The sequence below is a fragment of the Nonomuraea sp. 10N515B genome (assembly GCF_052245915.1).
Classification (GTDB): domain Bacteria; phylum Actinomycetota; class Actinomycetes; order Streptosporangiales; family Streptosporangiaceae; genus Nonomuraea.
Map to the genome: position 1 here is coordinate 1 of NZ_JBQQBQ010000074.1, position 41,586 is coordinate 41,586.

A 41,586-nucleotide genomic window follows, 5' to 3' on the forward strand; every position below is an offset into this window, starting at 1 on the left:
ATGAAGGCTCTGCGGATCCAGCGACACCAGACCACCACCCTCGAAGACTTCGGACTCCTGAACACTCTCCCGCACCGATGCTGACCGAGAGTGACAGTTTCAGAGATCCGCAACGGGGTCATTCATGGGGAGGAGCACGTCAAAGGGTCGTCGGCAATGCCCTCGGGAAGGCGCTCCGTGCTGCCGCGACAACACCGGTACAGTGAAGGCAAGGTTCGCGGCGGTGGGGCCCGCCGCCCCCGGATCAACCGGGGAAACCGCGGTCAGCGTGCCGCCAACGGTCCCTACCAGAGGTGATGCCTGTCGTTCTGGTAGGGAGGTCGTATGCAAGATCGTGTTGCCCCCATTGATTCCGATGTGGGCGTGCGAGCCGAGATCCGGCCCAGTGCGTGGCCGGTGCTGGCGGCCATCTCCGCCGGCGGTGTGCTGGGTGCGCTGGCGCGCTACGGCGTCACCCTTGCGCTGCCGCACGCCCCAACGGGATTCCCATGGTCGACGTTCCTGATCAACGTGTCGGGCTGCCTGCTGATCGGCGTCCTCATGGTGCTGGTCAATGAGATGCGGACAGGGCGGCTGCTGCGCCCGTTCTGGGGTGTGGGCGTCCTGGGCGGTTACACCACCTTCTCCACCTACATCATCGACATCCATCAGGCGATGCGCGCCGGTGCGCCCGGGGTGGCCCTGGCCTACCTGCTCGCCACGCTGGTCGCCGCCCTGCTGGCGGTCTGGGCGGGCACGGCGATGACTGCTCAAGTCTTGGCGATCGCCCGGCGTCGGCGCGAACAAAGGAGGCAGCGGTGAAACTCCACGGACCCGCACTGCGGCTGACCGTCTTCGTGGGCGACACCGACACCTGGCACCACAAGCCGCTCTACCACGAGATCGTCCATCGCGCGCACTCCGCCGGGCTGGCCGGCGCGAGCGTGTTTCGCGGCATGGAAGGCTACGGCGCCTCCAACCACATTCACACCACCCGCATCCTGTCCCTGTCGGAGGACCTGCCGGTGGCCGTCGTCATCGTCGACGCGGCCGACAAGATCCGCAGCTTCCTCCCCCAGTTGGACGAGCTGATCAGCGAGGGCCTGGTCATACTCGATGAGGTTGAGGTGATCCGCTACGTGGGCCGTCCGGCCGGACAGGGGGGACGCCGATGACGGTGCTGCTGGTGGCTCTCGGCGCCGCGATCGGGGCTCCGCTGCGCTATCTGGCTGATCGCCTGGTGCAATCCCGGCACGACTCGGTGTTTCCCTGGGGCACCCTCGCGGTCAACCTGGCGGGCTCGTTCGCGCTGGGACTGCTGGCAGGCATGCCCGCCGGGCCGGCCTTGTCCGCCACTCTCGGCACCGGCTTTTGTGGCGCACTGACCACCTACTCCACCTTCAGCTACGAGACGTTGCGCCTGGCCCAGGAGGGCACCCGCTTCTATGCGCTGGCCAACATCATTGCCGGCATCGTGGCCGGGCTCGTGGCCGGCCTGGCCGGTCTGCTCGTCGCTCAGGCCATCACCGCCTGACGAGGCGGCCGGGCCGGCCAGGCATAGCGCCTGGACGCCTCAAACGGTGACGGCGGGTTCGGCGAGCGGGGTGAACAGCTCGCCGAGCCGGGCGACCTGCCGCGGGATGATCCAGTAGTAGACCCAGGTGCCACGGCGCTCACTGCCGATCAGCCCGGATGTACGCAGGACTTTCAGGTGGTGGCTGATGGTGGGGGCGGTGAGGTCGAAGGCGTCGGTCAGGTCGCAGACGCACGCCTCCCCGCCCGGGTGGGAGCCGATCATGGACAGCAGGCGGAGCCGTACGGGGTCGGCGACAGCCTTCAGTAGCGCGGCGAGCTCGGCGGCGTCGGTCTCCGACAGCGGCTCGCGCGCGATCGGAGAGCAGCACACTCCTGCGGTGGCGGTCACGACGGCACCTCCTGCTTCGACAGTTGTCTAAATGATAGCCGCCGGTAGACGACCAGAGCGAACGCGGCTGCCGCGAACAGCGGTCCCCTGGGTTCAGCCGCAGCAGCCGCCACCGCTGGAGGCGGAGACGGTGGCGAGCGGCAGCGGGGTGGACAGCAGGCCGCCGCTGATGCCGGTGGCCAGGCCGACGCGCTGGTCCTGAGCCTCGGCCAGGCTGGAGGAGCACACGCCGGTCTCGGGCAGGTCGAGCTGGACCTGTCGGGCCGCCTCCCAGTCCCCGGCCAGCGCGGCCACGATCGAGCGGGCCTGCTCGTAGCCGGTGGCCATCAGGAAGGTCGGCGCGCGGCCGTAGCTCTTGACGCCGATGGCGTAGTAGCCGGGCTCGGGGTGGGCCAGCTCGTCCACGCCGTGGGCGGGGACGGTGCCGCAGGAGTGCTGGTTGGGGTCGATCAGCGGGGCCAGTGCGCGGGTGGAGCCGAGGATGGGGTCGAGGTCGAGCCGCAGTTCGCCGGCGATGGAGTGGTCGGGCCGATAGCCGGTGGCGCTGATGATCCGATCCACGGTGATCGACTGCTCCGCCCCGGACGGGTCGCGGCTGACCACTTCCACGCCGTCGGGGGCGGCGTTGACGCGGTGGGTGAAGAAGCCGGTCAGCAGGGTGATGCGACCGGAGGTGACGAGGGCGTGCAGGCGGGTGCCGAGCGCGCCGCGGGCCGGCAGAGCATCGGCCTCGCCGCCGCCGTAGGTGCGGTCGGCGTGGCTCGCGCGGATGGCCCACGTGATCGGGGTGTGCTCCAGTTGGGCCAGCGCGAGCAGGGTGGTGGCCGCCGAGTGGCCTGCGCCGACGACCAGCACGCGCTCGCCCTCGTAGCGTTCGCGGTCGGCGCCGAGCACGTCGGGCAGTGCGTGGTCGACCAGGTCGCCGGCCTCGGTCTCGCCGTGGGCGGGCAGGCCGCCGGCGCCCAGCACGTTCGGGTTTTCGTAGGTGCCCGAAGCATCGATGACGGCCCGGGCCTGCAGCTCCTGGCCGTCGGCGAGGCGGATGACGAAGGGTGCCTGCTCGCGGCCGTTGGTGCGGACCCGGTCGTAGCCGAGCCGGCTGATCGCCGTCACTTTCGCGCCCAGCCGTACCTTGTCGCCGAACAGCTTGGCCAGCGGCGCGAGGTAGTCGTCGATGAGCTCGGCGCCGGTGGGCAGCCAGTCGGCATCGGGCGCGCTCCAGCCCTCGGCCTCCAGGAGGCGGCGGGCGGCGGAGTCGATGTTGTACTTCCACGGGCTGAACACCCGCACATGTCCCCATTTGGCGACGGAGGCGCCTGCCTGCTCGCCTGCTTCCAGCACCAGGAAGTCCAGGTTTCGTTCGGCCAGCTGGGCGGCCGCCGCCAGCCCGATCGGGCCGGCGCCGATCACCACGACCGGCAGCTCACTCGGCCGCGCGGCCTGCGTGCTCGGCTCAAGCCCGACGGCGGTAGGACCGCAGCATCCGCTCATGACGCATCTCCTCGTGGATTCGCGCGGACCAGGCCGCGCTGTTTTGAAATCTGTCTAAGCAGCTTCGTAGGCAGGATGCCTGACGACTTAGAAGGATGTCAAATTAGAAATGTGTCGAATCAGTGACAAGGGGAGCGGGAGCCGCTGGCCGCCCAAGCCCGCGCGGCCCGTGACGGGTCCGAGGCCGAGGCGTCCATGGACGTCTTCAACGCCATGGCCGAGATCCGCATGGCCGCCTCGCGGGCGCTGCCGCTGCTGCACAAGCAGCAGATCCGGTTCATCGCCGACCGCGCCGAGGCCATCGCCGAGCTCTGCGACGGCGCCGAGGCGGCCATCGCAGCCGTCCGGGACCTGGCCACCGGCTCCGCGCTGAACGACGCCGCGCTGGCGGTGTTCCTGGAGGAGAACGGCGGGCTGCTGTGATCCGGCGTCAAGATGCCGAACGGTCACCGGCTGCGGCGGGCCGTCCGGGTCGTCCGCGTGATCGCGGCCAACCGGGGCGACCGCCTGGAAAGGTTCATGCCCTCGGCCGACCGTGCCCGGCGCCGGGTCTTTGTCACCCGCTACATGCGCTCCGGGCACGGCGACGAGTTCAGCGCCCGCGACGCCATGTCCGCCGCGCGAGCGGCGATGACCTCGGTCAAGGACATGCACCGCGCCACCACCTTCGAGGCCGGCAACCCGCACTCGATCGCCCGCAAGGAGTTCGCCACCATGGCCCAGGCCGCCGACGAGTGCATCACCAAGGTCGCCGGCATCGACAAAGGTCGGCCCGCAGGCGGTCCGGCAGGAGAACACCAGCCTGCTGAGCCAGATGATCGCCGATCTGGAGGCCCGGCTCGCCGAGCCTGCAGCGGGCTGACCAGGGCAGCCTTTGTGTCGTGGCAGCGTTGACAAAGTCTCCGGACGCACCACACCTGTTCTCCGTCACACAGATGGTGATCTGCCAAGCCCGTTCGACCCCGCCGCCCCCTCGTCATGACGCGGTCCCAGCTCAGGGCAAGGCCCTGACGCGGGCGGCTTGCTCCTCTTGGACTCTGCGGGCAGTACGCAGGAAATCGAGGATGGTGGCCAGTTCGTCCGGCCCGTACTCCTGCAGCGCCTGGGCGCCCGCCTGGCCGACCGGGACGAAGATCTCGGCCTCGGCCGAGCGGGCGGCGTCGGTCGCGGCGACCAGGACGCGGCGGCGGTTGGCCGGATCGGGTGAACGGACCACCATGCCTGCGCGTTCCAGCCGGTCGATGACCGTGGTGGTGGCGGCTGGGCTGAGCTTCAGTGCGACGCTGATCTGGCCCGCCGTCACCGGGCCGTCGGCCAGCACCCCGTCGAGGCAGCGCAGGTCGGTGCGGTTGAGGCCGAGCCGGGCGGCGGCCGCCTCGTCGAAGGCGTCGAAGCTCTGTTGCAGCTGCCGGAGCTCCATGGCGATCTCTCCAATGACGGCACGTTTCGACATTCGAATCTTTCTGGTATCGTATATTTCGTTGGTCGAAACGACGATACCATCTGCGGAGGCACCATCATGCGCTCAGCCACCCTCACCGGATCCACCGCCGGCACGCGAACCGGCGACACCGCTCAGATCGAAAGGCTCTTTGGCGACTTCCTGGCGGCCTGGACGGCGGGTGACGCCGAGGCGTTCGGCGCGCTGTTCACCGACGACTCCGACTACGTCTCCTACGACGGCACCATCGCCCGCGGCCGCCGGGAGCACCAGCACAACCACGACAAGCTCTTCCGCGGCGTCCTGGCCGGCTCGGCGCTGGTCGGTGACCTGGAGTCGGTCCGCTACCTCACGCCGGACGTGGCGATCGTCTACGGCACGGCCTCCGTCCTGATGCCGTGGCGCTCCGCGCTCCCCAAGCGGCGGCTGTCGCGGCAGACCATCGTCGTGGTGCGGACGGAAGCCGGCTGGAAGATCGTCGCCATTCACAACGGTCGCGTCCGCCCCGTCACCGTTCCCGAGCCTGACGCGTTTCCTTCCAAGATGTCTCAGCTCATGGCGCGCATCGCCCACCGATTTGGCTTTGGCCGACGCTGACCCGCAGACCCGAGCACCCACCCGACGACCGGCCAGGATCCCATCATGACCACGCTCGAACGCACGCTTGCCAAAGCGCTCACGGAGATCGTCATCAAGCTTGATCTGAGTGACGAGCCCTCGCGCACCGGGAAACCATCCCTGAGCGGCAGCTGACCGCCTGGGAAGCGCCCGAAACCCTGGGCCTCCTGGTCTGAAAGCCTGAACCGGGGAGAAAACGGGCGGGCCGCCATCCGGCTACTGTTGATCCGCATGACTCACGCCGAGATCGAGATCACCGCGGAGTTGGTACGGGATCTGCTGCGCGACCAGCACCGGCGCGCATCCCGCGCGAGCAGGTCCGGGTCGCGGTGGCCACCGTCACTGGGATGACCGCGCTGGGCCAGCAGCTGGCCAGCGAGGCGCGGCGGAACGTCAAGAACCCGCGCATCCACCCGCAGGTGGTGACCGGCCCGTGGCGGCACCTGGTGTTCGGCCACCCGGCCCGCGCTGACGGCAGCGTCGATCGCGGCGCCTCCATCTTTCCAGCGTGCGCCGCGATTTGCGGGGTCTTGGTGTCACCTCCATCTCGGTACGCTCGCCACCGTCGAGGTCTATCCACCGGACACGAATGCCAGGATGTCGCTTACCGCGTCGCGCAGGCTTTTGAAGTGACGGTGCGCTCCGTCGGCGCTAACAGGCGTGTTGACGTTCCACACGGTCATCCCCGCCCGCAGCCCGGCCTGCACGCCGGAAGGAGCGTCCTCAACGACAAGGCAGTGTTCCGGTGTGACACCGAACCGCTCGGCGGCCAGCAGGTAGGGGGCGGGTGATGGTTTGCCCTGTTCTACTGCGGCCGCGTCTACGATCACCTCCGGTATCGGCAACCGGGTGCGGAGGAAACGCCCGCGGACTCGATGAGCGTAGTTCGAGGTCACCAGCGCCCACGAGCCCGGCGGTAGGCTGTGTAGCAGCTGCGATGCTCCGTCAAAGGCGGTGTAGACGCCGGATCGCACGTCCTCGTCCTCCAGCTCATGGAGCAACGCCAGGCAGGTGTGAGGGTCCCGGTCCGGTGTGACAGCGGCGAAGGTCTCCACTGGCCGGGTCCGAAGCGCCACGCGGTAGACCTCGTCGGGGTCCAGACCATGCCGCGCCGCCCACGTTCTCCAGACGCGACGCTGATTGTCCAGGGCATCGATCAATGTGCCGTCGACGTCGAAGAAGACGTATCTCTCAAGTTCCGGAGGCTGATAGGCGGTGGACACACGTTGATCATGTGCGACCACTGGGGCGGTGCCAAAACTCAGCGACACGGCTGACGCCTGCTGGCGCTGGCGTCGGAGCCGGCCTGGCGGGGGCGAACCTGAGCAGCCGGTCCGCTGGCAAAGGCTGCGCCGGCCGCGTGAGCCTGCACGAGTGCTTCCTGTTCGGCCGTCCATCCGGTCGCCTCTCGCAGGCTGCTGAACTCCTTGGTCAGCGTGGTTGCTGAGGTGGTGCGCGTGTCGGTGTTGATGGTGACCGCTAGCCCGCTTGTCAGGAGCCTGGCAGCGGGATGCGCCGCCAGGCTGGGGACTGCGCCGGTCTGTATGTTGCTGGTCGGGCACATCTCCAGGACGATTCTGTCGCGCTGCAGCCGTTCGAGCAGCGCGTTGTCGCTGATGCAGCGGACGCCGTGGCCGATCCGGCGAGCGCCGAGCACCTCGATCGCCTCCCACATGCTGTCGGGGCCTGCGGCCTCGCCGGCGTGAACGGTACAAGGGAGCCCTGCCGTGTGGGCGAGGTCGAAGGCGGCTCGGTGTGGCGCGGCGCTGTGAAGCCGTTCGTCTCCGGCCAGGTCGAGCCCGGCCACCTTGTCGCGGTGCCGCAGCGCCGTCTCAGCGACGGCGAGGCTCTCCTGTGCTGTCTGGTGCCGCAGGCAGCACAGCAGCAGCCCGGTACGTACGCGGGTGGCTTCCCGGCCTGCTGCCAGGCCCTCGGAGACGGCCTCGACTGCCTCGTCCTGACTCATGCCGCGTCGGCCATGCAATTGCGGGGCGAACCGGACTTCGCCGTAGACCACATCGTCGGCACTCCAGTCTTCGACCAGCTCGCGGGCTGCCCTGCGGAGAGCGTCGGGGGTCTGCAGGACCTGTAGTGGCACGTCGATGTAAGTGAGGAACCGGGTCAGGCTGCCGCAATCGACGGGCGCCGTGACCAGCCGCTCGACGGGGCCGTTCAAAGTGAGGCCCTGAAGGCGTGCCAGATCGGCCACCGTGCTGGGGCGCACCGACCCGTCGAGATGGCAGTGCAGTTCGTAACGCGGCATGAGTGCGGGAGCAGCGTCGGACATCATCGGTGTCCTTCTGGGTGAGGGTCGGGTGCTGACGCCTGGCCCGGGGTTCGGGCGCACGTGTCGAAGAGCAACTGCTTGAAGCCGGTGCTGCTGACCCGTCGGACGAGCGTCAGGTTGGGTACGGGAGCCGATCGGCGGCGATCTATGATCAGCTGGCCGCGAGTCTCCTCACCGAGGGCGATGTCCACATGGACCTGCTCCCGCTCGATGGCCAGCTCGGGCCGCAGCGCCACCGCCATGGTGACGGGATCGGGGAGATCGTATCCGGGCAGGCCGGTGACGTCGCGGGCCCAATCGTTGACAGTCCGGTTGATGCGGTGCGCGAAGGTGGCCATGGGCGTGCCGAGCCGCCCCAGGCGGAGCTGGTCTGCGGGCGTCATGACCGCGTCCGTTCGGGAGACGTCCCAGCCGATCCAGGTGACCTTGTCCGGTGTGGCGGCCTGCAGTACTACCCGAGCGGCCTCGGGGTCGGCCCAGACGTTGAACTCGGCGGTGGCCGAGATGTTGCCGCGCATGTCTGCGGCACCGGCCATGCAGTACACATGCCGGTACCGGGTAAGCAGATCGCGATCACGCAGCAGGGCGGCGGCGATGTTGGTGAGTGGGCCCAGAGTGACCAGCGTCAGCTCTCCTGGGTGCCATCGCGGGTAGGACAGCAAGACGTCGACCGCGTGCTGCGGCTCGGCGGCTCGCAGCGGCTCGGGCAGACCGACGTCGCCCATCCCGTCGTGGCCGTGCACCTGCTGGGCGGTGGACGGCGCGCGCGTCATCGGGCGTTCGCACCCGGGATGGACGGGGACGTCGACACATCCAGCTATTTGCAGTGAGATGAGCGCGTTGCGAGTGCCCGTAGCCACAGGTACGTTGCCCGCCACTGTGGTGACGGCACGGACGTCGCCCAGACCGCTGGCGGCCGCGAGCAGGAGCGCCACCGCGTCGTCGGAGCCGGTGTCGGTATCGATGATCAAGGGAAGTGACGGCACGGTCTCCTCCGGATCTAAACGTTTAGAATCGCCACCATATCTAATCGATTAGATGAGAGAATGTAAACCGCCATGACGAATCGCGCAGATAAGCCGATCACGCTGGCCGATGTGGCCCGTAGAGCGGGGACCTCCACGGCAGTGGTCAGCTATGTGATCAACAACGGTCCTCGTCCTGTCGCCGCCGCGACCCGAGAACGCGTCCTGGCCGCCGCAGCCGAGCTCGGCTATCGCCCCAACCGCATCGCGCGCGCATTGCGCTCACGCACCACAGGGGTGGTCGGCCTGGTCGTGGCTGACGCGTCCAATCCCTACTTCGGCGCTCTGGCCAGGCATATCGAGCAGGCGCTCGACAAGCGCGATCGACTCACACTGGTCGGCAACGCTGACTACTCCGCCGACCGGCAGCGGCACCTCGTCGATCGCTTCCTCGCCGCCCAGGTCGACGCTCTGGTGATCGTCTCCGCGGACGGGGAGGACGACGTGGCGGCCCGCGCCGAAGCGGCGGGCGTACCCGCCGTCTACGTCCACAACGGCCCGACCGGCGGGCGCGCACCTGTCGTAGCGGCCGACAACCAGAATGCCGTCCAGGAAGCGGTCGCGCACCTACGCGCGCACGGGCACCGGCACATCGCCTTCCTGGCCGGCCCACACGACACAGGACCGGTGGGGGCGCGGCGGGCTGCATGGCACGCGGCCGTCGCCGACGATCCTGATGCCGTCCTACTGCGTTGTGACTACTCACGGGCAGCAGCGGACGCCCTGGCCCGCCGCCTCGCAGGCCAAGGCGCCATGCCACAGGCTCTGATCACCGCCACCGATGAGCAGGCAACCGGGGTCCTGTCAGGGGCGTGGGCATGCGACCTTCCCGTCCCCGACCGGATCGCCATGATCAGCCTGGACGGAACCCCTGAGAGCGCCCACACCGCCCCGGCGCTGACAGTCACCCGCCAGCCGCTGCAGGCCATGGCAGAGCAGGCCATCGACCTGCTGTTCGGCCATGCATCCTGTTCGCTCGTCGCGCATGCCCCTCTGGTCATCAGACGTAGCTGCGGGTGCGACGAAGGATGACCGATAGGCGACAGGCCCCAGAACGGCACAAATCTTCTGAAATGCGCTGATCCCGGTCGCTGTGAAGGAAATTTCCATTTCTTCTCCGCGCGCGGCGCCGACCGGGAATGATCGAAGATCGGCCGCGTGCCGCGTGAGCGGGCCGGCTGACCGACCAAACGATTGGAGCAACGTGCGAAGAAGATCTTCCCTGCTCGCCACCGCTTTCATGGCGATGGCGGTGCTGTTACCCGTCTTGCCGGCCGCGGCGGCCGCTGAGAACGGTGTCTCGGCGGTCAGCGGGAGTGGCGGCATCGCATGGCAGCCCTGCGAAGAGGAGCCCGCCGCCGAGTGCGGCACACTGACCGTCCCGATCGACTGGTCCAAGCCGGACGGGCCCACCGTCGACGTGGCCGTCGCCCGGCGCAAGGCCACCGATCCCGCCGCCCGGATCGGGTCTCTGGTGCTCGGCGCGGGTGGCCCGGGCGGATCGGGTGTGGAGTTCGCCTACAGCTCCCCCGGATTCTTCACCGAGGAGATCCAGAAGCGGTTCGACATCGTCGGTTTCGATCCCCGGGGCGTGGGCCGCAGTAACCCGGTGATCTGCTCGGCGTCGGTGTACAACGAGATGCCGTACGCCGTCATGAAGAGCCAGGCCGACTTCGACAAGTGGACCGCCTACAACAAGAGGCTGCACGCCGATTGCCGGGCCCGCACCGGCCCCCTGTACGACCACGTCGACTCGGTCAACGTCGCGCGTGACATGGACGCCCTGCGCGCCGCGCTCGGCGAAGAGAAGCTGACCTTCTACGGGGTCTCGTACGGCACCCTGCTCGGGCAGATGTACGCCGAGCTGTTCCCCAACCGGATCCGCGCGCTGGCCCTGGACAGCAACATGGACCACAGCCTCGGCGTCAAGGCGTTCCTCTACACCGAGGCGCTCGCCGTCGAGGACGCCTTCGACCAGTTCGTCGGCTGGTGCGACCAGGAGCCCGGCTGCGCCCTGCACGGGCAGGACGTCCGGGCGGTGTGGAAGAGGCTGCTGGACAAGGCGCAGAAGGGCGAGCTCTACTGGCCGGGCGTCACGGATCGCCCGATGACCGAGCTGCAGGTCCTGTGGAACGGCGTGCTGGGCACCGAGGGGCCCGCCTGGCAGCTGCTGAGCGAGATGCTTCGCGCCCTGGACGGTGGCGAGCCGCCGTCGTGGATGCCGCCGCTGCCCGGACGCCAGCCCGTGACTGGAGAAGTCGCCCAGCTGCCGACCGTGATTCTCTGCGAGGACTACAACCTCCGGGTGCGCAACTATGACGAGTACGCCGAGATCATGCGAAACTCCGGTCGCCTGGCACCCGACATGCGGTTCAACCCGATGCCGATCGAGGACCTGCCCGTCTGCCTCAACCACCCCACCACCAACCCGCAGCACACGCTGCGCTACACGGGCAGTGCTCCAATCCTGCTGGGAAACTCGATCCACGACCCCTCCACCCCGTGGATCTGGTCCGCCAACGTGGGCCGCCAGCTCGGCTCCAAGGCGGTGCTCCTCACCTACGAAGGCTGGGGCCACCGCATTTACGGCAAGGACGAGTGCAGCACGGTGCCGATCGACAACTACCTGATCTCGCTGACCGTGCCCCCGCACGGCTTCCGCTGCCCCGTGGGCGGCAGGGTCGAGAACACGCTCAAGCGGCAGGCCGAGTTGTGGCCGACGGACGGGCTCCCCTGGGGCGGCTCGCTCGCGCCCTCGCTCCGCTCATAGCCGGGGGATGATCTGTGCTGAGCCGGTCGCCAGGACCGGCTCAGCACCAAAACCTCGCTGAACGAGAGCTGTCGTCGGCCGTACCTGTCGGGAGGTGTCAGGTACGGCTGGCAGCCTGGACCGCACCTTCACCAAGGAGTGGGACGGCATGAGCGACACCGAAAAGACGCTGGCGGAAATCGAGCAGCGCATGCTGGACGCCGACGCGGCCTTCGACGAGGGCTTTTTCGCGGAATACTGCGCCGATGACTTCGTCGCCATGGGAAATTACGGCATCGTGTCCAAGCAGCAGGTTCTCGACATGTATGCCAAAGGAAGCGGAAATCCGGACCGGCGTAACCAGGCGCACGACGTCGTGGTCAAACCGCTCGGCGACGCCGGAGCCGTGGTCGCCTACAAACTGACGAGCACGACCGGCGACGAGACGTCCTCGTGGTACGCCTCGACGGTCTACCGCCGGACCCCGGATGGCTGGCGTGTCGTCCTCCTCCACCAGACGCCCATGTAGGTGCTGGAGATCCAGCGACGGGTGCCTAGTGAGTCACTCGGCGCCTGGGGTTGGTGCCCTTCCATTCGGTCAGTGGGGCGCAGTGCCATCTCCACCCCACCTGCCGCTCTTGACCGGGGAGGTCGGCGCGGCCGTTGGCCCACAACAACGTCTCCCACGGGTCCGTGTCCGCCGGCGCCCACGGAAACAAGCGACGCACGGTGGCCGCCGCGAGCTTCTCGGCAGGGAGGAAGCCCTGGCCGACCCCAGAGCCGACGTCGGCGGTGTGCACGAGCATCTCGTCGCAGGCCATCGCGGCGAAACCGGACGCGTCGGCGAGACCCCAGGGATGCCACCCGCGAGTCCCGGGCGCAGTCGCGTCGATGACCCGCGCGAGGATCGTGGCGTATGTGGTCATCGTGGTGATGAGGTCGTCCGGCTTCGACTCAGGACGGACATGGATCTCCGTCGTGCTGAGCTCTTGCTTCCCAGCGGCAAGATCAGCGGCATACCACAGCAGGCAGTCGCTCACGTGAGCCACGGCCTGTGCGGCGGTCCAGTCCATTCCGGGAATGGGGGTTTCCGCCCAGCTCCGGTCGGCTGCTGAACGCAGGAATCTCTCGCATTCGGCTGCTGTCTGCAGAACCGTGCTTCCGTCCATGCGGGGGATCATCGCACACGGCACTGACAGAACTCCCGCGGGCGACGGCTGCTGAACGGCGCCGAGCTGCCCGGCTCCGCCAGAAGCGTCGCGTTGACGGCCCTCCCTGGAGTCGGGCATCATCTCCGCACCGATAGTCATCCAGAGGATCTGAGGGACCTGGCCCGGTGACGGTCCGGCAACCTGCCCGAAGCGGCAAGGTGCCAACGCCAGGAACGATGAGGAGGGTTTCGATGAGCCTGCCACTCGATGTCCCCGTGCTGCGCGGATCGCTGGTCAGGTTGGAGCCGCTGGCGATGCGGCATGCGGCGGATCTGGCGTGGGCGGCGGAGGAGGATCGCTCCGCCTACACGTTCACCCTGGTGCCCCGAGGCGCGGACATCGAGGCGTACCTGCGGGACCAGTGGGAGCGTGCGGGGCTGACGCCGTTCGCGCAGGTGCGGGTGGCGGACGGCAGGGCCGTCGGATGTACGGGGTTCTGGGATCCTCGGAGCTGGCCGGGGCGGGACGAGCTGCGGGCCATCGAAGTGGGCTGGACGTGGCTGGCGGCCTCGGCGCAGGGCACGGGGATCAACGCCGAGGCCAAGCTGCTGCTGTTCACCCACGCGTTCGAGGCGCTCGGGGTGGTGCGGGTCGATCTCAAGACCGATGCCAGGAACGCACGCTCGCGGCGGGCGATCGAGCGCCTCGGCGCCAGGTTCGAAGGCGTGCTGCGGAATTGGTCACCCTCGTGGGCGCCGGGTGAGGAAGGAAAGGTGCGGGACTCGGCCGTCTTCTCCGTGATCGCCGATGAGTGGCCGGAGGTCAAAGCGGCCCTGAGCGCCCGCGTCCGGAGCCGCCGTTGAGCGGTCCGATACCCGCCAGCGGCCCCCCTGACGCGCCACGACACTGATCCGCATGAGCATTTTCGTGGACGCGGACCCGCATGCCAGGATCGAGCCCAACATTCTCTACTTCGGCACGCCCGTGGTGTTGCTCTCCTCCATGAACGAGGACGGCACCCCCAACCTGGCCCCCATGTCGTCGGCCTTCTGGCTCGGCTGGCGGGGCATGCTGGGCCTGGGTTCACGGGCCAAGACGGCTCACAACTTGGTCAGGACGCGGGAATGCGTCCTGAACCTGCCCTCCGACGCGCTCGCCACCGCCGTTGACCGGCTGGCGCTCACCACCGGCGCCCATCCCGTTCCGGACTCCAAGTGGGAGCGGGGATATCGGTACGTGCCGGACAAGTTCCAGCGGGCCGGGCTGACCGCCACGCCTTCCGAGACGGTGGCGCCGCCGCGGGTGGCCGAGTGCCCGGTCAGCATGGAGGCCGTGGTCGAGGCCGTGCATCCGGTGGGGGACGACGGCGGGACGCTGGCGTTCGAGGTGCGGGTCCAGCGGGTGTGGGTGCACGAAGAGATCAGGATGGCCGGGACGGTTGATCGGATCGATCCCGATGCTTGGCGGCCGCTGATCATGAGCTTCCAGAAGTTCTACGGGTTGGGCGCGCAGGTCCATCCGTCCACATTGGCCAGCATTCCCGAGCATCTCTACCGCGGCAAAGACCTAGAGCGAGCCCGCGCGCTCTAGCAGCGTCAGCCACGTACGGGGCCCGCAGAGGCGCTCGATGTCCGCGCGTGGCAGCCACTCGGCGCGGGTGCTCTCAGAGCCGGCCGGCGGGCGGGTCGGGGCACCCGGGCCCCGCAGGACGGCGCGGAACATGGCCATATACGTGAGCGACGCGTAACGGTAGTCGGCGGGCGGGGCGTCGAAGAGCTCGATACGCTGCCAGGCGAAGATCGACAGCGCGGCAGCCGGCAGGCGCAGGCCGGTTTCCTCGTGCAGTTCGCGGACCACCGCGTCGATCGCGCTCTCGCCGGGCTCGAGGTGGCCGCCCGGGATGTCCCAGCCGCGCCCCTCCCGATCGACGCAGGTCATCAGGGTCCTGCCGAGCCCGTCCGCGACGAACGCGAACGCCGATGTGGTGCTCGCCGCGGGCGGAACGGTCCGGGAGAGCATGACGTCGAGGCGGTGCGCCACGGGGATCCAGGGCACGGTCTTTGTCGCGATCACATGGGCCACGAGGTCACCTTCATTCCCGCCAAAACGTGATGTCAAGGCATTATCAGGGTGAAACCATTTTCCGCCTCCAAAAGAAGGGAACAACGCCCTGTATATGCTCCGTAACGCTGCGAGGTTGCGGACCGTTCTCATACCCGCTCTGGCGCTGCTCGTGCTGGGGCTCACCTGGGGCCGCGAGCTGCCGGTCGCGATCGCGATCGTCGCGGCCCTTCTGCTGGCCGGGGCGGTGCTGGCCGCCGTGCACCACGCCGAGGTCATCGCGCACCGCGTCGATGAAGCGGCGGATCGCGGTGTTCAACGCCGAGGGCACGGGGAAGGCGCTCGCCACCGTGGCGACGCTCAGCACGCTGAGCCTGGTGCTGCCCACGTTCACGACGAGCGCGCAAGGGCCGGCGTTCTCTCCCGCCCAGCTCGCCTTCGCGGCGGTGGCCTCGCTGGCGCTGTACGGGTTGTTCGTGGTGACGCAGACCGTACGGCACCGCGACTACTTCCTCCCCGTCCCCAGGGACGGCGCGCCCCTCGACCCGGAGGAGCACGCGCCCAGGCCGTCCGAACGCACCGCGCTGACCAGCCTCGGGCTGCTGCTGGTCGCGCTCGTGTCGGTCGTCGGCCTGGCCAAGGTCGAGTCGCCGGTCATCGAGCTGGCGGTGTCGTCGGCCGGACTGCCCCAGGCCTTCGTGGGCGTGGTGATCGCGCTGCTGGTGCTGCTGCCCGAGACGATCGCCGCACTCAACGCGGCCCGGCGCGACCAGGTCCAGATCAGCCTGAACCTGGCGCTCGGGTCGGCGATGGCCAGCATCGGGCTGACCATTCCGGCCATCGCGGTGGCGTCCATCTGGCTCGAAGGGCCGCTGCTGCTCGGCCTGGGCGGCACTCACATGGTGCTGCTGGCCCTGACCGTTGTGGTCTCGACGCTCACCGTCGTGCCCGGCCGGGCGACGCTCATGCAGAGCGGGGTGCACCTGGTGTTGTTCGCGGCGTTCGTGTTCCTGGCGATCAGTCCCTGATCAGTTGACGCCCTGGCGCATGGCGCGGTTGCCCAGGTAGAGACCGGCTGCGGCGATCAGGCAGGCGGAAGCGGTGCCGTACAGGATCGAGGGGTCGACGAGGTCGCCCGCGAACAGGGATCGCTGGGCGTCCACGATGTACGTCACCGGGTTGACCTGCCCGATCGCGCGCAGCCACGTTGGGGCCGTCTCCAGCGGCAGCAGCACCCCCGACAGGAGCAGCAGGGGGAATATGATCGACTGGCTGACGATGTAGAACAACGTGCCGCCTGGGGCCGACTTGATGGCCAGGACGAACGAGAACGCCCCCAGCCCGACCCCGAAGACCACAAGCTGGGCCAGGGCGGCCAGCACCCCCGCCGTGTGCAGCTCGAAGCCCAGTGGCAGCGCCAGCAGGACGATCAGCACGGCCTGGGCCAGGAGGACGATCATCGCCTTCATGGCCTTGCCCACCAGCATCGCCGTCCGGTTCAGCGGCGTGACCAGCATGCGCTCCATCGAGCCGCCGATCAGCTCGACCAGCAGCGTGTAACCGGCGGACATGGGTCCCGTCAGGCACATCATGACCAGGATCCCCGGCACGAACCACTGCCACGACGAGCCGACCGCCCCGTCCAGCAGCGACCCGAACAGGAACAGAAACAGCAGCGGCTGCCCCATCTCGAACAGCAGTCCGACGGGGTTGCGGAAGGCGGGCTTGAACTCGCGCGAGAAGACGGTGGTGGTGTCACGCAGGAATGTCGTCATCGGTGAGGCTTCTCCCGGTGAGAGTGAGGAACACGTCGTCGAGGGTCGGGCGGGTGGTCTCGGCCGTGGTGACCTTGAGGCCGGCGGCGTCCAGGGTGCGCAGGCACTCGGGCAGAGCGGCGGCCGCGTTGGCGACCCGCAGGCGTACGGTCGTGCCCTCCGCCGTGCCGCCGCCCATCTCCGCGGCCCGCCGCGCCTCCTCCTCCGTGCCGGTGGTGAGCGTGATGTGGTCGCCGGCCAGGTCGTTCTTGAGCTGCTCCGAGGTGCCGTCCGCGATGATCCGGCCGTTGTCGATGATCACCACCCGCTCGGCCATGCTGTCGGCCTCCTCCAGGTAATGGGTGGTCAGGAACAACGTCGTCCCGTACGTCTCCCGCAGCCGCAGGATGTGCTGCCAGATCTCGGCGCGGCTCTTCGGGTCGAGACCGGTCGAGGGCTCGTCGAGGAAGAGCAGGTCGGGGCGGTGGACGAGGCCGAGCGCGATGTCGAGACGGCGGCGCTGGCCGCCCGAGAGCGTGCCCGGCCTGCGCTTGGCCAGTGGCGTCAGGTCGAGCAGGTCGAGCAGCTCGTCGGCACGGGCCGCCGCCTCCCTGACGGGCAGGCCGTAGCAGCGGCCCTGGGTGACCAGCTCGTCGCGGGCGAGGAAGTCCTCACCCGCGCTGTTGCGCTGGCCGACGTAGCCGATGCGGGAGCGTACGCCGGTCGGGTCCCTGGCCACGTCATGCCCGGCCACCGTGGCGCTGCCCGAGGTGGGCGGCAGGAGGGTGGTGAGCATGCGCAGCGTGGTCGACTTGCCCGCGCCGTTCGGGCCGAGGAACGCGACGAGCTGGCCGGGTTCGACGTCGAGGTCGATGCCGCGGACGGCCTCGACGGTCTCCTTCTTCTTGAGCTTGAACACTCGGGTCAGGCCCCGGGCATGGATCATGGTCGGCCTCCTGCGGGCATGGCGAAGAAACCCCAGGTCGGGGCTCGATTGAGAGTCGAACCAAGTTTGCGCAGCCAAAATCGCCTTTGGCAAACGCGAATGTGACGTTCATAAACGGCCCCCACCTGCGGAAACGTCGTCAGAGTGACATCCCGGCGACCGCGAGTTTTGTGGTTCTGAAGTGCGGTTTCTTCGAATGCGGCGGAAAATTTCGACGTCGGTTCCGCGGCGTGGAGGAAGCGGGCTTGCGGAATTGTGTCAAGCTCCGCAATGATCTCCGGCGTGAAACGTGTCTGGTTATGCGCGGCAATCGCGGCGATGGGGTTGGGTGGCGGGGTCGCCGAGGCGGCCGACGGCGTATCCGGGGTCGACGTCAGCAATTGGACCGGCGACATCGACTGGGCAGGCGTCGCCTCCGGGGGTGGCAAGTTCGCGTTCGTCCATGCCACCGAGGGGACGAACTACCGTAACCCGCGATTCGACGCCCAGTTCGGCGGCGCCGCGGCGGCCGGGCTGTTCCGGGGGGCATATCACTTCGCGCAACCGCACGAATCCGATGGGGTAACGCAGGCCGATTATTTCCTCCAGAACGGCGGTAGCTGGATCGCCGACGGCCAGACGTTGCAAGGGGTGCTCGATATCGAGGACAACCCCTACAAGGACAGGAACGGCAAGAACAACTGTTACGACCTGTCCACGGAAGACATGGTCGGCTGGCTCACGGACTTCACGAAGCGGTACCGGGCGCGAACCGGCCGGCACGCCATCATCTACACCACGACGAGCTGGTGGCAGACCTGCACGGGCAACTCCACGAAGTTCACGTCGAACCCGCTCTGGCTCGCGCGGTGGGGCAGCGATCCCGGGGAGTTGCCGAAGAGCTGGAAGAAGCACACCTTCTGGCAGTCGGCGGACAAGGGGCCGCTGGTCGGCGGCGGTAACGCGTTCAACGGCTCGGAATCCCAGCTCAAGGCCATGGCCAACCCGCCGGCCGAGGTGTCGGTGACGGGGGCGGCGAAGAGCAGGAGGACGTACACGGTCACCGTCGCCAACACCGGCCCGCACCCCGTCACGAACGTCAAGCTGTCCGGGCGGGCGTTCGGCGGGCAGCGGGTGATCAAGGCGCCGGGGTGCACCTACAGCGGCACGGCGGTGCGTTGCGCGATCGCGGACCTGCCGCGCGGCAAGAAGGTGACGTTCACGTTCACCACCAAGCCGCGCACGTCCAAGGGCACGGTCGGCATCAACGTCGCCGTTGGTTCGGTGAAGCTCACTCTTAAAGCCGGATAATGCAGGATAAATCCCGGAGCCCGACAGCAGCTGGAGGGGGACGGGATGAAGCGGCGGTTAGCCGTGGCGGCGGTGTTGATCCTGCTGACCGCCACGGCTTCCATGCCGTTCGCCACGCGCGTGCTGCCGAGGATCGTGCAGATCGCGTACGAGATCGAGCGGCGCGACATCGTGTACTCGTGGGGCGGCGGCCACGCGGAGCGGCCGGGGCCGTCGAAGGGAACCTGCACGGGCTACAAGGGCCGGATCAAACCCTGCCCGGCCGCGAAGACCCGCGGACTCGACTGCTCGGGGTTCGCCCGGTGGGTGTACGCGTTGGCGCACGGAGAGGACGTGCTGGGGCCCGGGAACACCAATGATCACGTCCGGAGGATGCGGCGGGTCGACGCGGCGCCCGCACCTGGCGATCTTGTCTTCTTCGGAAAAATCACCAAAAGAACCGTCAAAACCCACCACGTCGGCATCTACCTGGGACAGGGCAAGATGATGAACGCGCCTGAGACCGGAGCCGTGGTGCGGATCGACGACATCTCGCGGGTGAAGGACTTCGCGGGCTTCTACCGGTTCTGACGACCTGCCGACTCGGTATGGCTGTAACGCCTGTGGCGGCAAAAAATTGAGAGACCCTGCGGCTACTCTGTGCCGCTATGGAAAGGCGATGGGTCGGGCTCGACGGCTATGAGGTCGTGGGCGCCGTGCGGGCCGGGCGGCAGGTGCTGCGGGTGCGCCGGCACGGGTGGGTCGTCGCGGACTGCTCCTCCGTGGCGGAGGTGGCCAGACACGTCGATTTGGCCGATCTGTGCGAGATCATCGAGCTTCCCGTGCGGCGGGTGGCGGAGAAGATCGTAAGGGCCGGCACCAGTTCGCATCATCGCTGAGTGCCGTGTATGGTTACACCTGTCCGCAGCGACGGACAGGCCCCTATAGCTCAGTCGGCAGAGCGTCTCCATGGTAAGGAGAAGGTCAACGGTTCGATTCCGTTTGGGGGCTCTCGCTCTGAACAGGAAAGACGCCTGGACCAAGATTACTTGGTGCCGGGCGTTTCGCATTTGACGATCTATTCGTCGGCGGCTGGTCGGCCTTCCATCTGCTTGTGCAGTTCTGGGGCGCCGGCGCGGCCGCGGCTGGTGATCGCGGGGCAGAAAACCCGCAGAAGGTGGGAAGGCGTCGGCTATATGGTGCGTCAGTGGGCACTCTGGAAAGCCTCGTCATCGTCCGGCGGCTACGAGTTCCCATCGACGCTCCCGCCGACGTCGCGCCCGCCGACTGGGGAGAAGCGGCCGCCCGCCAGCTCGACGCCGCGCTCCTGAGCGTCGGCTTCAAGTGCTCGGCGCCCCTGCTCGAACGCCTGGCGGGGCTGCCCGGCGAGACCGTCCTGGACCTCGGCGTACGCGTCCTGGCGGCGGTCCGCGGCCTGGTGGGCGACCATGTCCAGCACAACGCGTACTTCATCGACTTCCCCGAGAACGTGCCGGACACCCTGGAGTTCTGGGCCGGCCTCCTGCGTGAGACCATGCTCGACCCGGTCGCCGCCGAGCGGCTCCAGCCGCAGACGCTCAACCTGCTGACCCTGCCGGGCTACGGCCGCTACCAGCACACCTACGCCGACCTGCTGGCCGCGCAGGCTGAGCTGATCGCGCTGGCAGGCGACCGGGTGACCGTGCTGGAGCTGGGCGGAAGCCTGGAGGCGGAGGCACGCGAGCTCTACTTCTCGCTGGCGGGCTCGCAGTCGCCGCCGGCCGCCGAGGACCTGGCGGCGTTGCGCTCGCTGGCGTCGTACTGCGCCGACGAGCCGGAGCGCATCCCGGTGCGGGAGAACCGCGCCATCGTCAACGAAGTGCGGCTGGCCGCCGGCCGGCCGCTGCTCGTGGACACGGTCACCGACGTGCTCCGGCTCGCCTGCGGCTGCTCCGGCGGCGATGTCACGCTGGCCGCGCCCGCCCGGTTCCGCTCCTTCCGCCGCGCCGAGCGCCGCGCCCTCCTGCGGGCTCTGGACGCGGTCGCCACTCCGGCCAAGCTCGGCGACGTGCCACGCCACCGCGAGCAGTGGAAGCGGCTCGGCGAGCGGCTGCATCCCCATGACTATCCGCACCTGACGCGGGCCGGCCACGTCTTCGAGGTGGCCAGGGGCGTACGCGAGGCCGCCGGCTTCGACAGCCGGGTCGAGGCCGCCCTGTCGGCGGGCCGTACCGCGGATGCCGTCCGGCTGCTGGAGAGGGCGCCCGGCGCGTTGCTGCGCCGCCTCGACCACCTGCTGCGGACCGGCCTGTCCGCGTCGGCCGTGCTGGACGCCGCGGAGGGAGCCGCGGCCGGTGCATCCGGCCGTGTCCTGCTGTCCCTGCGCGAGCACCTGCAGAACCGGCTCGCCCCCACCGCGGGCCGCGTCTTCACCAACCGGTACGGCAGGGCGTGGGCGACCCCGGACACCCGATCGACGCTGGAGGAGGACGTCCTCGCGCGGGCGCTGGACATCCTGGACACGCAGATCGCCCGCCGCCTGCCCGACCCGGGCGAGCTGATCGTCGATCCTGACGTGCTCGACGTGGCACTGCCGTTATCCGGCAAGGCCGTCGCGCCTGGGCTCGGCATGCTGCCGCGCGGCTCGCTGTCGGCCGTGGGCGGCGAATTGCTCAGGTTCTTCGTCCATTGGCGGCAGGCCCGGCGGCGCACGGACTACGACCTGTCCGCTCTCCTGCTGGACGCCTCCTACGGCAACCCTACGCACATCTCGTGGACGAACTACTCCAACGGCTTCGCCGAGTACTCCGGTGACCTCACCGAGGCGCCGGACGGCGCGTCGGAGTTCATCAACATCCGTCTCGCCGAAGCGGCCCGGCCGATCATCATCCCGCAGGTCAACATCTACGCCGGGGAACGGTTCGACGAGGCCGCCGAGGCGTTCTTCGGGTACATGACCAGGGATGCCGCGCAGGAAGGCAGGCCGTTCGAGCCGCGGACCGTACGCATGAAGTCCGACCTGCGCGGCTCCGGCAGGATCGCGCTGCCCCTGGTCTTCCTGCGCGGCGACGACGGCACATGGCGGGTGAAGTGGCTGCATCTCTACCTGAAGGGGCATCCCGGCTTCAACCAGGTGGAGGGCAACCGGGTCACCGCCTCGCTGCTGGTGCGCTCGATCGTGGAACGCGACTACCTGCGCGTCCGCTATCTGGCCGGCCTGCTGCGGACGAAGAGCTCGCAGCAGGCCGGGGGCACCACCTACATCGGGCTGCAGGCTCCGGCCGATCTCCCGCCGGGCGCGCGGGTGTACACGCCTGGGACCCTGCACGAACTGATCCCGGCCTGATACCGTTGAGATCGTCATGAGGCCATTCGAGGGCTTCCTTCTCACCTTTCGGACCAGGAATGCCCGAAAGGGCGCCTGGCTTGGCTAGCTCTCGAGCCTTCCTCGCGACCCAGCGGGTTGCCTCGTTCTCCCGGGCGACATCCTGTGTTCATCGACGGGTCGTGGCCGGCCCCTAGATTCCGATCTCGTGAAATTTCATGACACCACGGATGTCAAGGAGCGCGGCCTCGCCCGGCGTACGCTCATCGCCGGCGCCCTGTCCGCGACGGGCCTCACCGTCCTGGGCGGCACGGCGGCCCACGCGGCCGCCCGGCCGAACGGGAAGCCGCCCCGCGTCCTGATCGCCACCAACGAGCCCTGGGGCACCTACCACGTGGCACCCCTGCTGCCCGAGGCACGCCGCCTGGGGTGGGAGGTCGTGCAGCTGGTGCCCGATCTGTCCGGGATCAAGCCTGGTGACCCGGTCACGGTGGCGACACCGGACCGCATCCCGCCGGCGGACCTGCTCGTGGTGACGGGCGCGGGAGACTGGCCCGCGGACTGCGCCGCGCGGCTGCCCGGGCTGCCGATGATCGCCAGCTCGCTCGCATACCAGCTCCCGGTCGAGGCGCCCCGCGCGGCGGAATTCCGCTCCCGGCTCAGGGCGATCACGGCGTCCTCCCCGGCCGAGGCGAAGGTGTTCGACGACTACCTGGGCACGCGCCGCCCGATCACGGTCGTGGGCACGCCGCAGACCGACGACCTGCCCCGGCACACCCCCGAACCCGGCACCGTGCTGGTGCTCACCAGCGTGACCAGGTCCAGCCAGACCGGCGGCTCGGCCCCGGGCACCGAGCTGCTCCTGGCCGCCGCCGAGCGGCTCGCGGCGGCCGGCAAGCACATCCTGGTGGGGCTGCACCCGCGCGAGGACCGCTCGTTGTGGGAGCGGTACGAGATCAGCTCCGTTCCCTCGGTCCAGGCGTCGGCGCGGGCCGAGGCCGCCATCGGCATCCCGGGCACGGTGTTCCCGGTCGTCGCCGCCGTGGGCGTCCCCTTGGTGGGCTGCACGGATCCGCGCCTGCAGATCCCCGGCTACCTGCTGAGCGTGTGCTCGCACACGATCGTCGCCGCGGACGCCGCGGTGACCGCCGTGGCGCAGGCCAAGCCGGTCTCGCGCGACGTGCTCTACGAGGCCGTCGGCCCCATCGGCGGCTCGGCCCGCAGGCTGCTCAAGGTGTGGAGGAAGGCGGGCATCCGAGTCTGACCGGCTGCTCGGCGGCGCTCCGGGTCATTGGCGGCAGGTAGTATCTTGTTTTCGGATTTCGGTTCTCGGGGTTGCTGAGGCATACTGCGGAGAGCACCCTGCTCGATCGGGCGAGTTACGAAACTGCTCCCTGCGTCGGGTATCCTCTACAGGCCGGGTCCATACCGGCTCAAGGCGGAGTAGCTCAGTCAGGCAGAGCAAACGGCTCATAATCGTTGTGTCGCCGGTTCAAGTCCGGCCTCCGCTACTGCCCAATCCCAGGTCGGCAGGCCTGGGCATGGGCGTGTCCATGTCCCGAACGTAGAAAGGCACTCCCAAGTGGCTGCCACCGACGTTAGGCCGAAGATCACGCTGGCCTGCCAGGAGTGCAAGCACCGCAACTACATCACGCGGAAGAACCGGCGTAACGACCCGGATCGGCTTGAGCTGAAGAAATACTGCCCCAACTGCCGCACGCACCGCGCGCACCGCGAGACTCGATAGCTCTCCGGGGGCTTCTCCATCGTTCATATCGCACAACCGGCGTCCTGGTGTGGGCGCCGGTTTGTCGTGTCTGCACGCCGGTGCCCGCCTCACCCCGCGGGTGCGCGTCGGCCCGGCCGCGGCATCGCGTAAAGAGCAGGCATCACCGGCGACAGCCGAACCTTGTTCTGTTACCGTCGGCCTCAGCAGCGCTCGGACGAGGGACATTGCGAGGGAGCACTGATGGCCTTGAACCGTGACTTCGTGGGCAGGACCTACCCGCCCAGCGCCCCCTACGAGGTCAGCCGGGTGAAGATCAGGGAGTTCGCGGCCGCGATCGGCGACGCCAACCCGATCTACCGCGACAAAGAAGCCGCCCAGGCCGCCGGTTACCGCGACGTGATCGCGCCGCCGACGTTCCCCATCGTGTTCAGCCTGCAAAGCGGCGGCGACGCGCTGGTGGATCCGGATCTCGGGCTGAACTTCGCGATGGTGGTCCACGGCGAGCAGCGTTTCGAGTACGTACGCCCCGTCTACGCCGGCGATCAGCTGGTCAGCATCGCCACGATCACCGACATCCGGACCGCCGGGCGCAACGAGCTGCTGACGGTGCGCAGTGACGTCGCGACCGTCGAGGGCGAGCCGGTCTGCGTCACCTACAACACGATCGTCGAGCGTGGAGGGGCCGGCTGATGGGCGCCACGGTGAAGTACGACGAGGTCGAGGTGGGGCAGGAGATCCCGGCCGTGGACTACAACGTGCGCAGGCTCGACCTGGTGATGTACGCCGGTGCTTCCGGGGACTTCAACCAGATCCACTGGAACGAGCGGTTCGCCAAGATGGTCGGGCTGCCTGATGTGATCGCGCATGGGATGTACACGATGGCGCAGGCCGGGCGGTTCGTCACCGACTGGGTGGGGGATCCCGGTGCGGTGCTGGACTTCGGCGTGCGGTTCTCGTCGATGGTGGTCGTGCCCGATGACGATCAAGGGGCGACGATCTCGGTGAGCGGGGTCGTGGAGGAGAAGCTCCAGGACAAGCGCGTGGTCATCGGCCTGACGGCCAAGTCGGCCGAGGCCAAGGTGCTGTCCAAGGCTCGCGCGGTGGTCCAGCTGTCCTGACGCGCGATGATAGGTCCGGTGGCTCTCGGGTACCCGTGTGCCTATGAGTGAAGCTGCGCGACAGGTATGGCCCACGGTCCGGTCGATCCCCGTCTCCGCCGTGACCGACGCCAAGCAGCCCGGGCGGCTGCGGCCCGCGCGCCTGGAGCAGGTGGCGGGTAGTTCGGGGACCGGACGGGACACCACGGGCGGCGCCGCGACCGGGGTGGGCACGGCCGGGGCCAAGCCGCGGGCGGGCTCGGGCACGCACGCCCGCCCCAGCCCCGCCGCCGAGCTGGGCTTCTCCGGCGACCCGGGCCAGCATGGCGACACGGGCGACCCTGGCGACGCGATGCTGCACGCCCAGCGCACCTGGGACGCCGCACTGGCCACGAACCGCCTCGACGACCTGGGCGTCAACGCCGAGCGGCAGCGCATGGAGATCAAGGACATCACGACCACGGTGGGCCTGCTCGCCGACGGCTGGCCCGCTGATGTGCGTACCTGCGTGCAGTCGGTGATCGACCACACGGACGTGCAGGTGCTCGCGCTCGACCTGGGCAACCTCGACGGCGCCGGTGACGTGCTGGACGACCTGGCCGAGCGCTACCCGCACCGCGTCGCGGTCTGGCACGTGGCCGAGCGGCCGCACTGGCGAGGAGGCACGGCGACCTGGGGCGAGAGCCGGGCCAAACTGCTGCGGCTGGACGAGTCGGACGTACACGTGCTGATGGAGACCTCGCTCGTGCTCCGCGGCGACGCGCTGACCCCGCTGGTCGCGGCCGTCGTGGAAGGGGCGGTGGCCGCCGGGTGGCGGGGTGTGGACCCGTCCGACGGACGTGAGGCCGGCCCGGGCAGGGTGCCGGCGCTGACCGGCGAGCTCATGGCGGTACGCCGATCGGCCGCGCTCGGTGCGCTGCCCGAGGACGCCCACTACGGCCGCCACGCGGACCTGGAGCTGTCGCTCGGCCTGCGGGGGGAGCTGGTCGTGCCTCCGGGGCCGCCGCCGGTGGAGCGGCTCGGCACGCACGACGTCCCGGCCGACTACCAGGAGCGCGAGTCGCGGCGTAACTATGACGGGGTGCTGCGCATGCTGAGCGCCTCATAAGCTAGGTGCCCATGGAAATGCTCGCGCCGTACACCACGCTGCGTCTGGGCGGTCCCGCCCGCGAATTCGCCGAGGCCACCACGGCGGAGCAGCTCGTGTCCCTGATCGCCGAGGCCGACATGACCGCGGTGCCCACGCTGGTGCTCGGTGGAGGCAGCAACGTCGTGGTGGCGGACGCGGGGTTCGACGGGCTCGTCATCAAGGTCGCGACCAGCGGGGTGTCCGTCTCACGTGACGGCGATGAGGTGCTGGTCACGGTCGAAGCGGGCGAGGACTGGGATCCGTTCGTGGCCCGCGCGGTGGCGGAGGGCTGGTCGGGCATCGAGTGCATGTCCGGCATTCCCGGGCTAGTGGGGTCCACGCCCATCCAGAACGTCGGCGCGTACGGGCAGGAGGTCTCCCAGACCGTCAGGTGCGTGCGTGCTTACGATCGCCGCACCCGGCAGGTGGTGGATCTGGAGGCGCGGCAGTGCGGGTTCTCTTACCGTGACAGTGCCTTCAAGCGGGATCTGGCGCGGTATGTGGTGCTGGCGGTGACGTACGTGCTGAAGGTTTCCGAAATGTCAGGACCTGTGGCCTATAAGGAGCTGGCCGGGCTGCTACGGGTCGAGCTCGGCGACCGGGTGCCGCTGGCGCAGGCCCGTGAGGCCGTCCTGGGGTTGCGGCGGGGCAAAGGCATGGTGCTCGATCCGGACGATCCTGACACCCGCAGCGCCGGCTCGTTCTTCACCAATCCGATCCTGACCGCCGAGCAGGCGGCGGAGCTGGCGACCCTGGCGCCCGGCCATCCGCGCTGGGAGATGCCCGACGGCTCGCTCAAGGTGCCCGCCGCGTGGCTGATCGAGCAGGCGGGCTTTCCGAAGGGGTATGAGCGCGGGCCCGTACGGATCTCCACCAAGCACACTCTGGCCCTGACCAACCCCACGGGAGCCGCCACCACCGCCGAGCTGCTCGCGCTGGCGTGTGAGGTGCGGGACGGGGTGCGGGAGAAGTTCGGCGTCACGCTGGTCAACGAGCCGGTGCTGGTCGGCTGCGCCTTGGGGGAATAGGCGTCCCGGCGGGGCTGTTATGGTGTTCTGGAATTGCCGAGGGGGAGTAGTCCCAATCGTGTGATCGACACACTGGCGCGTTCGCGCGCCCGGTCACGCGGGCCTTTCAACGGGCGGACGAGACCTTCGGCCTGGCAGCCGTCTGGATGAAGACGCTGCCGGGCCGAAGTCATGCCCGAAAACTCCCCGGGTGCCTGCTTCCGGCCTGGTGGCGCGGAAGAGGACCGTTGGAAGCGTTCTGGATCAGCCTCGCCGTCATTTTCGTGGCCGAACTCGGTGACAAGAGCCAGCTCATGGCGATGACGTTCGCGACCCGTTTCAAGACCTGGCCCGTGCTCCTGGGCATCACGATCGCCACGACCGTCGTGCACCTGGTGAGCGTGGCCGTCGGGGGCCTCATCGGGGACGCGCTGCCCACGACCGCGATCGCGGTCGTGGCCGGGCTGGCCTTCCTCGGCTTCGCCGGGTGGACGCTGCGCGGTGACGAGCTGACCGAGGAGGAGTCGCGCAAGGCCCAGCGCACTACCAGGAACGCCCTGATCGCGGTGACCGTGGCGTTCTTCCTGAGCGAGCTGGGCGACAAGACGATGCTGGCCACGATCACGCTCGCGACACAGCACGGCTGGGTCGGCACCTGGATCGGCTCGACCGTCGGCATGGTCGCGGCCGACGCCCTGGCCATCCTCGTCGGCCGCCTGCTGGGCAAGCACCTCCCCGAGAAGATCATCCGGTACGGCGCCGCCGCGGCCTTCGCCGTCTTCGGCGTGGCCCTGCTGGTGGAGGCTTTTCTCTAGGAACCCCTACGAGGTCAAGGACAGGCGGTGGGCGGCGGCGGCCGCCTCTCCGCGGGTCGTGACGCCGAGCTTGGCCAGGATGTTCGACACGTGCACGCTGACCGTCTTGACCGAGATGAACAACTCGGCGGCGATGTCCCGGTTGGTTCTACCCTGGGTGACCAGCCGCAGGACCTCCAGCTCACGCGGTGTCAGCAACTCCGACGATTCCTGGGCAGGCGCGCCGCCCACCCGCCGCGACAGCGTCTCGATCTCCTCGACCAGCGGGTTGGCCCGCAGCGCCTGGGCCAGCGGAAGCGCCACCTTCAGCCGGGCGGCCGCCCCCTCGCGGTCGCCGGCCCGCGCGGCGGCCGCGGCCGCCCGGAACAGGGCCTTGGCCTGGTTGTGCGGGCGCTTGAGCCGCTCCCAGCCGGCGGCTGCGGCGTCGAAGTCGCCGATGTAGGACAGCCGGTAGGCATCCACGACAGGACCGATCACCGACAGCTCGGCCGCCACGGCGGCGGCGTGCGCGCGGACCGCCGCGGCCCGTTCGGGCTCGATGGTCTCGACGGCGTCGCAGACGATGCGGAGCAGGGCGAGCAGCCGCCAGCCCAGCATGGCCTTGGACGACTGCTTGGGGAGGGCGAGCACCTGCTCGGCCACGGTCAGCGCGGCGCCGGGCTCACCCCGCAGCAGGTGCCAGCCGATGCGCAGGCGTGCGTTGCTGGTGATGTCCTGGACGAAGTCCTCGGCGCGGTCCTTGAGCACGCCGATCTCGGACAGGAGGCTCTCGACCAGCTGCAGCTCGCCCCTGGCCAGGGCGATGTCGGCGCGCACCCGCAGCAGGGCGTATCGGGTGCGCAGGTTGGGGCCATGGCTCAGTGCGGCTTCGACGAGCTCGATGGCCTCGTCCCAGCGGCCGACCGACTCCAGCGCCTCGGCCCAGTTGTTCTTGATGAACAGGCCGCTGCCGCGCAGCCTGCCGTACTCCTTGGCGATCTTCCAGCCCTGCTCGGACAGGCGTATGGCCTCGTCCGCGCGGCCCAGGTCGATCAGCGCGTCGATGTTGTTGCCGATCGCCCGGGTGATGATGCGGCCGGAGCGCTCCTGGTTCCCGATCTCCATTGCCTGCTCGTTGACCGCGATGGTGGACTCGAGCTCGCCGTTGAGCGAGTGGCCGAGCGCCAGGTTCAGCAGCAGGTCGGCCTCGAGGCACCGGTCGCCGTGCTCCCTGGCCAGGCGCAGGCCGTCGGCGATGATCTCGCTCGCCTCGGCGGTCTCCCCGCGCAGCATGAGGTGCCGACTCAGTGGAGTGAGGACCTCGACCCGGTCGAGGCTGTCCTCGGGGACGAGCCGCAGGGCGTGCCGGAACTCCTCGATGACGCCCATCTGGCCTTTGTTCATCTTGAACCCGGCCCGCCGGACGATCAGCTGTGCCACGCGGCCCGGCTCGCGGGTCTCGTCCAGCTCGGACAGGGCGGCCTTGACGAACTTCATGCCCTTGTCGACCTCGCCGCCGGCCTGCGCGGCCTCGGCGGCCCGCTCCAGCACGGCAGTGTGGTCGGCGCCGATGCGCTCGGCGGCGTCGGGGACCCGATCCCAGAGCATGAGCACGCGTTCGAGCAGGGGCACGGCCTCGGTGTAGGCGAACGCCTTGAAGGACTTCTGCGCCGCCTCCCACGCGGAGATCAGCGCCCAGAGGTCGTTGCGGGCGCCGTACCAGTGATGGGCCAGCTCGACGGGGGCACGGCCCATCGGGACGAGCGTGCGGTCCTTGGAGATCTCCTCGGCGAACCTGGCGTGCAGGCGCTGGTGCTCGCCGGGCAGCAGCTCGTCGTGCACGGCCTCGCGGATGAGCGAGTGCCGGAAGACGTACGCGCGGTTGTCGGCGACCTGCAGGACGTTGCCCGCGATGGCCGGGCGCAGCGCGCTCTCCAGCTCGACGTCGGACAGGCCGCTCACGGCGGCCAGCAGCGCGTGGCCGACCCGGATGCCGCCGGCCGCGGCGATGCGCAGCACCCGCTGGGTCTCTTCGGGCAGCCGCTCGACGGAGTTGAGTATCAGGTCCTGCATGGTCTCGGGGAACGTGCAGTCCTCGCCGCTCTCCAGCATGGCCTCGACGAACAGCGGGATGCCCTCGCTGCGCTCGTAGACGTTCTCGACGCTGCTGTATTCGGGGACCTTGCCGAGGATCCCGGTCATCTGCTGGGCGACCTCGTCGCGCGACAGGCGGGGCAGGTCGAGCCGGTGCACGCCGTTCACCCGGCCCAGCTCGGCCAGCACCGGCCGGAGCGGGTGCTGGCGGTGCAGGTCGTCCGAGCGATAGGTCATGACGATCAGCACCTGCGGAATGTGCAGGTTGCGGCTGAGGAAGGCGATGAGGTCGCGGCTGGAGCGGTCGGCCCAGTGGATGTCCTCGATGACGAGGACCGTCGGGCGGGCGTCGGCCAGACGTTCCAGCAGCGTGAGGAACTGCTCGAAGAGCCGCGCGCGGCCGGTGTCGGTCTCGCCGTCGCCGCTGGGCTCGCCGAACTCGGGCAACAGCCGGGCCAGGTCGCGCTGGGCGCCCTCCGGGAGTAACCCGGCGACCGCGGCGGGGCCCTGCTCCCTGACGAGCTGCCGCAGCGCCGCGGTGAAGGGCGCGTAGGCCAGGCCCTCGGTGGACAACTCCACGCACCCGCCGAACAACACGTGCGCGCCGTCGGCGCCGCAGCGCTCGGTGAAGCGCTGCACCAAACGGGTCTTGCCGACGCCGGCCTCGCCCCCGAGCAGGACGGCTGTCACCTTGCCCTTTTTGGCCTCGTCGAAGCTGTCGGAGAGAGCCCCCAGCTCCTCCTCCCGTCCGACGAAGACGGGACTGACAGAACGTCCCCGCATGTCATCAAGCATGTCATGCCTCACAGACGGTTTTCGACGCATTTAGGGGTTCTACGGAGGCATAGAGGCCCGGCCACGAGGGAGGTAGTGGCCGGGCTCTCGTGGGGCGGTCATGAGGAACGGCGCTTGCCGAAGACTGAGCGGCGCTCGGACTTGTTGCCCCGCTCCGCCTCACGTGCGCGCCGGTGCTCGGCCGCCGCCTTGCGCAGCTCGCTCATGTGGCTCTTCATGAGCTCGTATTCGATCTCGGGATTCATCACTCTGTCTCCTCTTTCGTCTGCTGACATCCTTAAGAGTCGGTCTAAGGCCAGGTACGCCACATCGGGTGGATGCCTTATCTCTGGGCGTAGAAGCAGCTCGGCATACCTAGGACCGGCCGCACGGCGTCCTAAGGTGGTCCGGTTTGGAGGAGGAGGCCCTGGTCGGCGATGCTGTGATGGTGTCAACTTTGACGACTTCGCTCGCGGACGTAGCCGCGTCCGGCGCGACGCTACGGGCATTCCTGCACGGCCTGCCCGGCGTCGACCGGGTCGGCGCAGACCAGCGGGCGGCCATGCTCGGCACCCGATCGATCAAGACAACCGCCAAAGCCAAGGCCATTGACCTGGCCATTTCCATGGTCGACCTGACCACTCTCGAGGGCGCGGACACGGCAGGCAAGGTGCGCGCGATGTGCATCAAGGCCGTGCGCCCCGGCGGCGACGCCCCTAAGGTGGCGGCCGTCTGCGTTTATCCCGACCTGGTCGCCGTGGCCGCCGAGACGCTGCGCGGGTCGGGGGTGAAGGTGGCCTCGGTGGCGACCGCGTTCCCCAGCGGGCGCTCGTCGCTGGAGGTCAAGGTGAGCGACACGGCGCTGGCCGTCGCCGCGGGCGCCGACGAGATCGACATGGTGATCGATCGCGGGGCGTTCCTGTCCGGCGACTACCTGAAGGTCTTCGAGGAGATCGTCGCGGTCAAGGCCGCGTGCGGCGCGGCGCACCTGAAGGTGATCCTGGAGACCGGCGAGCTGGCGACCTACGACAACGTGCGGCGGGCGTCGTGGCTGGCGATGCTGGCGGGCGCCGACTTCATCAAGACCTCCACGGGCAAGGTGTCCCCCGCGGCCACGCCGCCCGTCACGCTGATCATGCTCGAGGCGGTGCGCGACTTCCGCGACGCGACGGGCCGTCAGGTGGGGGTCAAGCCCGCGGGCGGCATCCGCACCACCAAGGACGCGATCAAAAACCTGGTGCTGGTCAACGAGACGGCCGGCGACGACTGGCTGACGCCCGACTGGTTCAGGCTGGGCGCCTCGTCGCTGCTCAACGACCTGCTGATGCAGCGCCAGAAGCTGGCCACCGGGCGATACGCCGGTCCCGACTACTTCACCCTGGACTGATGATGGCGATCTTCGAGTACGCACCCGCGCCCGAGTCGCGCGACGTCGTCGACATCAAGCCGGCGTACGGACTGTTCATCAACGGCGAGTTCGTGGACGGCTCGGGCCCCACGTTCAAGACGATCAACCCGGCGACCGAGGAGAAGCTGGCCGAGATCGCCACCGCCACGTCCGACGACGTGGACCGGGCCGTGCAGGCGGCGCGTAAGGCGTTCGGGGTCTGGAGCGCGCTGCCCGGCGCCGAGCGGGCGAAATACCTGTTCCGCATCGCGCGCATCATCCAGGAGCGGGCCCGCGAGCTCGCGGTGCTGGAGTCGCTGGACAACGGCAAGCCGATCCGCGAGTCGCGCGACGTCGACCTGCCGCTGGTCGCGGCGCACTTCTTCTACTACGCGGGCTGGGCGGACAAGCTGGAATACGCCGGGTTCGGAAGGAAGCCGCTGGGCGTGGCCGGGCAGGTCATTCCGTGGAACTTCCCCCTGCTCATGCTGGCCTGGAAGATCGCGCCCGCGCTGGCCTGCGGCAACACGGTCGTGCTCAAGCCGGCCGAGACCACGCCGCTGACCGCGTTGTTGTTCGCCGACATCTGCCGGCAGGCCGACCTGCCGCCGGGCGTGGTCAACATCGTGACCGGCGCGGGCGAGACCGGCGCAGCCGTGGTCGCGCACCCCGACGTCAACAAGGTGGCCTTCACCGGCTCCACCGAGGTCGGCCGGATCATCGCGCGCGCGGTGGCGGGCACCGACAAGAAGCTGACGCTGGAGCTGGGCGGCAAGGCCGCGAACATCGTGTTCGAGGACGCCGCCCTCGACCAGGCGGTCGAGGGCATCGTCAACGGCATCTTCTTCAACCAGGGACATGTGTGCTGCGCGGGCTCGCGGCTGCTGGTGCAGGAGTCGATCCAGGACGAGCTGCTCGACGCACTCAAGCGCAGGCTCGGCACGCTGCGGGTCGGGGACCCGCTGGACAAGAACACCGACGTCGGCGCCATCAACTCCGCCGACCAGCTCGCCAAGATCCGTGAGCTGTCCGAGATCGGCGAGTCGGAGGGGGCGCTTCGCTGGTCGCCCGCCTGCGAGCTGCCGGACAAGGGTTTCTGGTTCCCGCCGACGATCTTCACCGGCGTGGCGCAGTCGCACACGATCGCCAGGGACGAGATCTTCGGCCCGGTGCTCTCCGTGCTGACCTTCCGTACCCCTGCCGAGGCCGTCGAGAAGGCCAACAACACCCCCTATGGGCTGTCCGCGGGCATCTGGACTGAGAAGGGCTCGCGCATCCTGTGGATGGCGGACAAGCTCAGGGCCGGTGTGGTCTGGGCCAACACGTTCAACAAGTTCGACCCCGCCTCTCCCTTCGGCGGCTACAAGGAGTCCGGGTATGGCCGCGAGGGCGGCTTGCTCGGCTTGGAGGCCTACCTTGACGTGTGAGCATCGCCGCTTCGGGCGTAGGAAACGGCGTGCGCAGGCCACCCGGGGCCACGCTTTCGCGCGGGCCGGTCGTCCGGTACGCACTGGCTGGTACGCCCACCGCTGCGGCGTGAGCCGGTGCGGCCAGGTCTTCGTCCCCGTCCATACCTCGCAGGAGGGTCGATGAGCCGGCTGTCCGTCAGAAAGACCTACAAGCTGTACATCGGCGGGGCGTTCCCGCGCTCTGAGAGTGGGAGGTCCTACCCCGTGACCTCGCCCAAGGGCGAATTCCTCGCCAACGCCTCGCATGCCTCGCGCAAGGACGCCCGCGACGCCGTGGTGGCGGCGCGCAAGGCGTTCCCCGGCTGGTCGGGCGCGACCCCCTACAGCCGGGGGCAGATCCTCTATCGCGTCGCCGAGATGCTGGAGGGGCGGCGCGCCCAGTTCGCCGAGGAGGTGGGCGGCGGTAAGAGGGCGGCCCTGGAGGCGGTGGACGCGGCGGTGGACGGGCTCGTCTGGTACGCCGGGTGGTCCGACAAGATCGCCTCGGTGCACGGGGCGGCCAACCCGGTCGCGGGCCCCTACTTCAACCTGTCCTCACCCGAGCCGACCGGGGTGGTCGCGATCGTCGCGCCGGCCGACCCGCTGCTCGGGCTGGTGTCGGTGGTCGCGCCGGTGATCGTCACCGGCAACACCTGCGTGGTCGTGGCCTCCGAGCCGTCTCCGCTCGCCTCGATCACCCTGGCCGAGGTCATGGCCACGTCCGACCTGCCCGGCGGTGTCGTCAACGTGCTCACCGGCAAGCAGGCCGAGCTCGCGCCCTGGCTGGCGGGCCACATGGACGTCAACGGGCTCGACCTGACCGGGGTGGCGGACGCCGATCTGGCGCTGCGCTGCGAGCAGGCGGCTGCGGACAACCTCAAGCGGGTCCTGCGGCCCGCCCAGGAGGACTGGACGGCCGACCCGGGGATCGGGCGGATGACCCGGTTCCTGGAGACCAAGACCGTCTGGCACCCGGTCGGGATCTGAGCCGTTCACCCCCCGGGCGGTCAGTGGTAGCCGCGTGGCCGCACCGGGGGGTGGGCGGACTGGAGCTGGGCGGCCAGGCCGAGCAGGTGCGGCTCGCCGCCGGGCGGGGCGATGAGCTGCACGCCGATCGGCAGGCCGCTGGAGTGGGTGGCGATGGGCACGCTGATCGCGGGCCAGCCGCACATGTTCCAGGCGCCCGTGGCGGGGGCGAACCTGAGGTTCGCCAGCACGTTGCGAACCAGCCCGCGCTCGCCCCAGCGGTCCGCCCTGGGCGGGATGGTGCCCAGCACGGGCGTGATCAGCACGTCCGCGTCGCCGAACCACTGATCGGCCCCATAGGCGCTCCAGCGCTCACGTCCGCGTACGCCGTTCAGCTTGAGCCGGCCCAGCACCCGGCCGGCGCGGGCCAGCGCCCGGGTGCGCCGCTCCACACTCCGGCTGTCCAGGTCGTCCGCCGCCGTCGCGGCCTGGCCGAGCCAGGTGGCGACCGCGGCCGGGCCCAGCCAGGCAGGCAGCCGGTGGCCGTGCTCGACCACCGTGTGCCCGGCCACCCGCAACGTCTCCGCCGCCGCGCGCACCGCCGCCTGGAACTCCTTGTCCATGGGCAGGCCGATCGGCAGCGGCTGAGGCGCGTACGCCACCCGCAGGTCGAACAGCTCCTGGCTGTCCGGTGGCGGCGGCTCCCACACCTCCTCGTCGTCCGCCCAGACCGAGCGCAGCATGGGCGGGCGTGGATCCACCCGGCGGCCGCCACGCCATGCCTCGGCCAGCGACGGGTCGGCGGCCAGCACGGACAGCGCGAGCGACAGGTCGGACGCGGTCGTGGCCAGCGGGCCGTTCTCCGTCAGCCGATCCCAGTCGTTGGCCGGCGGGGGCACGACACCGGCGCCCGGCTTGATGGCCAGCACGCCGCAGGCCGCCGCCGGGATGCGCAGCGAGCCCATGCCGTCGTTGCCGAGCGCGATCGGCACCATGCCCGCCGCCACGGCCGCCGCACTGCCCGAGGACGAGCCGCCGGTCGTGCGGGTCCGGTCCCAGGGGTTGCGCACGATGCCGTACGCGCTGTCGCCGAACGCCACGAGCCCCAGCTCGGGCAGGTTGGTCAGGCCGACGACCACCGCGCCTGCCGCGCGCAGCCGCGCGACCGTCGCGTGGTCCGCCCGCGCGGGCACGTCCGCGGTGCCGGCGGAGCCGCCGCGGGTGGCCTCGCCCGCCACCTCCAGGTTGTCCTTCACCGCGACGGGAACGCCGGCCAGCGGCAACTGCGCCAGGTCGGGACGTTTCTGCACGGCCTGCGCCTCCTCCACGGCCTGCTCCCTGACCAGCCGGAAGGCTCCCACCTCGGGGTCCCGTGCGGAGATGACGTGCAGATGCTCCTCGACGACCGTCGTGGCCGAGACCTCGCCGCGCCGGACGGCCGTCGCGATCTCGGTGGCGGTCCTGCCTGCCCACAACATGTCTAGAGTGTGCAGCTTTTCCCACCTGGTGGCGAGAGTGGGATGGTCATCTGCGGGTCCGGTTCGTGGGGACGGCCGTCAGCGGGTCCTCCGGCCAGGGGTGCTTGGGGTAGCGGCCGCGGAGTTCGGCGCGTACGGAACGGTAGGCGTCCCGCCAAAACGACGCCAGGTCCGCGGTGACCGCCACCGGCCGGCCCGCGGGGGAGAGCAGATGCACCAGGACCGGCACGCCCGCGATCTCCGGCGTCTCCTGCCAGCCGAACAGCTCCTGCAGCTTCACCGCCAGCACCGGCTGCTCGCCCGAGTAGTCCACACGGATGTGGGAGCCGCTGGGCACCTCGATGCGCTCGGGGGCGACCTTCTCCAGGCGTTCGCTCCACGGGATCAGACGTTTGAGCGCCTGGGCGACGTCGAGGCGTTCCAGGTCGGCGCGGCGGCGGGCTCTCGACAGCTCGGGTTCCAGCCATTGGTCCGCCAGGTCGATGAGCGTGTCCATCGAGGGCCACGGGGGGCCGATCGCGCGGTGGCAGAAGGCCAGGCGGTCCCTGAGGTCCTTGACCTGTTTCGTCCAGGTCAGGACGTCCTCGGTGCGGAGGCCGTACAGGATGGCCTCGCGGACGTCGGCGTCCTTGAGCGGGGTCGAGGACAGCTCGATGGCGCCCATGCGCTCGACCCTGCGGGCGGAGACGTCGCCGCGACGCTCGCCCGGCGGGACCCGCCACTCGACTTCGTCTTCTGTCGTGGTGGGGTGCGCCAGCCTGGCGATGTCCTCATCGATCGCGACCGCCTGCCTGATGCGGGCCGAGGCGGACCCGGTGGGGCGGTCGGCGACCGCGATGGCCAGCCATTCGGCGGTCTGCAGCCGGGAGCCGTCGGGCAGCTGGGCCCGGGTGCCGGACGCCATGAGATAGCCGCCGCCACGCCGCCGCGCCACCCGCTCGGGAAACGCCAGCGCCACGGCCATCCCGGCCAGCACGTCCTGTGTGGTCGCGCCGCCTGCCTCGCGCGCCGGTGGTTCCAGACCACCGGGCTGGCACGTCGAGGGCGCCGGGGTGGCAGGCGGATCCGGGTTGCGGGCCTGGGTGGCCGCTCTGCGGAGACGCTGAGCCTCCCGGCGCCAGCGTGCGGCGAAGCCGGATCTGCCACGGAGAGCCGTGCGCCAGACCTCCACCAGGTCGTCCCCCGCGTCGCGCGGCAACTGCTCGGACAGCAGCGCCACCACCTCGGCGGCGCGCGGCCCCAGATCCAACAGCGCCCTGGCCAGGCGCGGGTGCACGCCTGCGAGCGCCATCCGCCGCCCACGCTCCGTCACCCTGGCATCCGGCCCGAGGGCGCCGAGCTCGGCCAGCGTGCGGGTCGCGGCGGACATCCCGGCCGGTGGCGGCGGGTCCAGGAGCGCCAGGCCGGAGGCGTCCGGATCACCCCAGCAGGCCGCCTGCAACGCGAACCCGGTCAGGTCCGCGAGCACGATCTCGGGGCGCGGATGGTCGGCCAGGCGCTCGTGGTCGGCGGCGGTCCAGCACCGATACACCGTGCCGGGCGCCTCCCTGCCCGCACGCCCCGCCCGCTGGCCGGTGGCCGCCTTGGAGACCCTGACCGTGGTGAGCGACCCCAGACCCCGGGCATGGTCCGTACGCGGCTCGCGCGCCAGCCCCGAGTCCACGACCACCCGGACGCCGGGAACGGTCAGGCTCGACTCGGCGACGGAGGTGGCCAGGACCACCCGGCGCGCCCGCCCCGCCGACAGGACGGCGTCCTGGACGTGGGCCGGGGCCTGGCCGTGCACCTGCAGGACCTCCGGGACGTCGGAGAGTGCCGCCGCCACCTTGGCGATCTCGCCCACCCCGGGGAGGAAGCACAGCACGTCGCCGTCGCGTTCGGCCCAAGCGCGGCGGACCACGGAAGCCACGTGGGACAGGAACGCGGGGTCCACGCGCAGGCCGTGTGGCGGGGCGACCGGGCGCGGGGAGGGGGCCCACACCGTCTCGACCGGATACGCGGTCCCGGTGGCCGTCACGACCGGGCCGCCGAGCAGGCGGGACCAGGGCGCGGCGTCGGCGGTGGCGGAGGTGGCGATGAGGCGCAGGTCGGGGCGGAGCGTGTCGCGCACGTCCAGCAGGAACGCCAATGCCGTGTCCGCGTCCAGGTGCCGCTCGTGGCACTCGTCCAGCATGACCGCGTCGACCCCGGCCAGTTCCTGGTCCCGCAGGAGCCGCTGGAGCAGCACGCCGGTCGTGACCACCTCGACCATGGGGTTCGCGCCCGTGTGGCGCTCACCGCGGATCGTGTAGCTCACGCCCATCCGCCGGGCCGCCGCGCGTACGGCCAGCCGCCGCGGCTCGGCCACCAGCACCCGCATCCCCGCCTCGGCCAGCGCCAGGGGCACCACCGTCGTCTTGCCCGTGCCGGGCGGTGCGGTCAGCACGGCGGTGCCGTGCCGCTCGAGCACGGCGAGCAGCTCGGGCAGGACGTGGTGGATGGGCAGCGGGTCAGAAGCGGACATGGGATGTGGTCGCGGCCAGGATCGAGTCGAGCAGGCCGGGGAAGCGGGACTCCAGGTCGTCGCGGCGCAGGCTCATGAACTTGAGCCTGCCTTCCTGCTTGGTGAGCACCACGCCAGCCTCGCGCAGGGTCCGGTAATGGTGTGAGGCCGTCGACTTGTGCACGCCGAGGTCGTCGCCGGCGACGGTGCAGTTCAACTCGCCCGCCACGGACAACCGGACGACGATCTCGAGCCGGACCGGGTCGGCCAGCGCCCGCAGGACCTCGGTGAGCTCGATGTCCTCGGTGGCGGGATGCGGGAGCAGACGCATGGGTGAACCCTACCTCTGTCTTATGGTTTGACAACTATCCAACTATAAGACAGTTTGATGGGCATCCAACATTTGCTGGAGGCTTCATGAGTGCGCGGCTCTTTCCGCTGGCTGTCGGAAATTTCGCGATCGGTACTGGCATATTCGTGACCGCCGGGCTCTTAGCGCCCATCTCGGCGGATCTGGCGGTTTCACCGTCGGCGGCGGGGCAGTTGATGACGGTCTTCGCGCTGGCGTACGCGGTGTTGTCGCCCCCGCTCGCCGCCCTGACCGCCCGCATGCCGCGCAAGAGGTTGTTGCTCCTGGCCCTGAGCGTCTTCGTGCTGGGCAACGTGCTGACCGCGTTCGCCGCGACGTACCCGCTGGTCCTGGCCACCCGGGTGATCGCCGCCGCCGGGGCGGCCATGTTCACGCCGACCGCGTCGGGCGTGGCCAACGCGCTGACCGCGCCGGAGCGCCGCGGCCGCGCGCTCGCGCTGGTCATGGGCGGATTGAGTGTTTCGTCGGCGATCGGGGTGCCGCTCGGCACCTGGCTGGGCTCGGCCGCCGGCTGGCGGGCCACGCTCTGGCTCGTGGTGGGACTCGGGGTGGTCGGGCTCGCCTGGGTGGCGGCCGTGGTGCCCGAGCTCAGGATTCCGGCGTCGGGGCGGCTGAAGGAGCGTTTCACGCCGCTGGGGGACCGGCGGGTGTTGGCGGTGCTGGTCACGCAGTTGCTGATGTTCGCGGCCGCGTTCACCGCGTACACCTACATCGGGTCGCTGTTCGACCTGCCGCTGCCCGCGGTGTTGTGGGCATGGGGGCTGGGCGGTGTCGTGGGCAACCAACTGGGTGGACGCCTCACCGACGCGTACGGCCCACGTAAGATGATCATGGTGGGCCTGGCCGCGTCCACCGTGTTCATGGCCCTCATCCCCGTCGCGAACCTCGCGCTGCCGATCGCGCTCGGCTGGGCGTTCCTGTGGGGCGCGCTCGGCTGGCTGGTGGTGCCCGCCCAGCAGTTCAGGACCGTCGCCGCGGTTCCCGACAACGTGCCGATCGGGCTCGGGCTGCTGTCGTCCGCGCAGTACCTCGGGCTGTTCATGGCCGGTCTCGCCGGCGGCGCGGCGCTCGACTGGTACGGCAGGACGGGCGTGATCGTGCTGGCCGCCGCGTTCGGCCTGGTGACGCTGCTGTTCACGATGGCCACCTACCGCGAGACGGCGATCTCCTCCAGGGAGAGCGCACCCGTCAGATAACGCTGGAGGGTCGGTGCGACGGCGGCCGCGACCACGTCGGCGGGCAGCGACGCCAGCGGCTCCACCTTGAGGACGTAGCGGAGCATCGCGATGCCGACCAGTTGCGAGGCCGCCAGCAGTGCCCGGACCTCGGCGTGGTCGCTCGACAGCCGCCGGGCGATGGGGCCGAGCAACTCCTGGCGCATCAGGTGCTTCAGCAGGTCGGCCGCCGCCGAGGTGGCGGTGGCCGCCTGCAACACGGCCGACATCCTCGGCCCGTGCGCCGGATCCTCCCAGAGCTCCACATATCTCCTGGAGAGCCGCTCGGCGAGGTGCTCCTCGTCGCCGTCGAGGGCCTCCATCATCAGCGCGACCGGCATGCTGCCGTTGATCGCCGCTTCGAACAATCCGTCCTTGGTGCCGAAGAAGTGCATCACGAGCGCCGGGTCGACGCCTGCCTCCCGTGCCACGCCCCTGATCGTGGTGTCGCGATAGCCCTTGGCGAGGAAGGCGGCGATCGCGGCCTCCAGGATCTCGTCCCTCGTCTGCGGGTTCCCCGGTCGTCTGCCCCGTTCATCGGCCATGGGGCTATTCAACCACGTGGAATTCATCTACCGTAGAATTCAACATCGATGAAGTCATCAGGTGGTGAAAAAGATGGGAAAGATCATCGGCCTCGTGGTCGGGGTCACCCTGCTGGGGATGCTCTTCGCGGGATCGTTCCTCGGCGCGTTCCACCAGCCGGAGCCGCACGGCGTGCCCGTCGCGGTCGTCGCCCCCGGCGAGCAGGTCGCACAGCTCCAGGCGGGCATCGACCAGCGCAAGGAGGGGGCCTTCGCGCTGAGCGAGTACACCACGGCCGACGTCGCGCGGGCCGCGCTGCTCGACAGGGAGGTGGACGCGGTGCTCGTGCCGCAGGAGGGCAAGCTGATCGTGGCCAGCGCGGGCGGACGCACCGGCGCCACGATCATCACCTCCGCCTTCCAGGCGGCGGCCCAGGCCCAGGGGCGCCCGTTGCAGGTGGAGGACGCGGCACCCCTGCCGCCCGGCGACTCCGGCGGCATCTCCGGCATGTTCTACGTGCTCGCGCTGGTCCTGCCGGGCATCGCGCTGGCCGTGCTGATGTTCCAGGTCGCGCCCGGGCTCGGTCTCGGCGGGCGGCTCGGCGTGCTGGCAGCCGGCTCGCTGGTCGCGGGCGCGGGCAACGCGTGGCTCGCCGACGCGGTGTTCGGGGCACTGCCGGGTCGGTTCGGCTGGCTGGTGCTGGTGTCGTGGGGCATCTCGCTGGCGATCGGGCTCGTGGTCGCGGGCCTGCGCAAGCTCCTCGGCGTGCCCGGGGTGGGGGTGGCGGCGCTGCTGTTCATCCCGATCGGGTTGCCGGCCAGCGGCGGGCCGCTCGGGGCGCGGTACATCCCGGAGTGGTACGCCGCCGTCGGGCAGATCCTCCCGCTCGGACCGGCCGCCGAGGCGGTGCGCAACACGGTCTTCTTCGACGGCGCGGCCCTGTGGACGCCAGTGGGCGTCCTGGCCCTGTGGGGCCTGCTGGGCCTGGTGCTGCTCGCCCTGCCGGGCCGCCGCCCCCAGCCCAGTGTCGTCCTCCCGCGCACGCCCGTTGCGGCGTGACGCACCGGCGCGGGGGGGAACGGAAGAAAGGGGG

General features: G+C 69.8%; 44 protein-coding genes, 2 tRNA genes and 1 riboswitch. Of the genes, 30 read left to right on the forward strand and 16 right to left on the reverse strand.

Annotated features, from left to right (window positions below; genetic code table 11):
- Positions 1-324 precede the first annotated feature (324 nt).
- The 3 genes from ACTWQA_RS50950 to crcB are packed head-to-tail and all read left to right on the forward strand — an operon-like array spanning position 325 to position 1,513.
- On the forward strand, positions 325-801 hold the full coding sequence (locus ACTWQA_RS50950; RefSeq protein ID WP_443166047.1) for a FluC/FEX family fluoride channel: 477 nt from the start codon (positions 325-327) through the stop codon (positions 799-801).
- Positions 798-1,154 carry a DUF190 domain-containing protein gene (locus ACTWQA_RS50955; protein WP_443166048.1) on the forward strand — a complete coding sequence of 119 codons (357 nt, stop codon included), beginning with the start codon at positions 798-800 and terminating at the stop codon, positions 1,152-1,154. Before ACTWQA_RS50950 ends, ACTWQA_RS50955 begins: the two co-directional genes overlap by 4 nt.
- Positions 1,151-1,513 (forward strand): fluoride efflux transporter CrcB, encoded by a 363-nt coding sequence (crcB, locus tag ACTWQA_RS50960; protein WP_443166049.1) that lies wholly within the window; start codon positions 1,151-1,153, stop codon positions 1,511-1,513. Before ACTWQA_RS50955 ends, crcB begins: the two co-directional genes overlap by 4 nt.
- Positions 1,514-1,552: 39 nt before the next feature.
- Here crcB and ACTWQA_RS50965 read toward each other — a convergent pair whose 3' ends face one another.
- Positions 1,553-1,903: an ArsR/SmtB family transcription factor gene (locus ACTWQA_RS50965; protein WP_443166050.1), complete on the reverse strand. Its 351-nt coding sequence runs from the start codon at positions 1,901-1,903 to the stop codon at positions 1,553-1,555.
- Positions 1,904-1,996: 93 nt separating this feature from the next.
- The gene (locus ACTWQA_RS50970; protein ID WP_443166051.1) at positions 1,997-3,394 is read right to left on the reverse strand and encodes an FAD-dependent oxidoreductase; all 1,398 of its coding nucleotides are present in this window, start codon (positions 3,392-3,394) and stop codon (positions 1,997-1,999) included.
- A gap of 195 nt (positions 3,395-3,589) precedes the next feature.
- Between ACTWQA_RS50970 and ACTWQA_RS50975 the strand changes: the two genes are divergently transcribed.
- Positions 3,590-3,817, forward strand: coding sequence for a hypothetical protein (locus tag ACTWQA_RS50975; RefSeq protein ID WP_443166052.1), 228 nt, complete (start codon positions 3,590-3,592; stop codon positions 3,815-3,817).
- Between the two features lie 12 nt (positions 3,818-3,829).
- Positions 3,830-4,288 carry a hypothetical protein gene (locus tag ACTWQA_RS50980; RefSeq protein ID WP_443166053.1) on the forward strand — a complete coding sequence of 153 codons (459 nt, stop codon included), beginning with the start codon at positions 3,830-3,832 and terminating at the stop codon, positions 4,286-4,288.
- A gap of 100 nt (positions 4,289-4,388) precedes the next feature.
- Here ACTWQA_RS50980 and ACTWQA_RS50985 read toward each other — a convergent pair whose 3' ends face one another.
- Positions 4,389-4,847, reverse strand: a complete 459-nt coding sequence (locus ACTWQA_RS50985; protein ID WP_443166054.1) for a MarR family winged helix-turn-helix transcriptional regulator — start codon at positions 4,845-4,847, stop codon at positions 4,389-4,391.
- A gap of 66 nt (positions 4,848-4,913) precedes the next feature.
- Between ACTWQA_RS50985 and ACTWQA_RS50990 the strand changes: the two genes are divergently transcribed.
- Positions 4,914-5,432 (forward strand): SgcJ/EcaC family oxidoreductase, encoded by a 519-nt coding sequence (locus ACTWQA_RS50990; protein WP_443166055.1) that lies wholly within the window; start codon positions 4,914-4,916, stop codon positions 5,430-5,432.
- 593 nt (positions 5,433-6,025) lie between these two features.
- Here the strand turns inward: ACTWQA_RS50990 and ACTWQA_RS50995 are convergent.
- From ACTWQA_RS50995 to ACTWQA_RS51005, 3 genes are read right to left on the reverse strand one after another with little or no spacing between them, the layout of a single operon-like run.
- Positions 6,026-6,676 (reverse strand): HAD family hydrolase, encoded by a 651-nt coding sequence (locus tag ACTWQA_RS50995; RefSeq protein WP_443166056.1) that lies wholly within the window; start codon positions 6,674-6,676, stop codon positions 6,026-6,028.
- A 38-nt stretch (positions 6,677-6,714) separates the two neighbouring features.
- Positions 6,715-7,743 (reverse strand): adenosine deaminase, encoded by a 1,029-nt coding sequence (gene add, locus ACTWQA_RS51000; protein WP_443166057.1) that lies wholly within the window; start codon positions 7,741-7,743, stop codon positions 6,715-6,717.
- Positions 7,740-8,726, reverse strand: a complete 987-nt coding sequence (locus ACTWQA_RS51005) for a nucleoside hydrolase (protein ID WP_443166058.1) — start codon at positions 8,724-8,726, stop codon at positions 7,740-7,742. Before ACTWQA_RS51005 ends, add begins: the two co-directional genes overlap by 4 nt.
- A 72-nt stretch (positions 8,727-8,798) precedes the next feature.
- Between ACTWQA_RS51005 and ACTWQA_RS51010 the strand changes: the two genes are divergently transcribed.
- The 3 genes from ACTWQA_RS51010 to ACTWQA_RS51020 all read left to right on the forward strand — a co-directional run bounded on the left by ACTWQA_RS51010 (position 8,799) and on the right by ACTWQA_RS51020 (position 12,043).
- The gene (locus tag ACTWQA_RS51010) at positions 8,799-9,797 is read left to right on the forward strand and encodes a LacI family DNA-binding transcriptional regulator (RefSeq protein ID WP_443166059.1); all 999 of its coding nucleotides are present in this window, start codon (positions 8,799-8,801) and stop codon (positions 9,795-9,797) included.
- 172 nt (positions 9,798-9,969) lie between these two features.
- Positions 9,970-11,535 carry an alpha/beta fold hydrolase gene (locus tag ACTWQA_RS51015; protein WP_443166060.1) on the forward strand — a complete coding sequence of 522 codons (1,566 nt, stop codon included), beginning with the start codon at positions 9,970-9,972 and terminating at the stop codon, positions 11,533-11,535.
- Positions 11,536-11,683: 148 nt separating this feature from the next.
- Complete coding sequence (locus tag ACTWQA_RS51020) at positions 11,684-12,043, forward strand: nuclear transport factor 2 family protein (protein WP_443166061.1); 360 nt, start codon at positions 11,684-11,686, stop codon at positions 12,041-12,043.
- A 25-nt stretch (positions 12,044-12,068) separates the two neighbouring features.
- Here ACTWQA_RS51020 and ACTWQA_RS51025 read toward each other — a convergent pair whose 3' ends face one another.
- Positions 12,069-12,695 carry a maleylpyruvate isomerase N-terminal domain-containing protein gene (locus ACTWQA_RS51025; RefSeq protein WP_443166085.1) on the reverse strand — a complete coding sequence of 209 codons (627 nt, stop codon included), beginning with the start codon at positions 12,693-12,695 and terminating at the stop codon, positions 12,069-12,071.
- Between the two features lie 122 nt (positions 12,696-12,817).
- Positions 12,818-12,908, forward strand: a riboswitch (SAM riboswitch).
- Positions 12,909-12,916: 8 nt separating this feature from the next.
- Between ACTWQA_RS51025 and ACTWQA_RS51030 the strand changes: the two genes are divergently transcribed.
- Together ACTWQA_RS51030 and ACTWQA_RS51035 are read left to right on the forward strand one after the other, a co-directional pair.
- Entirely contained in the window at positions 12,917-13,528 is a 612-nt protein-coding gene (locus ACTWQA_RS51030; RefSeq protein ID WP_443166062.1) for a GNAT family N-acetyltransferase, read from the forward strand.
- Positions 13,529-13,580: 52 nt separating this feature from the next.
- Positions 13,581-14,255, forward strand: coding sequence for a flavin reductase family protein (locus ACTWQA_RS51035; RefSeq protein WP_443166063.1), 675 nt, complete (start codon positions 13,581-13,583; stop codon positions 14,253-14,255).
- Here the strand turns inward: ACTWQA_RS51035 and ACTWQA_RS51040 are convergent.
- A complete protein-coding gene (locus ACTWQA_RS51040) occupies positions 14,232-14,747 on the reverse strand; it encodes an NUDIX domain-containing protein (protein ID WP_443166064.1) in 516 nt (171 codons plus the stop codon). The two genes, ACTWQA_RS51035 and ACTWQA_RS51040, sit on opposite strands and share 24 nt — an antisense overlap.
- Positions 14,748-15,019: 272 nt before the next feature.
- Between ACTWQA_RS51040 and ACTWQA_RS51045 the strand changes: the two genes are divergently transcribed.
- Entirely contained in the window at positions 15,020-15,754 is a 735-nt protein-coding gene (locus ACTWQA_RS51045) for a calcium:proton antiporter (RefSeq protein WP_443166065.1), read from the forward strand.
- Here ACTWQA_RS51045 and ACTWQA_RS51050 read toward each other — a convergent pair whose 3' ends face one another.
- A complete protein-coding gene (locus tag ACTWQA_RS51050) occupies positions 15,755-16,501 on the reverse strand; it encodes an ABC transporter permease (protein ID WP_443166066.1) in 747 nt (248 codons plus the stop codon).
- On the reverse strand, positions 16,482-17,426 hold the full coding sequence (locus tag ACTWQA_RS51055; protein ID WP_443166067.1) for an ATP-binding cassette domain-containing protein: 945 nt from the start codon (positions 17,424-17,426) through the stop codon (positions 16,482-16,484). The genes ACTWQA_RS51050 and ACTWQA_RS51055 overlap by 20 nt, the downstream gene beginning before the upstream one ends.
- Before the next feature lie 282 nt (positions 17,427-17,708).
- On the opposite strand from ACTWQA_RS51055, the gene ACTWQA_RS51060 reads away from it, so the two are divergent.
- The 13 genes from ACTWQA_RS51060 to ACTWQA_RS51120 all read left to right on the forward strand — a co-directional run bounded on the left by ACTWQA_RS51060 (position 17,709) and on the right by ACTWQA_RS51120 (position 27,776).
- The gene (locus ACTWQA_RS51060; RefSeq protein ID WP_443166068.1) at positions 17,709-18,716 is read left to right on the forward strand and encodes a GH25 family lysozyme; all 1,008 of its coding nucleotides are present in this window, start codon (positions 17,709-17,711) and stop codon (positions 18,714-18,716) included.
- A gap of 45 nt (positions 18,717-18,761) precedes the next feature.
- A complete protein-coding gene (locus ACTWQA_RS51065) occupies positions 18,762-19,286 on the forward strand; it encodes a C40 family peptidase (RefSeq protein ID WP_443166069.1) in 525 nt (174 codons plus the stop codon).
- A 77-nt stretch (positions 19,287-19,363) separates the two neighbouring features.
- Positions 19,364-19,594 carry a transposase gene (locus ACTWQA_RS51070; RefSeq protein ID WP_443166070.1) on the forward strand — a complete coding sequence of 77 codons (231 nt, stop codon included), beginning with the start codon at positions 19,364-19,366 and terminating at the stop codon, positions 19,592-19,594.
- A gap of 39 nt (positions 19,595-19,633) precedes the next feature.
- A tRNA-Thr gene (locus tag ACTWQA_RS51075) sits at positions 19,634-19,706 on the forward strand.
- 196 nt (positions 19,707-19,902) lie between these two features.
- Complete coding sequence (locus ACTWQA_RS51080; protein ID WP_443166071.1) at positions 19,903-22,020, forward strand: hypothetical protein; 2,118 nt, start codon at positions 19,903-19,905, stop codon at positions 22,018-22,020.
- A 187-nt stretch (positions 22,021-22,207) separates the two neighbouring features.
- The gene (locus tag ACTWQA_RS51085) at positions 22,208-23,263 is read left to right on the forward strand and encodes a hypothetical protein (RefSeq protein ID WP_443166072.1); all 1,056 of its coding nucleotides are present in this window, start codon (positions 22,208-22,210) and stop codon (positions 23,261-23,263) included.
- Positions 23,264-23,436: 173 nt separating this feature from the next.
- A tRNA-Met gene (locus ACTWQA_RS51090) sits at positions 23,437-23,510 on the forward strand.
- A gap of 71 nt (positions 23,511-23,581) precedes the next feature.
- Positions 23,582-23,746, forward strand: a complete 165-nt coding sequence (gene rpmG, locus ACTWQA_RS51095; protein ID WP_101786011.1) for a 50S ribosomal protein L33 — start codon at positions 23,582-23,584, stop codon at positions 23,744-23,746.
- Positions 23,747-23,968: 222 nt separating this feature from the next.
- Complete coding sequence (locus ACTWQA_RS51100; RefSeq protein ID WP_443166073.1) at positions 23,969-24,418, forward strand: MaoC family dehydratase N-terminal domain-containing protein; 450 nt, start codon at positions 23,969-23,971, stop codon at positions 24,416-24,418.
- Entirely contained in the window at positions 24,418-24,846 is a 429-nt protein-coding gene (locus ACTWQA_RS51105; RefSeq protein WP_305914821.1) for a MaoC family dehydratase, read from the forward strand. Before ACTWQA_RS51100 ends, ACTWQA_RS51105 begins: the two co-directional genes overlap by 1 nt.
- Positions 24,847-24,889: 43 nt before the next feature.
- A complete protein-coding gene (locus tag ACTWQA_RS51110; protein WP_443166074.1) occupies positions 24,890-25,933 on the forward strand; it encodes a hypothetical protein in 1,044 nt (347 codons plus the stop codon).
- An 11-nt stretch (positions 25,934-25,944) separates the two neighbouring features.
- Positions 25,945-26,982 (forward strand): UDP-N-acetylmuramate dehydrogenase, encoded by a 1,038-nt coding sequence (locus tag ACTWQA_RS51115; protein WP_443166075.1) that lies wholly within the window; start codon positions 25,945-25,947, stop codon positions 26,980-26,982.
- A gap of 227 nt (positions 26,983-27,209) precedes the next feature.
- A complete protein-coding gene (locus ACTWQA_RS51120; protein WP_443166076.1) occupies positions 27,210-27,776 on the forward strand; it encodes a TMEM165/GDT1 family protein in 567 nt (188 codons plus the stop codon).
- 6 nt (positions 27,777-27,782) lie between these two features.
- Here the strand turns inward: ACTWQA_RS51120 and ACTWQA_RS51125 are convergent, their stop codons facing one another.
- Positions 27,783-30,632, reverse strand: coding sequence for a helix-turn-helix transcriptional regulator (locus ACTWQA_RS51125; protein WP_443166077.1), 2,850 nt, complete (start codon positions 30,630-30,632; stop codon positions 27,783-27,785).
- 110 nt (positions 30,633-30,742) lie between these two features.
- Positions 30,743-30,889, reverse strand: a complete 147-nt coding sequence (locus tag ACTWQA_RS51130) for a hypothetical protein (protein ID WP_327585990.1) — start codon at positions 30,887-30,889, stop codon at positions 30,743-30,745.
- 179 nt (positions 30,890-31,068) lie between these two features.
- Between ACTWQA_RS51130 and deoC the strand changes: the two genes are divergently transcribed.
- The 3 genes from deoC (at position 31,069) to ACTWQA_RS51145 (ending at position 34,445) form a co-directional block, all read left to right on the forward strand.
- Positions 31,069-32,010: a deoxyribose-phosphate aldolase gene (deoC, locus tag ACTWQA_RS51135; protein ID WP_305915127.1), complete on the forward strand. Its 942-nt coding sequence runs from the start codon at positions 31,069-31,071 to the stop codon at positions 32,008-32,010.
- Positions 32,010-33,437, forward strand: a complete 1,428-nt coding sequence (locus ACTWQA_RS51140; RefSeq protein WP_443166078.1) for an aldehyde dehydrogenase family protein — start codon at positions 32,010-32,012, stop codon at positions 33,435-33,437. Before deoC ends, ACTWQA_RS51140 begins: the two co-directional genes overlap by 1 nt.
- Before the next feature lie 162 nt (positions 33,438-33,599).
- Positions 33,600-34,445, forward strand: coding sequence for an aldehyde dehydrogenase family protein (locus ACTWQA_RS51145; RefSeq protein ID WP_443166079.1), 846 nt, complete (start codon positions 33,600-33,602; stop codon positions 34,443-34,445).
- 20 nt (positions 34,446-34,465) lie between these two features.
- Here the strand turns inward: ACTWQA_RS51145 and ACTWQA_RS51150 are convergent, their stop codons facing one another.
- From ACTWQA_RS51150 to ACTWQA_RS51160, 3 genes are read right to left on the reverse strand one after another with little or no spacing between them, the layout of a single operon-like run.
- Positions 34,466-35,902 carry an amidase gene (locus ACTWQA_RS51150; RefSeq protein ID WP_443166080.1) on the reverse strand — a complete coding sequence of 479 codons (1,437 nt, stop codon included), beginning with the start codon at positions 35,900-35,902 and terminating at the stop codon, positions 34,466-34,468.
- 46 nt (positions 35,903-35,948) lie between these two features.
- The gene (hrpB, locus tag ACTWQA_RS51155; RefSeq protein WP_443166081.1) at positions 35,949-38,405 is read right to left on the reverse strand and encodes an ATP-dependent helicase HrpB; all 2,457 of its coding nucleotides are present in this window, start codon (positions 38,403-38,405) and stop codon (positions 35,949-35,951) included.
- Positions 38,392-38,715, reverse strand: coding sequence for an ArsR/SmtB family transcription factor (locus ACTWQA_RS51160; RefSeq protein WP_443166082.1), 324 nt, complete (start codon positions 38,713-38,715; stop codon positions 38,392-38,394). Before ACTWQA_RS51160 ends, hrpB begins: the two co-directional genes overlap by 14 nt.
- Positions 38,716-38,801: 86 nt before the next feature.
- Between ACTWQA_RS51160 and ACTWQA_RS51165 the strand changes: the two genes are divergently transcribed.
- Positions 38,802-39,950 (forward strand): MFS transporter, encoded by a 1,149-nt coding sequence (locus tag ACTWQA_RS51165; RefSeq protein ID WP_443166083.1) that lies wholly within the window; start codon positions 38,802-38,804, stop codon positions 39,948-39,950.
- Here the strand turns inward: ACTWQA_RS51165 and ACTWQA_RS51170 are convergent.
- Positions 39,902-40,513, reverse strand: coding sequence for a TetR/AcrR family transcriptional regulator (locus tag ACTWQA_RS51170; protein ID WP_305914832.1), 612 nt, complete (start codon positions 40,511-40,513; stop codon positions 39,902-39,904). The genes ACTWQA_RS51165 and ACTWQA_RS51170 overlap by 49 nt on opposite strands.
- A 73-nt stretch (positions 40,514-40,586) precedes the next feature.
- Here ACTWQA_RS51170 and ACTWQA_RS51175 point away from each other — a divergent pair, with 73 nt between their 5' ends.
- Complete coding sequence (locus ACTWQA_RS51175; RefSeq protein ID WP_443166084.1) at positions 40,587-41,552, forward strand: hypothetical protein; 966 nt, start codon at positions 40,587-40,589, stop codon at positions 41,550-41,552.
- The last annotated feature ends 34 nt before the right edge of the window (positions 41,553-41,586 follow it).

Excerpts from the sequence above, each read along its gene's own strand:
- ACTWQA_RS51160 (WP_443166082.1), bottom strand. The coding sequence starts at position 38,715 with ATGCGTCTGCTCCCGCATCCCGCCACCGAGGACATCGAGCTCACCGAG.
- ACTWQA_RS51165 (WP_443166083.1), top strand. The coding sequence starts at position 38,802 with ATGAGTGCGCGGCTCTTTCCGCTGGCTGTCGGAAATTTCGCGATCGGT.
- ACTWQA_RS50970 (WP_443166051.1), bottom strand. The coding sequence starts at position 3,394 with ATGAGCGGATGCTGCGGTCCTACCGCCGTCGGGCTTGAGCCGAGCACG.
- ACTWQA_RS51130 (WP_327585990.1), bottom strand. The coding sequence starts at position 30,889 with ATGAATCCCGAGATCGAATACGAGCTCATGAAGAGCCACATGAGCGAG.
- ACTWQA_RS50975 (WP_443166052.1), top strand. The coding sequence starts at position 3,590 with ATGGACGTCTTCAACGCCATGGCCGAGATCCGCATGGCCGCCTCGCGG.
- ACTWQA_RS51070 (WP_443166070.1), top strand. The coding sequence starts at position 19,364 with ATGGAAAGGCGATGGGTCGGGCTCGACGGCTATGAGGTCGTGGGCGCC.
- ACTWQA_RS51045 (WP_443166065.1), top strand. The coding sequence starts at position 15,020 with ATGAAGCGGCGGATCGCGGTGTTCAACGCCGAGGGCACGGGGAAGGCG.
- ACTWQA_RS51110 (WP_443166074.1), top strand. The coding sequence starts at position 24,890 with ATGAGTGAAGCTGCGCGACAGGTATGGCCCACGGTCCGGTCGATCCCC.
- ACTWQA_RS50950 (WP_443166047.1), top strand. The coding sequence starts at position 325 with ATGCAAGATCGTGTTGCCCCCATTGATTCCGATGTGGGCGTGCGAGCC.
- ACTWQA_RS50980 (WP_443166053.1), top strand. The coding sequence starts at position 3,830 with ATGCCGAACGGTCACCGGCTGCGGCGGGCCGTCCGGGTCGTCCGCGTG.
- add (WP_443166057.1), bottom strand. The coding sequence starts at position 7,743 with ATGATGTCCGACGCTGCTCCCGCACTCATGCCGCGTTACGAACTGCAC.
- ACTWQA_RS51030 (WP_443166062.1), top strand. The coding sequence starts at position 12,917 with ATGAGCCTGCCACTCGATGTCCCCGTGCTGCGCGGATCGCTGGTCAGG.
- ACTWQA_RS51025 (WP_443166085.1), bottom strand. The coding sequence starts at position 12,695 with ATGATCCCCCGCATGGACGGAAGCACGGTTCTGCAGACAGCAGCCGAA.
- ACTWQA_RS51050 (WP_443166066.1), bottom strand. The coding sequence starts at position 16,501 with ATGACGACATTCCTGCGTGACACCACCACCGTCTTCTCGCGCGAGTTC.
- ACTWQA_RS51170 (WP_305914832.1), bottom strand. The coding sequence starts at position 40,513 with ATGGCCGATGAACGGGGCAGACGACCGGGGAACCCGCAGACGAGGGAC.
- hrpB (WP_443166081.1), bottom strand. The coding sequence starts at position 38,405 with ATGTCCGCTTCTGACCCGCTGCCCATCCACCACGTCCTGCCCGAGCTG.
- ACTWQA_RS51105 (WP_305914821.1), top strand. The coding sequence starts at position 24,418 with ATGGGCGCCACGGTGAAGTACGACGAGGTCGAGGTGGGGCAGGAGATC.
- ACTWQA_RS51150 (WP_443166080.1), bottom strand. The coding sequence starts at position 35,902 with ATGTTGTGGGCAGGCAGGACCGCCACCGAGATCGCGACGGCCGTCCGG.
- ACTWQA_RS51115 (WP_443166075.1), top strand. The coding sequence starts at position 25,945 with ATGGAAATGCTCGCGCCGTACACCACGCTGCGTCTGGGCGGTCCCGCC.
- ACTWQA_RS51145 (WP_443166079.1), top strand. The coding sequence starts at position 33,600 with ATGAGCCGGCTGTCCGTCAGAAAGACCTACAAGCTGTACATCGGCGGG.
- crcB (WP_443166049.1), top strand. The coding sequence starts at position 1,151 with ATGACGGTGCTGCTGGTGGCTCTCGGCGCCGCGATCGGGGCTCCGCTG.
- ACTWQA_RS51140 (WP_443166078.1), top strand. The coding sequence starts at position 32,010 with ATGATGGCGATCTTCGAGTACGCACCCGCGCCCGAGTCGCGCGACGTC.
- ACTWQA_RS51100 (WP_443166073.1), top strand. The coding sequence starts at position 23,969 with ATGGCCTTGAACCGTGACTTCGTGGGCAGGACCTACCCGCCCAGCGCC.
- ACTWQA_RS51035 (WP_443166063.1), top strand. The coding sequence starts at position 13,581 with ATGAGCATTTTCGTGGACGCGGACCCGCATGCCAGGATCGAGCCCAAC.
- ACTWQA_RS50990 (WP_443166055.1), top strand. The coding sequence starts at position 4,914 with ATGCGCTCAGCCACCCTCACCGGATCCACCGCCGGCACGCGAACCGGC.
- ACTWQA_RS51020 (WP_443166061.1), top strand. The coding sequence starts at position 11,684 with ATGAGCGACACCGAAAAGACGCTGGCGGAAATCGAGCAGCGCATGCTG.
- ACTWQA_RS50985 (WP_443166054.1), bottom strand. The coding sequence starts at position 4,847 with ATGTCGAAACGTGCCGTCATTGGAGAGATCGCCATGGAGCTCCGGCAG.
- deoC (WP_305915127.1), top strand. The coding sequence starts at position 31,069 with ATGGTGTCAACTTTGACGACTTCGCTCGCGGACGTAGCCGCGTCCGGC.
- ACTWQA_RS51055 (WP_443166067.1), bottom strand. The coding sequence starts at position 17,426 with ATGATCCATGCCCGGGGCCTGACCCGAGTGTTCAAGCTCAAGAAGAAG.
- ACTWQA_RS51125 (WP_443166077.1), bottom strand. The coding sequence starts at position 30,632 with ATGCGGGGACGTTCTGTCAGTCCCGTCTTCGTCGGACGGGAGGAGGAG.
- ACTWQA_RS51175 (WP_443166084.1), top strand. The coding sequence starts at position 40,587 with ATGGGAAAGATCATCGGCCTCGTGGTCGGGGTCACCCTGCTGGGGATG.
- ACTWQA_RS51010 (WP_443166059.1), top strand. The coding sequence starts at position 8,799 with ATGACGAATCGCGCAGATAAGCCGATCACGCTGGCCGATGTGGCCCGT.
- ACTWQA_RS51065 (WP_443166069.1), top strand. The coding sequence starts at position 18,762 with ATGAAGCGGCGGTTAGCCGTGGCGGCGGTGTTGATCCTGCTGACCGCC.